At 28.8% G+C, this 48767-nt stretch carries 40 protein-coding genes and 1 other annotated feature (1 of these 41 running past the window's edge); of the genes, 38 read left to right on the top strand and 2 right to left on the bottom strand.

Going from position 1 to position 48767, the window contains the following annotated elements:
* From tnpA to CSBG_RS12985, 11 genes are all read left to right on the top strand, one after another.
* On the top strand, positions 1–311 hold a 311-nt coding region (gene tnpA, locus CSBG_RS13035; RefSeq protein WP_008680216.1), incomplete at its 5' end, for an IS200/IS605 family transposase.
* A gap of 242 nt (positions 312–553) precedes the next feature.
* Positions 554–1390: a Cof-type HAD-IIB family hydrolase gene (locus CSBG_RS13030; RefSeq protein WP_008680215.1), complete on the top strand. Its 837-nt coding sequence runs from the start codon at positions 554–556 to the stop codon at positions 1388–1390.
* Positions 1391–1688: 298 nt separating this feature from the next.
* Complete coding sequence (locus CSBG_RS13025; RefSeq protein WP_008680213.1) at positions 1689–2150, top strand: tRNA (cytidine(34)-2'-O)-methyltransferase; 462 nt, start codon at positions 1689–1691, stop codon at positions 2148–2150.
* A 16-nt stretch (positions 2151–2166) separates the two neighbouring features.
* Entirely contained in the window at positions 2167–3003 is an 837-nt protein-coding gene (locus CSBG_RS13020) for a DegV family protein (protein WP_008680212.1), read from the top strand.
* A 232-nt stretch (positions 3004–3235) separates the two neighbouring features.
* Entirely contained in the window at positions 3236–4288 is a 1053-nt protein-coding gene (locus CSBG_RS13015) for a BMP family ABC transporter substrate-binding protein (RefSeq protein WP_008680211.1), read from the top strand.
* 114 nt (positions 4289–4402) lie between these two features.
* Positions 4403–5785 (top strand): RNA polymerase factor sigma-54, encoded by a 1383-nt coding sequence (gene rpoN / locus CSBG_RS13010; RefSeq protein WP_008680210.1) that lies wholly within the window; start codon positions 4403–4405, stop codon positions 5783–5785.
* Positions 5786–6143: 358 nt separating this feature from the next.
* Complete coding sequence (locus CSBG_RS13005) at positions 6144–7187, top strand: sugar-binding domain-containing protein (protein ID WP_008680209.1); 1044 nt, start codon at positions 6144–6146, stop codon at positions 7185–7187.
* A gap of 46 nt (positions 7188–7233) precedes the next feature.
* Positions 7234–8232, top strand: coding sequence for a type I glyceraldehyde-3-phosphate dehydrogenase (gene gap / locus CSBG_RS13000; RefSeq protein ID WP_008680207.1), 999 nt, complete (start codon positions 7234–7236; stop codon positions 8230–8232).
* A 157-nt stretch (positions 8233–8389) separates the two neighbouring features.
* Positions 8390–9568, top strand: a complete 1179-nt coding sequence (locus CSBG_RS12995) for a phosphoglycerate kinase (RefSeq protein ID WP_008680205.1) — start codon at positions 8390–8392, stop codon at positions 9566–9568.
* A gap of 258 nt (positions 9569–9826) precedes the next feature.
* On the top strand, positions 9827–10573 hold the full coding sequence (gene tpiA, locus CSBG_RS12990; protein ID WP_008680203.1) for a triose-phosphate isomerase: 747 nt from the start codon (positions 9827–9829) through the stop codon (positions 10571–10573).
* Between the two features lie 298 nt (positions 10574–10871).
* On the top strand, positions 10872–11921 hold the full coding sequence (locus CSBG_RS12985) for an aldose epimerase family protein (protein WP_008680202.1): 1050 nt from the start codon (positions 10872–10874) through the stop codon (positions 11919–11921).
* 120 nt (positions 11922–12041) lie between these two features.
* Here the strand turns inward: CSBG_RS12985 and CSBG_RS12980 are convergent, their stop codons facing one another.
* Positions 12042–12974, bottom strand: coding sequence for a helix-turn-helix domain-containing protein (locus tag CSBG_RS12980; RefSeq protein ID WP_008680201.1), 933 nt, complete (start codon positions 12972–12974; stop codon positions 12042–12044).
* Between the two features lie 338 nt (positions 12975–13312).
* Here CSBG_RS12980 and CSBG_RS12975 point away from each other — a divergent pair, with 338 nt between their 5' ends.
* The 8 genes from CSBG_RS12975 (at position 13313) to gpmI (ending at position 24972) form a co-directional block, all read left to right on the top strand.
* On the top strand, positions 13313–14566 hold the full coding sequence (locus tag CSBG_RS12975; RefSeq protein ID WP_008680200.1) for an extracellular solute-binding protein: 1254 nt from the start codon (positions 13313–13315) through the stop codon (positions 14564–14566).
* 127 nt (positions 14567–14693) lie between these two features.
* Entirely contained in the window at positions 14694–15665 is a 972-nt protein-coding gene (locus tag CSBG_RS12970) for a sugar ABC transporter permease (RefSeq protein ID WP_008680199.1), read from the top strand.
* Between the two features lies 1 nt (position 15666).
* Positions 15667–16521 (top strand): carbohydrate ABC transporter permease, encoded by an 855-nt coding sequence (locus CSBG_RS12965; RefSeq protein ID WP_008680198.1) that lies wholly within the window; start codon positions 15667–15669, stop codon positions 16519–16521.
* A gap of 18 nt (positions 16522–16539) precedes the next feature.
* Entirely contained in the window at positions 16540–18318 is a 1779-nt protein-coding gene (locus CSBG_RS12960; protein WP_008680196.1) for a glycoside hydrolase family 2, read from the top strand.
* Between the two features lie 224 nt (positions 18319–18542).
* Positions 18543–18965, top strand: a complete 423-nt coding sequence (locus CSBG_RS12955; RefSeq protein ID WP_008680194.1) for a hypothetical protein — start codon at positions 18543–18545, stop codon at positions 18963–18965.
* A gap of 302 nt (positions 18966–19267) precedes the next feature.
* Complete coding sequence (locus CSBG_RS12950; protein ID WP_167507309.1) at positions 19268–21592, top strand: family 43 glycosylhydrolase; 2325 nt, start codon at positions 19268–19270, stop codon at positions 21590–21592.
* 84 nt (positions 21593–21676) lie between these two features.
* Entirely contained in the window at positions 21677–23179 is a 1503-nt protein-coding gene (locus CSBG_RS17800; protein WP_008680191.1) for a glycoside hydrolase family 43 protein, read from the top strand.
* Positions 23180–23445: 266 nt separating this feature from the next.
* Positions 23446–24972 (top strand): 2,3-bisphosphoglycerate-independent phosphoglycerate mutase, encoded by a 1527-nt coding sequence (gene gpmI, locus CSBG_RS12940; protein ID WP_008680190.1) that lies wholly within the window; start codon positions 23446–23448, stop codon positions 24970–24972.
* A gap of 75 nt (positions 24973–25047) precedes the next feature.
* Here the strand turns inward: gpmI and CSBG_RS18990 are convergent, their stop codons facing one another.
* Entirely contained in the window at positions 25048–25176 is a 129-nt protein-coding gene (locus CSBG_RS18990) for a hypothetical protein (protein ID WP_276508058.1), read from the bottom strand.
* Between the two features lie 209 nt (positions 25177–25385).
* Here CSBG_RS18990 and CSBG_RS18605 point away from each other — a divergent pair, with 209 nt between their 5' ends.
* The 19 genes from CSBG_RS18605 to CSBG_RS12845 form a co-directional block, all read left to right on the top strand.
* Positions 25386–26774: a hypothetical protein gene (locus CSBG_RS18605; protein ID WP_008680189.1), complete on the top strand. Its 1389-nt coding sequence runs from the start codon at positions 25386–25388 to the stop codon at positions 26772–26774.
* A gap of 265 nt (positions 26775–27039) precedes the next feature.
* Positions 27040–27906, top strand: coding sequence for a DegV family protein (locus CSBG_RS12930; protein ID WP_008680187.1), 867 nt, complete (start codon positions 27040–27042; stop codon positions 27904–27906).
* Positions 27907–28219: 313 nt separating this feature from the next.
* Positions 28220–29218, top strand: coding sequence for a LacI family DNA-binding transcriptional regulator (locus CSBG_RS12925; RefSeq protein ID WP_008680185.1), 999 nt, complete (start codon positions 28220–28222; stop codon positions 29216–29218).
* 318 nt (positions 29219–29536) lie between these two features.
* Positions 29537–30916, top strand: coding sequence for a sucrose-specific PTS transporter subunit IIBC (locus tag CSBG_RS12920; protein WP_035285373.1), 1380 nt, complete (start codon positions 29537–29539; stop codon positions 30914–30916).
* 381 nt (positions 30917–31297) lie between these two features.
* Entirely contained in the window at positions 31298–32269 is a 972-nt protein-coding gene (locus tag CSBG_RS12915) for a carbohydrate kinase (RefSeq protein WP_008680181.1), read from the top strand.
* A 2-nt stretch (positions 32270–32271) separates the two neighbouring features.
* Positions 32272–33699, top strand: coding sequence for a glycoside hydrolase family 32 protein (locus tag CSBG_RS12910; RefSeq protein WP_008680179.1), 1428 nt, complete (start codon positions 32272–32274; stop codon positions 33697–33699).
* Between the two features lie 527 nt (positions 33700–34226).
* Positions 34227–34439 (top strand) — a binding site (T-box leader).
* A 143-nt stretch (positions 34440–34582) separates the two neighbouring features.
* Positions 34583–35248, top strand: coding sequence for an amino acid ABC transporter permease (locus CSBG_RS12905; RefSeq protein ID WP_008680177.1), 666 nt, complete (start codon positions 34583–34585; stop codon positions 35246–35248).
* Complete coding sequence (locus CSBG_RS12900; RefSeq protein WP_008680175.1) at positions 35229–35903, top strand: amino acid ABC transporter permease; 675 nt, start codon at positions 35229–35231, stop codon at positions 35901–35903. The genes CSBG_RS12905 and CSBG_RS12900 overlap by 20 nt, the downstream gene beginning before the upstream one ends.
* Before the next feature lie 10 nt (positions 35904–35913).
* Positions 35914–36660 (top strand): amino acid ABC transporter ATP-binding protein, encoded by a 747-nt coding sequence (locus tag CSBG_RS12895; RefSeq protein ID WP_008680173.1) that lies wholly within the window; start codon positions 35914–35916, stop codon positions 36658–36660.
* A gap of 22 nt (positions 36661–36682) precedes the next feature.
* Positions 36683–37510 carry a transporter substrate-binding domain-containing protein gene (locus CSBG_RS12890; protein WP_008680171.1) on the top strand — a complete coding sequence of 276 codons (828 nt, stop codon included), beginning with the start codon at positions 36683–36685 and terminating at the stop codon, positions 37508–37510.
* Between the two features lie 409 nt (positions 37511–37919).
* Positions 37920–38510: a hypothetical protein gene (locus CSBG_RS12885; RefSeq protein WP_008680169.1), complete on the top strand. Its 591-nt coding sequence runs from the start codon at positions 37920–37922 to the stop codon at positions 38508–38510.
* 519 nt (positions 38511–39029) lie between these two features.
* Positions 39030–40325: a phosphopyruvate hydratase gene (gene eno, locus CSBG_RS12880; protein WP_008680168.1), complete on the top strand. Its 1296-nt coding sequence runs from the start codon at positions 39030–39032 to the stop codon at positions 40323–40325.
* Between the two features lie 168 nt (positions 40326–40493).
* Positions 40494–40724 carry a preprotein translocase subunit SecG gene (gene secG / locus CSBG_RS12875; RefSeq protein ID WP_008680166.1) on the top strand — a complete coding sequence of 77 codons (231 nt, stop codon included), beginning with the start codon at positions 40494–40496 and terminating at the stop codon, positions 40722–40724.
* Positions 40725–40801: 77 nt separating this feature from the next.
* Complete coding sequence (locus CSBG_RS12870; protein ID WP_008680164.1) at positions 40802–41179, top strand: PH domain-containing protein; 378 nt, start codon at positions 40802–40804, stop codon at positions 41177–41179.
* A 697-nt stretch (positions 41180–41876) separates the two neighbouring features.
* On the top strand, positions 41877–44114 hold the full coding sequence (gene rnr, locus CSBG_RS12865; protein ID WP_008680162.1) for a ribonuclease R: 2238 nt from the start codon (positions 41877–41879) through the stop codon (positions 44112–44114).
* A gap of 229 nt (positions 44115–44343) precedes the next feature.
* Positions 44344–44814 (top strand): SsrA-binding protein SmpB, encoded by a 471-nt coding sequence (gene smpB, locus CSBG_RS12860; RefSeq protein ID WP_008680161.1) that lies wholly within the window; start codon positions 44344–44346, stop codon positions 44812–44814.
* Between the two features lie 152 nt (positions 44815–44966).
* Positions 44967–46868 (top strand): sigma-54-dependent Fis family transcriptional regulator, encoded by a 1902-nt coding sequence (locus CSBG_RS12855; RefSeq protein WP_008680159.1) that lies wholly within the window; start codon positions 44967–44969, stop codon positions 46866–46868.
* Between the two features lie 220 nt (positions 46869–47088).
* Positions 47089–48255, top strand: a complete 1167-nt coding sequence (locus CSBG_RS12850) for an iron-containing alcohol dehydrogenase (protein WP_008680158.1) — start codon at positions 47089–47091, stop codon at positions 48253–48255.
* Positions 48256–48493: 238 nt separating this feature from the next.
* Positions 48494–48767: the 5' portion of a sulfide/dihydroorotate dehydrogenase-like FAD/NAD-binding protein gene (locus tag CSBG_RS12845; protein WP_008680157.1), read on the top strand. It continues 614 nt past the right edge of the window; 274 of the gene's 888 nt are visible here — the first part of the coding sequence; the start codon lies at positions 48494–48496; its stop codon lies off the right edge, out of view.

The raw sequence follows: 48767 nt of genomic DNA, 5'->3' as shown, positions 1-48767 counted from the left end.
CAAATGCATGCAAAGATCATATACATATGCTTGTTAGTATACCACCCAAATTGAGTGTTTCACAATTTATGGGATATTTAAAGGGGAAAAGCTCGTTAATGATATTTGACCGACATGCAAATTTGAAATATAAATATGGAAATAGGCAGTTTTGGTGTAAGGGGTATTATGTTGATACAGTAGGAAGAAATAAAAAAGTAATTGAAGAATATATAAAAAATCAAATTCAAGAAGATTTAGTTTATGAACAAATAAGTCTAAAAGAATACATAGACCCGTTTACAGGTGAGCCGGTAAAGAAAGGCAAGTAATAAAGCCCCTTTAGGGGTAGCCAGTGAAAATATGCGGTTGGCAAACCGTTCGATGTGCGAGTAGCACAGCCAGTAACAGAGCCTTATAGGCGTAGAGCAAACCACCCGTTTTACGGGTGGTCCTGATTTATTTTTTTGTGTTAAATAGGAATAATAAATGTTATTAGGGCGTTAAGCTTATTGTCGAAAATCCAGTAGAATGATATTATAATAATATGAAAAGGTGAATAAAGGAGTATTTTATGGAATACAAAATGGTCTGTATTGATATGGATGGAACCTTACTAGGTAAAGGGAAAGAAATATCTAAAGAAAGTAAAAAAATAATAAAAGAAATTCACGAAAAGGGTGTAGAAATAGTAGTAACTACAGGGAGAATTTACAATAATGCAGCGTATTACTCACATCTTTTAGGAGTTGAATCACCTGTTATTGCAGCTAATGGAGCTATTGTTAGAGAAAAAAACACAAACAAAGTTATATATGAAAAGCCAATAGAAACTGAGGAGTGCATTAAATTAGTTGAAAAGTTGTATAAGATGAAAATGCATTTTCATTTTTATACTTTAGATAGTATATATTGTAGTAATAAGCTTACAGAGCTAGGAACCAAATTATATATGACAAAGCAAATAGGATATGATAATTTAAAAATAAATTATTATGTTATAAATAATATAGAAAAGTGGAAAGATTTTTTTAGAAAAAATCATGGAAAAATAACTAAATGTATAGCTTTTTCAATGAAGCCAGAGAAGATTTTAAAAGTAAAAAAACAACTAGATACATTTGAAGGTATAGTATATTATGGCTCAGGAAAAAGAAGCGTTGAAATTAATAGTAAAGGTGCATCAAAAGGTAATGCTGTAAAAGCCTTAGCAAATTATTATGGTTTTAAAAGAGAAGAAATTATGTGTATTGGAGATAATGAAAATGACTTATCTATGATTGAATATGCTGGAGTTGGAGTTGCGATGGGAAATGCAATAGAACCAGTAAAAAAATTAGCAGATTATATTACAGATACTAATATTGAAAATGGAGTCGAAAAAGCAATAAAAAAATTCTTTAAACTATAGAATCTTCAGTATTAAAGTATTTTAAATAAGCATATTAATCATTAAATATAATTATGTTTCCAGAGATAGTAGTATATTTCTAGAATAAAATAGTTTTTAAAGAAAAGATAATAGAATATTTATTTGATTAATGGTTAGAAACGTTTAAGTTATTATATTATTTTTATAATAGAAAATAATATTCTATTAATAAATGCTAAATGTTTTGACTAATGAAGATTCATATAGTATCATTTTTTATATAGTTTCACTAAAGTAAGATGATTTCATCTTACTTTTTTAATCGGAGGTAAGAAAATTGAATTTAAATATAGTTTTATACCAACCAGAAATACCACAAAATACAGGTAATATTGCAAGAACTTGTGTTTTAACAAATTCAACGCTACATTTAATTAAACCTATGGGCTTTAAAATAGATGATAAACAAGTAAAGCGTGCTGGATTAGATTATTGGAGCGAATTAAAGCTTGAAATGCATGAAAGTTATGAAGAATTTATGAAAAAGTATGGAGATAAAAGAATTTTTTTAGCAACTACTCATGGTGGAGTACATTATGATGAAGTTTCATTTAAAGAAGGAGACTTTATAATGTTTGGTAGAGAGTCTTCAGGAGTTCCAGAAGAAGTACATAACAGTCATGAAGGAATAAGAGTGCCAATGATTAAAACAAGTACTAGAAGCTTAAATCTTTCAAATACAGTTGCTATTGTTGCATATGAGGCTTTAAGGCAAATAGGTTTTCCTGAAATGAAATAAATTAGGGGGAATAGAAGTGGAAAAGATAAAAATATTAACAGATAGTTGTTTAGATCTTCCAGAAGAGTTAATTAAACAAAACAATATAGAAGTTATACCTGTTTTAATTAATTTTGGTGATGAAAGTTATATTGATAGAGAAGAAATTAATTTAGAGCAAATGCAAGAAAAAATACAAATAGAGAAAATACTTCCAACAACAGCTCAAATAACTCCTATTAGATTTGAAGAAATTTTTAGAAAATATTTAGATGAAGGATATAAAGTTTTAGCAATACTTATGTCCTCTAATATGAGTGGAACATATAATTCTGCATGTATTGCAAAAGATATGATTGAGTCAGATGACATAGTTATAGTAGATACACAAGTTATAACATCAGCTCAAGGATTTTTTGTTTTAAAGGCTTGTGAACTTAGAGATAAGGGATTGAGTGCAGAAGCTATAAAGGAAGAACTACTAACTATGATACCTAAAATGAATGCATCATTATGTTTTGAATCATTAGAAAATCTAGTTAGAGGCGGAAGAATATCAAAGACAGCAGGCGCAATTGGAACTGCATTAGGTCTTAGGGTTATAATTGGATTCGAAGATGGAATGATGACTGCAAAAGATAAAGTAAGAGGAAATAAAAAAGCATTAAAGAAGATAATATCAGACTATGAATCAAGTAATCCAGATAAAAATGAGCCTGTTATATTAATTGAAATAGAAAGCCCAGAAATGAAGGATGAACTTAAGAAATATTTAGTTGATAACAATATAAAATATATTGAAACAAAACCAGGTTGTGCAGTTGGAATACATTCTGGAACAAAAGTAAGTGGATTGTTTTTTATGAGTAAATAAACTTAAAGTATTTATGAACAACTTGAAAGAATATAAATTTTTAGGTTAGAATTTAAGATTATAAAGTAAATTTATGGAATGATAGATAATTTTTAATAATGAATAACTTTTAATAATGAAATAAAAAAGATAAAGATTAAATTCTTTATCTTTTTTTATTTTTTTGAAAAGTACAAACTGAATTTTTATATATTTATTTGGGTAACATAAAGTAAAAAGGAAGGTGGTTTCAGTGAAAAAACAAAAACTATTTTTACTAACTATAAGTATATATTTAACTTTCATGCTCACAGGTTGTGGAGTTCTTAATAGTCACATAATAGATTTGGATAAATTAAAAGTAGCTTATGTTGTTAATAAAGGTTGCTTAGAAGATAAAGGACTTAATCAATTAGGATTAAACGGAATAAATAAATCTATTATAGAAGATGATATTAAATTAACTACTATAGAAATAGACAAAGACGATGAAGCGGATTTTCAAAAACAATTTATAAAAGCAACCAAGAGTAATGATTTAATAATTGTTGTTGGTGAAGAGTTTAAAAATGTAGTTAATGAAACTGCCACCAATTATAGAGACAAGAGGTTTATAGTTACTACTAATAAAATAAGGGAAAGTAATGTGCAAAATGTAGATTTTAAATATGAAGAAGGCGGATTTTTAGTAGGAGTTATTGCTGGGAAAAGAAGCTCTAATAAAGAAGTTGGTTATATAGCTATTAAAGATAATGAACCAAATAAATTATTATTATCAGGATATATGTCAGGAATTAAAGTATCTAACTCCAAAGCATTACCCAAATTATTATCAGGGGAAAATGTAAAATATGTTGAAGATTGTGCAAATGTTGATTTAGCATATAAAGAAGCAATAGACCTTTATGATAAAGGATGCGAGGTTATTTTAACTGCGGCAGGTAGAGCTTCAGAAGGGGTTTTTAAAGCAGCTAAAGAAAAAGGAAAGTATGTAATCAACAGTGGCATGAATGCACAAGAAGTTTATAGTGATTATAAAGATAATGCACTTGCATCTTTAGAGATTAGATTTGATGATATACTTTATAAAAGTATATCAGAGGCAAATGATGGGATGTTTAAGAGTGGAGAAATTAATAAAATAAATGAAGGTTTAAAAGAAAATACTATTGAAGTAATCATGAATGAATCATTACTAGATAAAGAAACTATAAATTTAATAAATAATTATAAAAGTGAAGTAATTAGAGAAAAGATTGAAATTCCTAAGAAAAAAGAAGAAGTATTAGAATTTAAAGTGCAATAATAACTTGATATAACGTTTACTTACAGTTTATACTAGTAATAAGGAGCACTATCCTTATTACTAGTATATTAAGCAAAAGATATAGTTTATAGTTTGGAAATGAAGGTGTACTTTATGAAATTAGATTTTAATTTAAATCTCACACAAGAGCAAAAATTAATAATGACCCAACAAATGCAGTTATCTATAAAGCTTTTACAAATGTCAACTTGCGATTTAAGAGAATATATAGAAAACGAGTTTGTAGAAAATCCAATACTAGAAGGAGATTTTGACTTTGTTCAAGAAGAAAAGGATTATCAAGATAAGATAGATTATAAAGAAATGATAAAATATCTAGAATTCGATAATTATGGATCTCAAAGTTATGGAGACTATAATAAGGATGAAGATGTATCACCTTTTAATTTTATATCAGAAAAAGAGTCGTTAACAGAGTATTTGCATGAACAATTGCTTGAAAGTGACGAAGATGAGTTAAAAAAAGCAATAGCATCATATATGATTGAGAATATTGATAGCAGAGGATATTTGGACATGCCTTTAGAAGATATATGCAAGGAATTAAATATCCCGATTGATTTAGGTCAAGAATCATTAGAGATACTTCAGGATTTAGAACCAGATGGTATAGGGGCTAGGGATTTGAAGGAATGTTTAAAAATACAGTTAATAAAAATGGGGATATTAGATGATAATCTAGAAATAATAATAGATGAATACTTAGATTTAATAGCAGATAATAAATATAGTGTTATAGCAAAAAACTTAAAAATAACTCCAAAAGAAGCTCAAGATTTAGGAGATATAATTAAAAGTTTGGAGCCAAAACCATCTAGAGGATTTTATACAGGGGACGAAGTTAAATTTATAATACCTGATGCAGCAATTAGAAATATTGATGGACAATATTTTGTTATTATGAATGATGGAGTTATACCAAGATTATCAATAAGTAATATATATAAAGATATCTTAAATAATAAGGAAGATAAAAGTACAGAAAATTATGTAAAAGAAAAATTGAATAGCGCTATGTTTTTAATAAAAAGTATAGAACAAAGAAAAAGTACTTTACTTAGAATATTAGAAAAAACTGTAGAGAAGCAAAAAGAGTATTTTGATAAAGGGCAAAAATATTTAAAGCCAATGACTATGAAAGAAATGGCAGAAGAGCTTGGAATACACGAGTCAACAGTAAGTAGAGCTATAAAGGATAAATATATATTAACAAGCCTTGGAACTGTGAAAATAAAGGATTTATTTACAACAGGTTTAAGTAAATCTCAAGGTGATGGTGAAGATGTTGCTGTTGTTAATATTAAAAAACAAATAAAAGAAATGATAGATGAAGAGGATAAGAAAAAGCCTTTATCAGATCAAGCAATATGTGATGAATTAAATAAGAAGAGTCTTAATATATCTAGAAGAACAGTAGCAAAATATAGAGAAGAAATAGGAATAAAATCATCAAGTAAAAGAAAGAGGATAGAGTAAAAATAGTATTATAAAAAATAGAATAAAAAAGGATTATAAAGGGGAATTTATAATAGAGATGTTAGCTGTTTATATTAAATATAGTAGAGATAAAAGCTAGCATTTCTATTAGAGTTTATTTTTTTAGACCTTGTGGACACATGTAAATATAAGTTGAAGTAGAGCAAGGTAATGGAATAAGCAAACTTACATATACTCACTTTTATAGGATATATAAAGTTATAATGCTAAAAATTTGTAAAACTTTTAGAAAAGTTTGCAGAAAGTACTTTTAAAATTCATAGAAGTGTTTTATAATAATAAATGTGGGACATATAAATTATATGCGGGACCTTTTTAGACCAAAGGAGGGTTGAAAGTGCAGGAAATATTGTCTTTACAGAAAAAAATAGTTCCTGAACTTGTAGAAGTCCTTGAGAAAAGATATAGTATTCTTAGGACTATATATTACAATCAGCCTATCGGAAGACGTGTTTTAGCCAATCAGTTAGATCTTGGAGAAAGGATTGTAAGAACTGAAATAAGTTTTTTAAAATCACAAAATTTGATAGAGATTAATACTCCAGGAATGACAGTTACCGAAGAGGGACAAGAAGTAGTGGATAAGCTTAAAGATTTCATACATGAAATAAAAGGTTTATCAGATATTGAGGAAAACATTAAGTCCTTCCTTGGGTTAAGAGATGTAATAATTGTTCCAGGTGATGCAGAAGCAAACGAAATAATATTAAAAGAACTTGGTAAAGCTACAGCTAATTATCTAAAATCAATTATTAAAGATAATAATATAATAGCTATAACTGGGGGAAATACTATAAAAGAATTTGTAGAGGCATTACCTAAGATAAATAATGTTTCAAATATTCTCGTAGTTCCAGCAAGAGGAGGTATGGGAAGAAAAGTTGAAATACAGGCTAGTACATTAGCTGCATCCTTAGCAAAAAAGTTAAATGGTGCTTATAAATTGCTTCATCTTCCTGAGAATCTTAGTTTAGAGCTTTTAGATACTTTACTAAAGGAAAAGGAAATAAAGGAAGTTATAGATAATATCCATAAGGCCGATATTTTAATTTATGGTATTGGTGATGCTTTAGTTATGGCAGAAAAGAGAGATGTTTCAGAAGAAGAGTTTAATAAACTTAAATCTCTTGGAGCTGTCGGTGAAGCTTTTGGTTGTTATTTTAACAAAGATTCCAAAGTTGTTTCAGAAAATACTTCAATTGGAATAAATATTAATGAAGCAAGAAAAATTAACACACATATTGCTGTAGCAGCTGGGGAAAATAAAGTTGATGCTATTATTGCAACAATGATGAAAAATCAAAATGCAGTATTAATAACAGATGAAGCAGCTGGTAGAAAAATTGTAGAATTTATTAAGGAACACACTAAACAAGCTTAAAATTTTAAAAATTTTAAATATAACTATTTTTAGGAGGTAATTGCAAATGGTAAATGTAGCAATTAATGGTTTTGGAAGAATAGGAAGATTAGCGTTAAGATTAATGATTGAAAACCCAGAATTCAACGTGGTAGCAATCAACGATTTAACTGATGCTAAGACTTTAGCTCACTTATTTAAATATGACTCTTCACAAGGAAGATTCAACGGAGAAATCGAAGTTAAAGAAGGAGCTTTCGTTGTTAACGGAAAAGAAATAAAAGTTACAGCTGAAAGAAATCCTGCTGACTTACCATGGAAAGAATTAAACGTTGACGTAGTTTTAGAATGTACTGGATTCTTCACTTCTCAAGAAAAAGCTGGTTTACACTTAGAAGCTGGTGCTAAGAAGGTTGTTATTTCAGCTCCTGCAACTGGAGACATCAAGACTGTTGTTTACAACGTAAATAATGATATATTAGATGGTACTGAAACAGTTGTTTCAGGTGCTTCATGTACTACAAACTGTTTAGCTCCAATGGCTAAAGTATTAAACGACAAGTTTGGAGTTCAAAAAGGATTTATGACTACAATCCACGCTTATACTAATGACCAAAACACATTAGATGGTCCTCACGGAAAAGGCGATTTAAGAAGAGGTAGAGCTGCTGCTGCTAACATCGTTCCAAACTCAACTGGAGCTGCTAAAGCAATTGGTTTAGTTATTCCAGAATTAAAAGGAAAATTAGATGGTGGTGCTCAAAGAGTTCCAGTTACTACAGGTTCATTAACTGAATTAGTTGTAACTTTAGACAAGAAAGTAACTGTAGAAGAAATAAACGCTGCTATGGCTGCTGCTGCAAACGAATCATTTGGTTACACTGAAGATGAAATAGTTTCATCAGACGTAATCGGAATCACTTACGGTTCATTATTCGATGCAACTCAAACTAAGGTTATGACAGTTGGAGATGAGCAATTAGTTAAAGTTGCTGCTTGGTACGACAATGAAATGTCATACACTAACCAATTAATCAGAACTTTAAAATACTTCGTAACTAGATAATTAAATAGTTAACTGTATAATTAAAGAAATATAATTGTTGGTCTGGTTTTATAGAAAATCTATGAGGCCAGGCCAATTTTAAATTAATTAAGAATTATAAATTTGTGTTTATAAAAATTGTATAGATTAATCAAAATAAATTTAAGAGGTGAAATCAATGAGCTTTAATAAGAAAACTATCGAAGATATAGACGTTAAAGGTAAAAAGGTTTTAGTAAGATGTGACTTCAATGTGCCACTAAAAGATGGCGTTATAACTGATGAAAACAGATTAAACGGTGCATTACCAACAATTAAGTACTTAATCAACAATGGAGCTAGAGTTATACTTTGCTCACATTTAGGAAAAGATGCATCAAAATCATTAGCGCCAGTTGCTAAGAGATTAAGCGAAATGCTAGACAAAGAAGTAGTTTTTGCAAGAGATGAAGAAGTTGTAGGAGCAAATGCTAGAGCTGCTGTTGCAGAAATGAAAGATGGAGATGTTGTATTATTAGAAAATACAAGATGCAGAAAAGAAGAAACTAAGAACATTGAAGAATTCTCAAAAGAATTAGCTTCATTAGCTGATATATTTGTAAATGATGCATTTGGTACAGCTCACAGAGCTCACTGTTCAACAGTTGGAGTTACTGAATTCTTAGATACAGCTGTATGTGGATACTTAATTCAAAAAGAATTAAAATTCTTAGGTGAAGCAGTAAACAATCCAGTTAGACCATTCGTTGCTATATTAGGTGGAGCTAAAGTTTCAGACAAGATAGCTGTTATTAACAACTTATTAGAAAAAGTTGATACATTAATCATCGGTGGTGGAATGGCTTACACATTCTTAAAAGCTCAAGGATACGAAGTAGGATCATCATTAGTAGAAGCTGATAGAATTGAATATGCTAAGGAAATGATCGAAAAGGCAGCTGCAAAAGGAGTTAAATTCTTATTACCAGTTGACCACAGAGTTGCTGCAGAATTTAAAGATGTTGAACCAGTAGTTACAGAAGATCAAAACATTCCAGCAGGAAGCATGGGATTAGATATCGGACCAAAAACAGAAACTTTATATGCTGATGCAATTAAAGATGCTAAAACAGTTATATGGAACGGACCAATGGGAGTATTCGAATTCGAAAACTTCAACAAAGGAACAATTGCAGTTGCTAAAGCTATGGCAGATGCAGATGCTACAACAGTTATCGGTGGAGGAGACTCAGCTGCAGCTGTTAATATCTTAGGATTCGGAGATAAGATGACTCACATCTCAACAGGTGGTGGAGCTTCATTAGAATTCTTAGAAGGAAAAGTATTACCAGGAATAGAAGCGCTAAATAATAAATAAAACGAGTTTAGTTATTAAAAGTGAAGAATGAAAAAAGTGAAAATTATAGTTAAAAGTTATACTTTTAACTATAAGTGAAAGAGTTGAGGAAATAATCCAGTGAACTGGATTAAGAAAATAAAAAATATTTATAATTCCACTTAAGTGAAATTATAAATTGAATTTAATTTTAATTATTCAACTTCGGTGAATAATTACCTTAACTTTTTCATTCTTTTACTCCTTCATTATTCAAATTAAATATAAGAGGTGATTTAAATGAGAAAAGCGATAATAGCAGGAAACTGGAAGATGCACTACACTCCAGCAGAAGCTGTAAAAGTTATAGAAGAATTAAAACCATTAGTAAAAGATGCTACATGTGACGTAGTAGTATGCCCTACTTTTGTTTGTTTAGATGCTGTATTAAAAGCAGTAGAAGGATCAAACATTAAGGTTGCTGCTCAAAATATGCACTTTGAAGAAAAAGGAGCTTTCACTGGTGAAGTTGCTCCAGGAATGTTAGAAGCTATGGGAGTTAGCTATGTTGTTTTAGGACATAGTGAAAGAAGAGAATACTTCAATGAAACTGATGAAGCTTTAAACAAGAAAGTTAAAGCTGCATTTGCTCATAACTTAACTCCAATACTTTGCTGTGGAGAATCTTTAGAGCAAAGAGAAAATGGAACAACTAATGAAGTTGTTGGAGATCAAATTAAAGCTGATTTAGAAGGTTTATCAAATGAATTAGCAGAAAAAGTAGTTATTGCTTACGAACCAATATGGGCAATAGGAACAGGTAAAACTGCTACTAATGAGCAAGCTAATGAAACAATAATGGCTATCAGAGGCGTTGTTGCTGAAATGTTTGGCAAAGAAGTTGCTGATAAAGTAAGAATCCAATACGGTGGATCAGTTAAGCCAAATACAATTAAAGATCAAATGGCTATGTCTGACATAGATGGAGCTTTGGTTGGTGGAGCTAGCTTAGTAGCTGCTGATTTCTCACAAATAGTTAATTATTAATTTGTAAGTTTTTCAAAAAAAAGAGTTATGTAATGATTTATAAAATAAACATTACATGGCTCTTTTTGTATTTTTACTTTCATTATATTATTAGTTGAAATTAATAATAGCTTTAATATCTAATTAGTAGATTCAAATAAAGTCTGGAAAAATAAATTAATATATTTAAAAAAAGTACAATTTGGATTATAATTGAAACATAAATAATGTTTTAAAATAATAATACTGATTTTAATTATGTGATAAAAAGGGTATTAGTGTTATTTTAATCAATAATATGCGAAGGAGAATGGGGAAAATGGATATTAAAACAAATTTTATAGAAACAAAAAGTGGGAATTTATACAAAGAAATTGTTTTAATCAATGATAATGGTGTTGAAGTTAAATGCATTGACTTAGGTTGTATAATTACACAAATAAATGTTCCTGATAGGTATGGTAAATATGAAAATATAGTTTTGGGATATGAAGATTGTGATGATTATCTAAATACTACTGCTTATTTTGGAGCTGTTATAGGAAGAAACTCTGGAAGAATAGGCGGAGCTAAAATTAGAATTGATGAATTGGATTATGAGTTAAATAAAAATGATGGGAATAATACTTTACATGGTGGATATAATGGTTTTAATGTTAAAAAATTTAGTTTTAAAACTGTTAAAGGCGAAGACTTCGTTAGTGTTAAATTTTATTGTATAAGTGAAGATGGGGAAGGTGGATTTCCGGGTAAGGTAGAAGTTGAAGTTTGCTATTTATTAAACAATGATAATGAATTTAAAATTTCTTATAATGGAATATCTGATAAAACCACAGTGTTAAATATGACTAATCATAGTTATTTTAATTTGAGTGGTAATTGCAAAAGAAAAATTACTACTCATACTTTACAAATACAAGCTGATAAGTTTACTGAATTAGATGATGAATCTATTGTTACTGGGAAAATGATTAATGTTTTAAATACACCTTTTGACTTTACTAAGAGAAAGAAAATTGGACAAGATATTTATCAAGATTATTATCAATTTAATATTACAAAGGGATATGATCATTTTTTCAAATTCAAAGATTATATGAAAACTGAAAATAGAGTAGAGTTATATGATGAAGAATCGGGAAGAGGGTTATTGATTTCTACTGATTGTAATGGAGTAGTAGTTTATAGTGGTAATTATGTTAGTAAAGGGAAGTTGTCCATAGGCAGAGAAATAGAAGCTAGAGATGCTGTGTGTCTTGAAACGCAAAACGTTCCGATTGGAAAATCTAATTTGTTTATAGAAGATTCCATTCTTGAGGCGGGTAGAAAATATTCTAGTGAGACTATTTATAAGTTTATAGTTAAATAGAGTTAATTGGATATTGGGTTATTAAAAATAAATAATCTTTCATTCTGAGTATTGTTGAATTAATATAAATTAAAAACCGTAATTAAAGTGATTTCTAATCCTTTAATTACGGTTTTTAATTTATATTTTAGAATTGTATTCAATTCCTAGCAAGATAGATTGAGGATGATCGCCAAATTTTTCTCCGAATATATTTATTCCTCTTGAGTTTTCGGCATCTTCTTTTATTCCTATTTTTACTGCTAGGTATGGAGTTTTGGTAACATCTAAATCTTTTAAAGTAATTGATGAAACTAAAATTTCATCACAGTATGTTCCGGTATTATCTATTTTGTATGATCTCAAAAGTCCGTATTGTGTAGAACTATGAGGCCACCATACGGGGTTTAACTTTCCTGATCTTCCGCCAAAGTCTCCTGGAGATGTCCAAGTATGTAGTTCTACGTTGTTCATCCATACGGTTATATCTGATGGCCAATGTGGATTATAAGATGGAGCTTCGGAGCAGCATTCAAAAGATAAATTAAAACTAGTTAAATCTCCGAAAGATAATATATCCAATGGAAAGCGGTATTCTAAGAAACCTTGTTCAAACCATATGATTTGTGCTGTATAACGATCTGGGTAGTAGAAAGTTTGTGGATTATCCAAAATTCCAATTTGTGAATTTTCATTAGCCATACCACAAGTACCGTTAATGTCACAATTTACATAAGAACCTATCGGCATGTTTATATAGTGACATCTGTGTTTGTTTTCTTCTGTTTGAAGATTTAAATCTATAAAAATATCATCTACGTTTCTAAAACAAACTTTTTTGGTTCCTCTTACAGCTGGTTCTAATCTTGTTAATATTAGTCCGCATTCTTCTAAAACTTTTACATGCATTGCGGTAGTTGAAAGGGGAATTGACAATGCTTCTGCAAGTTCATTAACTGTAGGAGCACTATTAGCAGTTATTTTTAATATTTTTATTCTATCTTCTGATGATAGAGCTTTAGCATAAGAAGCCATTTTATCAATATCATTAAAATTTACAGATAAGCTTTTCATTTTATTGTTCCTTTCCCAATTATAAAAATTGTTATATATAAAGTAAAAAATATAGAGATATATAATATCTATATAAATTATATCATGGTAAGTGAAATTAAACAAATGAATTAAAACAAATAATTTGGAACAAAGTATTTAACATTCTAAGTTTTCAGTAGTTTAAAACAGAAAAAATGTTTTAAATCTATTAAAAAGTCAGAATAACACAATAAAAAAGGAGAAATAAAACAAAAAAATTAGAAAAAACTTTCAAAAATTATTGAAAACGTATAAAGCAAATGATATAATAAATTTGAAATTAAACAAAAAAAATGTTTCAAAAGGGAGAGGTTTTTATGAAAAAGAAAAAGATTTTAAGTGTTATTTTAGCTGGGATCTTATCATTTGGTTTAATATCTTGTGGTAATTCAAAAGAAGATTCATCAGGTAGTGATTCTGGTGGAAAAAAAGAAATAGTATTCTGGTCAGTTTTTACTGGAGCTGATGGAGAAAATATGACTAGAATGATAGACGAGTATAATAAAACAAATCCTGAATATAAAGTTAAACATATGCCTATTGAAGCAGATGACCTATATACAAAAATACCAACAGTAGTTGGATCAGGTAAGGATGTGCCAGACGTAACAATAGTTCATGCTGAAAGAATTGCTTTGTTTGCGGAACAAAATTTACTTCAACCATTAAGTAAATATATTGAAGCAAGTGGCGTAGTAAAAGAATCAAATTATGTAGAAAATGCATGGCAAATGGGTTCTATAAATGATGAGCAATATAGTATTCCTCTAGATGTACATTCGTTTGCAACTTATTATAATAAAGATCTTTTAGCTAAGTATGGTCCTAATGTATTAGATGATGGCATTATTACACTTGATGAAGTAAAAGAAGTTGGGAAAAAATCAGCAGCTGATAATATACCAGCTTTAGGTTTAACTTGGATGAGAGTTCAATATTTATCTTATTTAGCTCAATTAAATGGAGATATATCAAAAGATGGAAAAGAAGTTAATCTTGATTCTCCAGAAGCAAAAAAGATATTTGCAGAGTTAAATGGTTTAGTAAATGATAAAATAGCTACTCAAGATGGCGATGACCCAGGTCAATTATTTAGAGCAGGTCAATTAGTATTTTGGCCAGAAGGAATATGGATGCAAAATTCACTTAAAGGTATAGATGTAAATTGGGGACTTACTCATATGGTAACAATGGATCAAAATAATCCAAAGGATTGGAGTTCTTCACATCAATTCGTAATGCTTAAGAATGATAAAATGACTGATGAAAAAGCAAAGGGAGTTATGGATTTTGTGAATTGGATTGGTGAAAATAGTTTAGAATGGGCTAAAGCAGGACAAGTACCAGCTAACTATGCAATTAGAGAAAATGAAGAATTCAAAGCTATGCCTCAAGCTTTTGTATTAGAAGATGCAAATAAGTTAAAAATATATGATTATAAATACTATGGAAATGTTGTTGAAGCTTTAGATAAGGTTGTATTTGAAGCTGCTTTTGGAAGAATGACTCCTGAGGATGCTGCAGCAGCAATGCAAAAAGAAGCTAGTGAAAAAATTCAAATGGCTCAATAATTAGGATGTAATGATAAATTATTAAAATGTAGTCCTTAATTAAGATGTTACAATGCTTAAGTAATTAGGATCTTTAGTTAATATTATAGCTAAAGATCCTAAATTGAATATCCTAAAGGAGGTAAATATGAGTAAAAAGAGAGATTTAGCACCATATTCATTTATAGCACCACATTTAATTCTTTTTGTTCTATTCTTTTTAATTCCAGCTGTGGTTGGAATATATGTTTCATTTACTAAATGGGATATATACTCAACACCACAATGGGTGGGCTTTAAGAATTATTATGAAATATTAGTGAATAGTGAATCAGTTTTTTATGAGCAGTTTTGGAATGGATTAAGAAATACTTTTATTTTCTCAGTTTTAACAATACCTTTCTGCATAGCAATTCCATTATTATTCGCTGTTCTTTTAAATACTAAGCCTAAAGGCTATAAATTTTTTCAATCTGTATTTTATGTTCCGGGATTACTTTCTATTTCAGCAGTAATGTTAGCATGGAATTTCATGTTTAATAAGACTTTTGGATTAGTTAATAATATGACTAATTTAGATATAAATTGGGGGAGTACTTTCCCTTGGTATTGGATAGCACTAATTATAATAACTGTTTGGTGGTGTATTGGTAGTAACATGGTAATATATCAAGCGGCTATTGCAAGTGTTCCTACTGATTATTATGAAGCAGCAGCTATAGATGGAGCAGGAGCTTTAAAGCAGTTTTTCAAAATTACTCTTCCATCAATAAAAAGCCAAATTTTATATACGCTAGTTATGACAACTATTGCACAATTTAATATATATGGACAACCTCTTATGTTTAATAATGGTGGACCTAATGGAGCTAATAGAGTTCTATTAATGTACATAAGAGAATTAGGATTTGGACAAGGAAGCTCATTAGCAGGTATGGCTTCAGCAATGGCAGCAATGCTCGGTATATGTATTTTATTTATTTGTATTTTACAAGCGGTTTTATCAAGAGATGAAGATGAAGTTTTAGCTAAAAAGCAAAGAAAAAAGAATAAGAAATTAAATAAAGCAAAAATAAAAACTGCAGGTGCTACCTATAACTTAAGTGAGGGAGGAAAATAATATGGAGCATAAACTAAAAAAGAAAAAGTTTAATTATAAGAAAATAGCATGCTTTTTATTAGTTTTAGTGCTTGCTATAGTATGGATTACACCATTGATTTGGGCTATTTTGACATCATTTAAGTCTGAGGTAGAAGTACAAACAACTGGATTTAGTATCTTACCTGCAAAATGGGTAGTTGAAAACTATATAGATGTATTATCAGATACAACAGTTACACCAATAATTAAGTGGTTTGGTAATTCTCTTTTTGTTTCTGTAACACATACAATTTTAGCAGTAATAATTAGTTCAATGGCAGCTTATGCATATTCAAGATTGAATTTTAAAGGGAAAAATGCTATTTTTGGATTTTTATTAATGACAATGATGTTTCCAGCTGTTGTAAACTTAATTCCGTTATATAAAATAATGGATACTTTAAATTGGGTAAATACATCATGGGCATTAATATTTCCTGGCCTTGGTGGAGTAGTTAATATATTTTTGATTAGGCAATTTATGATGGGAATTCCAAAGGAATATGATGAGTCAGCAAGAGTTGATGGTGCAAGTACTTGGAGAATATATACTAAGATTATAGTACCATTATGTAAGCCAATATTAATAATAGTTGGATTATTCTCATTTACAGGTTCTTGGAATGATTTCTTATGGCCAACAATTATTATGAATGATACAGCAAAATTAACATTAACAGCAGGATTAAGAACATTACAGACTGGCTATAGTATAAAAGTAGCTCATTTAATGGCTGTAACAGTATTAGCAATTTTACCTACTTTAATATTATATTTAGTAGCACAAAAGTATTTTATGGAAGGATTATCTTTACAATCAGGAGTTAAGGGTTAAAATTTAGGAGGAATAGATATGACAGTTAATATACCAAGAAATGAATATCCACGTCCACAATTCGTAAGAGAAGACTGGATTAATTTAAATGGAGAGTGGGAATTTGATTTTGATGATAACAATATAGGAATAAAGGATGGGTGGCACAAGAACCCAAAACTAGGTAAGAGTATATTAGTTCCTTATGCTTATCAAACTGAGCTTTCAGGAATAAATATAAAGGAATTTCATGATATAGTATGGTATTCAAAAACTTTCGACTTAGATGAAGTTATGAAAAATAAAAGGAATATATTGCACTTTGGAGCTGTTGATTATAAGGCAGATTTATGGGTAAATGGTGAGCATTTATTTACTCATAAAGGTGGACATGTACCTTTTTCTGTAGATATAACAAGTGTTATAAAGGAAAAAGATAATTTAATTGTTTTAAGAGTTGAAGATTATGCAACTGATTTAGAACTACCAAGAGGAAAACAATTTTGGAGAAAAGAATCTCATGGAATATTCTATACAAGAACAACAGGAATTTGGCAATCTGTTTGGATAGAGCCAGTAAGTGAAACATATTTGAAGAAAGTGTGGCTTACTCCTGATTTAGATAAAAAGACAGTTTTAGTTGAGTATGAATTTGAAGGAGATATTACTGAAACTTCATTAGGCGTAGAAATATCAGTTAAGGATACAGTAATAGTTAATGATAAAATAGCTTTAATGAGTAGCAGAGAAAAGAGAGCTTTTGGATTAAATCAAGAATTAACATTAGATTGGAATCATCATGAATCTTTGGCGTGGAGTCCAGAAAATCCAATATTATTTGATATTAAGTTTAGTGTTTACAAGAAAAATACTATTATTGATACAGTTAAATCATACTTTGGATTAAGAAAAGTAGAAATCGTGGATGGGGTCTTTATGTTGAATAATAGACCTTATTACCAAAAGTTATTACTAGATCAAGGATATTGGGAAGAATCATTACTTACAGCACCAACAGATGAACATTTTGTTAAAGATATTAAATTGTGCAAAGAGATGGGATTTAATGGTGTAAGAAAGCATCAAAAGATAGAAGATCCAAGATTTTTATATTGGGCAGATAAATTAGGACTATTGGTTTGGGGAGAAATGGCTAATGCATATGTTTATTCAAGAAGATATGTTAAGATGTTAAATAATGAATGGATTGAAATGATAGAAAGAGATTATAATCATCCTTCAATAGTTGCATGGACTCCTCTAAATGAGTCTTGGGGTGTAGATTCAATAATGAATAATAAAGATCAGCAAGCTCATTCAGCTGCTATGTATTGGTTAACAAAGTCATTTGATCAAACAAGAGTTGTTATTTCTAATGATGGATGGGAACACACAAAAACAGACCTTCTTACAATTCATGATTATGAATATAGAAATGAAGTTTTAACCGAAAGATATTCTTGTTTAGATAATATCTTAAAAACAAAACACTCAGGAAGAGGTATGTTTGCTAAAGAATGGAATTATGAAGGACAACCTATAATTATTTCTGAAATGGGAGGAATTTCATATCAAAAGAGTGAATGGGAAGGCTGGGGATATTCCGCAGCAACATCCGATGAAGATTTCATTTTAAGATATTATAATGTAATAGCTCCAATGCTAAAATCTAAATTAATTCAAGGATTTTGTTATACTCAAGTAACTGATGTAGAGCAAGAAATAAATGGTTTACTAACTTATGCTAGAGAGCCAAAAGTAGACTTAAGTATTATAAAGGCAATAAATGAAGGAAGATGGACACCAGATACTAAATAAAGTTAATCTTTCTTTGAAATAAGTGGAGCTGTCGCATAAATAAAAATGCAAAATTTAGAATATGGAATTAAGGTAAAATCTATTGAAAGTAGTTTTGAATAATATAAATTTAAGTATTTTAATATGAAATACCACATCGATTTTAAATTTTACATTCTACATTTTGCATTAAGTGATTTTCTGCGACAGGCTCAACTATATATTATAAATTTGGAGGCATAATTATGAAAGTATTAAATAGAAAGCTTGAAAGAAATATGATTCTTATAGGTTCAATATGGCAATTACTATCTGGACTAGCTACTATATTTATTTATGCAACGTATATAAAAACTAAAGGAGTAGGGCTAGGAGATATTTCGCAAGTAGATATTACATCTATTCAATTACTATTAGATAATGTTTATATAGTTACAACTACTATAGGATTTCTATTTATGGCTATGGGATTAGTAAATCTATATATTTATAAAAAAACTAAAAATAATGTGGTTGAAAAAGGAAAAGGAATTTGGCTTATTGTTTGTTCACTAATTTCTTACTTCTTTATGGATATAGTTTCTGCTATTTTATTTATGGTTTCAGGAGTAATTATGCTATCTAAAAATAAAGCTATTTTAAAAATTAATAATGGATTAGTAAATTAAAAAAATAATTGGATCTTATAAAATCCTATATACTTAAAGTCATAGCTAGAGTGTATAAAAATATATTGAAAGATGTATTTAAAACATATCTGGCTTTTTGTATTTCTGAAATGAATATAAAAGTGTTAATGGTAAAAGAACTTATATTAATATGATTAATAACTAATGTGGTTTTATTAAGGGAATATTAAGCTTAATATTAGTTCCTAATATTAATAAGCATTAATGTTGTTTATTATTATTAAAAAGATAGATTAAAAAAAGTAATGCTTTAAATGGAGGGTATTATGAGGAGGTTAACTGTGAGTTTGTTGATTACAACGGTGCTAATGACGGGATGTACATCAAAATATGTGGGTAATGAGAACAATATTAATGTTGAAAATGAATATCTAAATAGTTTTACTTTAGAGGATGAATGGGAAGATGGCTATGGAATAGGAGATCCATATATCTTAAGGTATGATGGAAGATATTATTTATATGTATCAACTCATGATTATAAGATAGGGGTAAAATGTTGGAGTTCAGATAATTTAGTGGATTGGAAGTATGAGGGACTAGTTACAGAGGAAAAGAAAACACTAGGAGCATATGCACCAGAAGTAATATATTGGGATGGATATTTTTATATGTATACATCTCCAGCTGGTAAAGGACATTATGTACTACAAAGTGATTCACCTACAGGACCATTTAAATTAATATCAGATAATATTGGTATGAGCATAGATGGTAGTGTCTTTATAGATGATAATGCAAAGTGGTATTTTTATTATGCATCACCTAAAGGTATAATGGCTGCGCCTATGAAATCTCCAACTGAAGTAGAAGAAACAAAGGTCGTTGATAATACATTTATGAACTGGTGGACAGAGGGGCCTAGTGTTATAAAAAGAGATGACATATACTATATGACTTATACAGGAAATCATGTTAAAAGTACTGGATATAGAGTGAATTACTCTACATCAGTAGAATCTCCTATTACTGGATATAAAGAAGGGGTTAATAATCCTATATTAATTAATACTTCAGAAGACTTTAATGCATTAGGACACAGCTCGAGTGTTTTAGGGCCGGATTTAGATTCTTACTATATCACATATCATAATTTAGTGGGAGAAAAGGGGTTTCCACTAAGAAAGTTAAATATAGATAGATTAGTTTTTAATGGTGAAAAAATGTCTGTTTTGGGACCTACGAATTTTAATCAACCAAGCCCTAATATGCCTCAGTTTTACACATGGGTAAATAATGATACAGATAATAAAATGAAAGATATAGAAGAAGGAGAAGAAAAATTTACTGTTTCAAATGATGAAACAAGTGAAGTATTTACTGCTGAATTTTCTTTTTCAAATGTAAGAGATAGTAATGTCTGTATAGTTACATCATATAAAGATAGTAAAAATTACGGAGAAATTAATATAGATATCGATGCTAATAAAGTGTCTATGAAATCAATAGAAAATGGTAATGAATCATTGATTAGTGAAAATACGTTACCATATAAATTTGATTTTAGTAAGATGCATACTATAAGGATAAAAAATAATCCAAATAAGACAGAAGTACTTTTAGATAATATAAAAGTATTAACTACAGATAATGGATTTAAAGCAGGTTCAATTGGATATAAATACGCAAAGAATCAAGCAGATTATTCGTTTTTAGCATTTACGAATGAGTCATTTGGAACAAGTGATAGTAAGACTATTAAGGCTATTCCAGGTATAATAGATGCAATACATTACAGTGGAAGTGATTATGAAATACCTACAATAGAATATAGAGATAGTATTTCAGCAATTACATTAAATGAAAAAGGCAAATCAGTATTGTATAACATAAATATAAAAGAAGATTACAATTATGGAGTAGATGCAATAATAAAGAGTGCTGATACAAATGGAAAAGTAGATATATTAGTTGATGGGAAAAAAGCTTTAACATGTACTATAGATGGAAATGAAAATAGTAATGAGTGGTTTAAAAAATACTTAGGAGAAATGAAGCTAAAAAAAGGTTATCATCAAATAGAGTTAAAGTTAAGAGAAGGTGCATTAAATATTGAAAGTCTAGACACTTATAAAGTAAACGCAAAGGTAAAGTATGAAAATAATTTATCTAAGGTACCAAGTGATGCAGAATGGAATTTGATAGCAGGATGGACAAGCTTGAATGATGCAACTGAAAATTTAGGGGATGAAATAAATAGAGCATTTTATGGAAACGATGAATTTAAGATACAGTCATTATCTGTTGATTTTGCTTTAGGAAATGTAATAAATGATGTTGGAATTTATTTTAATGCAACAAATGAATCTGTATATAAAGAGCAAGTGACTGATTCGATGCTTGGATATTATCTACAAGTTCAAGAAGAAAAACTGACATTGTATAAATTAAATTATGGAAGAGAAGAATTGATAAGCACAGAAGTTAAAATAAATCAAAAAGAGTTCAATAACTTTAAAATAGAGATTAAAGAAAATACAATACTTGTTAAGCTTAATGATGAGGAAGTATTATCTTATGATGATTTGAATTTAAATACTCATGGAAAAATTGGCTTTAGAGCAGATGGTTCAAAGATTTATATTAAAAATTTAGAAATTAAATAACGTAATACTGTTTGTATATATTAAATCTCAGAGAAGTAATATTAATATAACTTAACAAATCGAATAATTGTTGTGGAGGCAAAAATGAAGAAATATAAAAAAATATTAGTAGGCTGTATTCTTGTAGGAGTAGTTAGAACTTTAATTAGTTGTGAGGGTAAAGGAGATAGTTTTATTCAAGTTACCTCAGATAACTATGATCAAAGTAAGTTTTATACTAATCCACAAAATATAGATTTAATAGCAGATCCTTTTGTATTAAGAACTGAGGATGGAAAGTATTATGCATATGGAACAAGTGATAAAATTCAAGCGTCTGGATATCTAGCTTGGGAATCAGATGATTTAATTACTTGGAAAGAAGTTGGAGTTGCCTATATGGCTAAAAGGGGAAGCTGGTCCAATAGAGATTACTGGGCTCCTGAGGTATATTATAAAAATGGCAAGTACTATATGTATTACACTGCAAGAGATAGAGAAACAAAAAATCTTGGGTTAGGGGTTGCTGCTAGCGATAATCCATATGGACCTTTTGAAGATATAACAAATAGACCTATAATAGGTGAAGAATTTGCAGTTATTGATGCAAATATACTTATGGAAGATGGTAAAATGTATCTTTATTATGTTAAAGATTGCTCTACAAATCAGATAAATGGGAAAAATACTAGTCAAATATATGGGGTAGAGTTAAGTGATGATATGGTAACTTTCAAAGGAGAACCAGTATTGTTAACTACTCCAGAACAAGAATGGGAAGATGTCCCAGGGGAATGGGTATGGAATGAAGGTCCAACAATCTTGAAGGAAAATGATAGATATTATTTAATGTATTCAGCTCATCCATACTGGGATAAATTATATTCTATAGGTTATGCTGTTTCTGATAATCCTTTAGGACCATTTGAAAAATATGAAAATAATCCAGTTTTAACAAGTGAAATAGAGTGGACACATGTTTCGGGTTCAGGTCATAATTCTGTTACAAAATCAAAAGATGGTAAGGAAATATATTCAGTGTATCATACACATATGAATCCAGAAGATGGAGGAAGTAGAAGGACGATAAATATAGATAAACTTGGATTTAGAGAAGATGGAACAATGTATATAAATGGTCCAAGTGTAACACCCCAACCTTTACCATCAGGAACTGGCAGCAGCGATAATCTTAATGATTTAATAGAATCTATAGAAGTAGAAGGTGAATCAGAAAAAGATGAAAAATTATTATATGATGGAGAAATAGTTTATCATAATAATTTTGAAGATTATGAATGGAGTGGTAAGGGGAAAAATAAATTGACTATAAAATTAAAAGAGGAAATAAAAGCTACAGATATACTTATATATGGGAATGTAGAAGAAGGTAAAAGACCAGAGATAAAGAAAATAAAAGTTTCAAAAAATAAAACATTTAAAGGAATTGATTCTAGTTTGGCAAAATTACCAGGAGAAGCTACTATAATTTCTTTTGATGAAGTTAATACCAAAGAAATAGTTATAGAATTTAGTAATAAAGAAGAATTTGCTATTTCTGAACTTATAATAATGGGGAAAAAATGTAACTTATCTAAATATCATTAATTTAAATACAAGTTTTATCAAAAATAAATAATTTAAAATTTATATTAGAGTATAAAATGGTTTTGGAGAAACAAAAAAAATTTAAATTTTTAGAAAATATTCTAAAATATGTTTTATAGAGTTAAAATAATTTTCTGCAAAGGTTTACCTCATCAGTGCTTTTATTGTTTAAGGTCACTAATTATAGTATAATATAGATATAAATTAAGAAAGATAATATTAGAATATTGTCAAATATAGATTTTGATAAAAATTTGGAGGGAATTATGGCGAAGAAACCTGTAATGTTAATGATATTAGATGGCTTTGGAATAGCTCCAAAGTCAGATGGAAATGCTGTTGAAGCAGCTAATAAACCAAACTTTAGTGGATTAATGGAAAAATATCCACACACTCAATTACAAGCTAGTGGATTATATGTTGGATTACCAGATGGACAAATGGGTAACTCAGAAGTTGGTCATTTAAATATAGGTGCAGGAAGAATTATATATCAAGAATTAACTAGAATAACTAAAGAAATTAGTGAAGGTGGATTCTTCAAAAATGATGCATTAACTCTTGCTGTTAACAATGCTAAAGAAAATAATGCAGCACTTCACTTAATGGGATTATTATCAGATGGTGGAGTTCACTCACATATAGATCACTTAAAAGGATTATTAAAGCTAGCTAAAGAAGCTGGATTACAAAATGTATATGTTCACTGCTTCATGGATGGAAGAGACGTTCCACCATCATCAGGAAAAGATTTTATAATAGAGCTAGAAAACTACATGAAGGAAATTGGTGTAGGTAAGATAGCTACTGTTGCAGGAAGATACTATGCAATGGATAGAGATAACAGATGGGAAAGAGTTGAACTTGCTTACAATGCAATGGTACTTGGAAAAGGTGAAATTGCAGCTTCAGCAGTAGAAGCAATAGAAAAATCATACCACGATAATAAAACAGATGAGTTCGTATTACCGGCTGTTGTAGATTCAAATGGAATGATTAAAAATGGAGATTCAGTAATATTCTTTAACTTTAGACCAGATAGAGCTAGAGAAATAACTAGAGCAATAAATGATAAAGATTTTGCAGGATTTAAGAGAGAAACTTTAAACTTAACATTTGTTACAATGACTCAATATGATAAGACTTTAGAAGGAGTACATGTTGCATACAGACCAGAAAGTATTACTAATACTTTAGGAGAATATGTATCAAACAATGGATTAAATCAATTGAGAATTGCAGAAACAGAAAAATATGCTCACGTTACATTCTTCTTTAATGGTGGAGTTGAAAAGGAAAATCCAGGTGAAGATAGAGCGCTTATAGCATCACCTAAGGTTGCTACTTATGACTTAAAGCCAGAAATGAGTGCTTATGAAGTAACAGAAGAATTAATTAATAGAATTAATGAAGATAAGTATGATATGATTATTCTAAACTATGCTAACCCAGATATGGTTGGACATACAGGAGTAATGGAAGCAGCTGTAAAAGCTATTGAAGTTGTAGATGAATGCTTAGGAAAGGTTGCAAATAAGATTCTAGAAAAAGACGGAACTTTATTTATAACTGCTGACCACGGTAATGCAGAAACTATGATAGATTTCTCAACAGGAAATCCATTTACAGCACATACTACAGATCCAGTTCCATTCATTTGGGTTTCAAACAGAACTGAAGGAAGAACATTAAAAGAAGGTAAGCTAGCAGATATAGCTCCTACTATGTTAAATGAAATGGGTCTTTCAAAACCAGAAGAAATGACTGGAGAATGTTTAATAGTAAATAAGTAATAAGAATAAAAAGTAAAAGGACACTCCTTTATAGTGAGTGTCCTTTTACTTTTGTTAAAATTTAAGAAGTCAAATTTATAGAGTGTTATCAAAGCAATAAAAAGGTATTTCTTCAGTAGGTAGTCTTGAGGTAGAATCAATTATTGAATCACTTACGTTAATTTTTGTAACCATATCTTTTAAAAGCTCTATGATATTTTCCATTATTAATTATTATATGAAAATATCCATGTATTCTAAATTTCTATTAGCAAAAGCAATTTAAAGTTATACATAATTAAATATAAATAAGTAAGTTATCTGGATAATAAAACAATATTTGGTATAAATGTGATATAATTAATTTTAAGTGATAGATTTTAAAAGAATACTATTTGGAATTATATTAATCATGAAATTTAGAAATAAAGGAGATGGGAAAAACGAAATTTATAGAGCAATATTTTAAGAGGGAATCAATAGTTTTAGAAGAAACAAATTTAAAAAGCTTCTGGTATGAATCTATGAAAAATATTACAATTGGCTTTATGTTTACTTTAATGACTTTTGATTTTTTTTATTTACAATATATTTTACCTTCTATAGGAGCAGTACTTTTATATATTGGATTTCACAACTTGCGAAAGGAAAATAAAGCTCTTAACTTAGCTTGGATCTTTTCTATAATAAATATGATATTTCGAGTGTTAAATTTGATATATTTAAATACACCATTAAATGTTAACGTTAAAGGTATTGTTATATTAGCATTTGTATCTACAGTTTTTCAATTAAGTTTTCTTGTTATTTTTAGATTAGGGTTAAAGAAAATTTTTCAGGAATCAGGAGTTATCTTAAAAAAAGATATTATTTTAAGGATAATTATTTGGAGAATTGTAATTATTATTTGTGCATTAACAGAATTAGGACAAATTTGGGTTATATATATTCCAATAATTATTTATTACTTTTATATCTTTAAATCCTTATATAAATTAAGTTACGACGCTGAAGCTATTATTTACATAGATTCGAGGAAGATTGAAATACTTAATAAGAAAAAGCTTATTTATACATACATGCTATTTTCTACTTTTGTAGTTGGAGTTTGTTGTGTATTTTCTAATCATATTAGTCTAGATTCAAGTGAGGTTATTTCTGTTAAGGAATTTGGAATTAGAAATACGCTGATTGATAAAGGAATTCCAATAGAAATTGTTAAGGATATAGAAGACGAGGATATTAGCAAACTTAAAAATTTAATAAATATTGAATATTTTAGTGAAGATTTAAAATTTAATTCTATATTAAATGATGATGGAATTGATTTTCAAGTAACAACTATATTTTTTGAACTTTATGGTAATGAAATGTATGCAATTGAATATTTTAACTGGGGGGAAGAAGGACCTTATTGGCAAGATGGTTTTGAAATAAGTAACACAAGGCCTTTAAATGTTATAAATGGAAAATTATTATATGAAAAAGATGGGGTTAATTATTCAGCTGAAATACCTAGGTTAAATGGTGGAATGGTTACAAGTAGGGATATATTTGGAGATGAAAGGCAAGAAGAAAAAATTACAGGTGCTATAAATTATCCTTATAAATCTCAAAAACAAAGAGGGTATATTTTCTATAAAATAGATATTACTCAAGAAACTTTAGCTGGAACAAATCTAGTAAATTATATGCATTATAATCATCCTTTTAGAATTCCTTATACTGAACCAGAAAAGAAAAGTATAATGTTTAGTAATAAGTTAAGACAACATGGGATGAATTTTAGCACTAATCTAAGTAAGGAACTGTTTAGTAATTAAAAAATTTTTATTAATTATTGTTATTATGTATGCATAGTTTATTTAATTTAAAATACCTAAGAAATTTATAAATTTAAGGGCTAAAGAATTATATTGTTTAGTATATTAAAGATGTATATCATCCTTTACTGACTTCCTTTTGGGTTGACAATAAAGGTAATATATATCTATAAAATATTTTGATATTCAAAGGATTTGACAATGAAAAAATTTGAATGTATAATATCAATTACTAAAACGAAAGTAATTGTAGGAGTTGAATATTATGAAAGTTAGACTTATAACTGATTCAGCATGTGATTTGCCTTTAGATTATATTAAACAAAACAATATAGAAGTAGTACCACTTATGGTTAATATAAATGGAGAATTTATACCTGATGATCTAGGACAAACTTTAAAGCACCAAGATTTTTATAAAATGATAAAAGAAGGTGCAATGCCATCTACGACTCAAGTAAATGTTGGAACTTTTTTAGAAGTATTTAAGAAGTATGTAGAGCAAGGAGAGTCGATAATTTATATAGGATTATCTTCGGCATTAAGTGGAACTTATAATAGTGCATATACAGCTAGAGAAATGGTATTAGAAGAATATTCGAATGCAAATATAAAAGTTATTGATTCATTAAGTGTATCTGTTGGAGAAGGATCTTTAGTTTATAAAGCAAATGAAATGATAAAAAATAATATAGATATTAATGAAGTTGTAGAATATTTAGAGTCAATTAAAAAGAATGTTATTCATGCAATAACAGTAGATGATTTAAATCACTTGAAAAGAGGGGGACGTATTTCAGGTACAGTAGCAGCAGTGGGAGGATTACTTGGGATAAAACCAACTTTAAAAATAGATGATGATGGAAAGGTTATTCCAGGAGATAAAATAAAGGGAAGAAAAAAAGCTTTAAAATCTTTAGTTCAACAATTAAAAGAAAAAGCAATAAATCCAGAGAATCAAGTAATATTTATATGTCATGCAGATTGTTTAGAAGATGCTGAAGATATAAAAAGAATGATACTTGAGGAAGTTAAAGTTAAAGATGTTATTATTAACTCTATAGGTGCAGTAATAGGAACTCATGGTGGACCTGGAACTTTAGGAGTAGTATTTATAGGTAATGAAAGATAAAAAATAAATCTTAATATATTTAGGTTTGTTTTTCAGTTTATAAAAAAGCCCGCTATTTAAAAATAGAGGGCTTTTTTATTTCACTATCTACAGTTCGTAGGTCTAGATAAAAAATCTTTAAGGCTTATTGTCTCTCATCATATATCAATTATCAGGATCTGGAATACTTTTCTTAATTTGCCTTGTTTCCTTGCTTTTAAAGATTTCTAAAACTTTGGAAGCAGTCTGTAAAAAATTAATATGATAAAATCTTAAATAATGTTAAAATATAATTGAGTTTTATTAGTAATAAATTATAAGGGGAGGATAATTAATGGCATTGAATATAATTGATATTGCTAAATTAGCAGGTGTTTCAAAATCTACAGTATCTAGATATTTAAATGATGGATATGTAAGTGATGAAAATAGAGATAAAATTAAAAAGGTTATTGATGAAACAGGGTTTACTCCTCAAAGGCAAGCAAAAGGAATGAGAACAAAGAAGACAAATTTAATAGGGGTAATAGTTCCTAAGATAAGTAGTGAAACTCCAGCGAGGGTAGTTGAAGGTATAACAGAGGTATTATCACCTAATGGATATGATATACTAATAGCAAATACAAATTTAGATATTGAAAAAGAATTAGAATATCTTAATATTTTTAAGTATAATCAAGTTGATGGAATAATATTTATGGCAACTAAAATAACAGATAAACATATTGAAATAATGAATAATTTAGAGGTACCAATCGTTATTGTAGCTCAAGATATAGAGGGATTTTCTTCAGTTTTCTTTAACGAATTTAATGCAACTTCTGATATTACCAAATGTGTAATTGAAAAAGGTCATAAGAATATAGGCTTTATTGGAGTTTATGAAGATGATAAAGCTGTTGGACTATATAGAAAAGAGGCGTATATAAAAACATTAAAAGAAAATAATATAAAGGTAGTCGAGGAAAATATTAAGATTGGAGATTTTAACGAGAGTAGTGGATACATACTAGCAAAAGAACTGATGGAAGGAAATGATAAGCCTACTGCAATTGTAGCTGTAACTGATAATTTAGCATTGGGAGCTATTAAGTATTTAAGGGAAGAAAACTATAGAATTCCAGAAGATGTAGCAGTTGTAGGGATGGGAGATTCGAGAATATCTAGATTTATTACTCCAAGTTTAACTACAGTACATTACCATTATAAAACTGCTGGAAAAAGGTCTGCAGAGATTGTTTTAAGAAAATTAAATACAATTAATAAGATGGGAAAAAGTAACAAGGAAAAAGTTGAATTAGACTGTTTACTTGTAGAAAGAAATAGTATATAATGAGCGTGTGAAAAGGTTTAATAGTTTTGATGTGGGAATGTTCCTACATCAAAATATTAAATAGTAACAAGTAAATATTATTTTTACTGTTACATCTATAATAGAAATTACAAGAAAGTATATAAAAATAGATTTAAATATGAACTATATATTCGTTTATACTAAGCAAACTATTTATAATTGTTACTAGAAATAATAAATCTTTTTGTGAAATGTGTGGGAACATTACCACTCTTAATGAGGTACATGGGAACATTACCACAACATGAAAGTCTTTTGTACCAAATATTGATAAAAAAGTTTTGCGGAGGAATTAAAATGAAGTCAAACAATTATTATGAAGCAGCTCAAGATATATTAAAGTATATCGGTGGGCCAGATAATATAACTAGTGCTGCACACGGTGCAACAAGATTGAGATTAGTTTTAAAGGATCAAAAATTAGTTAATAAGGAAGAGCTAGAGAAACTAGATATTGTTAAAGGTGTATTTTTAAATGGTGGACAGTTCCAAATTATAATTGGTCAAGGTACTGTTAATAAGGTATATGCAGAACTTACTAACATTGCTGGAATTAAGGAAATGAGCACTGCAGAAGTAAAACAAGAAGCAAGTAAGAATCTAAATGCTATTCAAAAATTAGCTAAGTTATTATCAGATATATTTGTTCCGATTATACCAGCTATAGTTGCAGCAGGTCTATTAATGGGATTATTAGGATTAGCAGGTAAGTTTGGATTAGAAGAGTATTCAGGAACTTGGTGGTGGATGATGCTTGATATGTTTAGTTCAGCAGCATTCAATTTCTTACCAATATTAGTTGCTATTAGTGCAGCAAAAGTATTTGGATGTAATACATTTTTAGCTGCAACTGTTGCGGGAATTATGATTCACCCTTCACTTCAAAATGCATGGACACAAGGTACTGGATATGAAACTATTAAAGTTTTAGGAATGATTGATATGCCATTACTTGGATATCAAGGGACGGTATTACCGATATTATTAGTTATATTTGTTATGTCTTATATAGAAAAAGGTACAAGGAAAATTGTTCCTGAAATTTTAGATATTTTATTAACTCCATTAATAACTGTATTATTAACTGGATTCTTAGCATTAGCAGTTATAGGACCAGCAGCTAACGTAATTGGAGCTGGAATAAGTACATTCTTAACATTTGCAATAGATAAACTTGGAATTATAGCTGGGCTTTTATTTGGTGGTGCATATTCATCAATAGTTATCACAGGTATACATCATAGCTTCCATGCTGTAGAGCTTAATTTATTAGCTGAAACAGGTGTTAATACATTATTACCAATTTGGGCAATGGCAAATGTAGCGCAAGGTGGAGCATGTTTTGCAGCCTTCTTATTAACGAAGAATAAGAAAATGAAGGCTATTGCACTTCCTTCAGCAATAAGTACTTTATTTGGTATAACTGAAGCAGCTATTTTTGGTGTAAACTTAAGATATAAGACGCCTTTCATAGGAGCAGCTATTGGTGGAGCCGTTGGAGGAGCTTATGTTGTAGCAATGAAAGTTGGAATGACTGCAGTTGGTGTTACTGGAATTCCTGGTATAGCTATAACAAATTCTACATCAATGTTTAACTATATAATTGGTATGGTTATAGCAATAGCGGTTGCATTTGTAGCTACTATGATGATGGGAGTTAAAGAGGAAGCTGCTTAAGATTAAAATAATAAAATTATATTAAAGTTAGAGCTTAAAATATACCCATTATTAAAGGAAGTAAAAAGAGTAGGATAATTTAAAAGATGATTTCTATATTAATAGGAATCATCTTTTATTAATACATTTTAATTAACGTTTTTAACATAGGCATTATTAAAAAGTAATTCTATATTTTATTTTAAAATAAATTCTTGCTAAATATGTTTATATCAATGTGATAGTAAAAAATTGGGTATTAAAAATATATATACTATGAAAAGAGTGATGATATAATTAACTTATATAAATAATACAAATTATTAAGTATAAATATAAAAAAATTAAATATTTTTAATGGATAAGGGAACGTTCCCTTATATAATCTTAAGGAGGAGAAGAATGAAAAAGGTAATTTCAATAGGAGAAGCTTTAATAGATTTTATACCACAAGAAAAGGGTGTTGCTTTAAAAGACGTTAGTAATTTTTTAAGAGTTGCAGGTGGAGCTCCACTTAATGTTGCAGCTGCCGTAGCAAAATTAGGTGGAGAATCACAAATGCTTACTAAACTTGGTATGGATGGTTTTGGTGATCATATTTTAGAAGAAGTTACACCACTTGGGGTGGATGTTTCAAAAGTTTTAAGAACTAATGAAGCTAATACTGCACTAGCATTTGTTTCATTAAAGGCAGGTGGGGAAAGAGATTTTTCATTTTATAGAAACCCAAGTGCAGATATGTTGTTAAATGAGACAGAAATAGAAGAAGATATTTTTATAGAAGGTGGAATATTACATTTTTGTTCTGTAAGTTTAATAGATGCGCCAATAAAAAAGGCAAATAAAAAAGCAATAGAGTTTGCAAAGAAAAATAATTGCTTAATTAGTTTTGATCCAAACGTTAGATTGCCATTATGGAAAACAGCAGAAGATTGTAAAAAAGCTATTTTAGAATTCTTGCCACTTGCTAATATAGTTAAGATTAGTGATGAAGAATTAGAATTTATAACTGGAATATCTGATGAAGAAAAAGCTCTAAAGAGCTTATTACAAGGGGATGTTGAAGTTATAATTTATACTAAAGGTAGTAATGGAGCAGAGTTTTTAACTAAGAAAGGAAAAGTATTTTCAGAGTCCTTTAAAGTTAATCCTCAAGATACTACAGGAGCGGGAGATTCATTTATAGGATCATTTTTATATCAAGTTGCAGAAGGAAATCATACTTTAGAAAGTCTAATTGATTTATCAGAAGAAACAATAAAGGAATTTCTAACATTTTCAAATGCAACTGCTGCTTTAACAGTTTGTAGGAAGGGTGCTATTGGAGCATTACCAAATAAGGAAGAAGTTTTAGGTTTAGTAAAAGGGAGATAAGTATGTTAAGAGCTAAATTTGATAAGCAAATAAAGGAATGCATGAGTGAAAATTTAGAGTTAGTTAATAATGATAAATGGAGGAATAAATATCATATAATACCACCAGTAGGATGGATAAATGATCCAAATGGATTATGTGAATTTAATGGGGTATATCATTGTTTTTATCAATACTCTCCATTAAGTCCTTTAGGAGGAGAAAAATTTTGGGGGCATGCTGTTTCTAAAGATTTAGCTAATTGGGAACAAAGAGATATTGCTCTTTATCCAGATATAAAGGAAGATATAAATGGAGTATATTCAGGATCTGCATTAGTTAAAGATGATACAGTATATTTTTTCTATACAGGTAATGTAAAATATCCAGGAGATCATGATTATATATTAACTGGAAGAGAACAAAATGTTATTCTAGTAACTAGTAAGGATTGTGTAAATTTCTCAGAAAAGAAAGTTCTTCTTAGGAATAGTGATTTTCCAAATAATATGTCTTTACACGTTAGAGATCCAAAGGTTTGGGAAGAAGATGGTATTTACTATATGGTTCTAGGGGCTAGAACAAAAGATGATAAGGGATGTATTTTATTATATAAATCAAATGACCTTTACAATTGGGAGTTCCATTCAATACCAGCTAGAAATATAAATAATATGGGATATATGTGGGAATGCCCGGATATATTTAAGTTAGATGATAAATATATATTAATGTTTTCTCCACAGGGGATGGAAGCAGACGGTTATAAGTATAATAATGTATATCAAAGTGGATATGCTATTGGAAATTTTATTAATGATAACACGCAACTTAAATTAGGTGAGTTTATTGAAATAGATAGAGGGTTTGATTTCTATGCACCACAGACATTTGAAGATTCTAAGGGAAGAAGAATAGTCATAGGATGGATGGGGGTACCTGATGCCGTTGAGCATAAAAACCCTACTATAGATAAATTTTGGCAACATCAATTAACAATTCCAAGAGAGTTAATTTTAAAGAATGATAAGATATATCAAATTCCTGTTGCAGAATTAGAAGTTTTAAGAAAAGGTGTTGCATATAAGAATGAAATTTCTTTAAATGATAAGTCTATTTTAGATATATTTGAAAGCAATACTTTTGAATTAAAAATTGATTTTATAAACTCAAAAGAATTCCAAATTTCACTGAGAGAAGACTGTACTCTTTCCTATAAGAATAAAGTATTTAAATTAGAACTTGGAAAATCAGGATATGGTAGAGATATGAGGGCAGTAGAAATTGATGCTGTTAATTCTATAAGAATATTCTCTGATAATTCTTCTTTAGAAATATTCTTAAATGATGGAGAAGAAGTATTTAGCACTAGAATTTATAATGATTATATAGATAGAACCTTAACATTAATAGGTGAAGGAATAGTAAAAATTGAAAAATGGAATCTATAAATAAAGGCAGAAAATAAAAAAAAGGCTATATGAACATAAAGTTTGATACTAGTTGATAAAAAGGGAAGTTCTAAGTCGAACTTCCCTTTTTTGCAGTAACAAAATTTTATTTTAAAATATTTAGTTTTATGCATATATAAATAATATGTGAAAATTTCTATTTAAGTACAGAAATCATCTTCTTTGTGCATAACCATTTTTTTATAATGTCCTTGACATAGGTATCAGTTTAAAACGCGATGCCCTTTGTGAAAATAAGAGATTAACTTTTTAAGGCAATAAAGTTTACTTAAAATTTAATAAATTATATTTTATATAAAATAGGTTTTGAGATTATATATTATTTCTTAGGAAATTTTTATAAAGCTTTTTATAGAAATTTTTACTATAAAAATGAACTATTTATTATCGTTAACATATATTAAAATTAAAATTCTAAAAATAGAAATAATCTTAATAAATAGATGGAAAAAATATTGACAAATAAACGAAATAAAGTATAATTTAATTAAACATATCGGAATAGTAGGAAAACTAAGATGAAGAAAGTAGTATATTAATAGTGCTTACAGAGAGAAGGAGTTGCTGAGATCCTTTGGCAAAGTAATATATGAAGTGCACTTCGGAGTTTAAAGTATGAAATATTAGTAGTACTTTAACGGGTCGCCGTTTATAGCGAAGTTTAAGGTGGAACTATGTTCAATTAGAGTGGAACCGCGGAGTATGACTTCGTCTCTTATAAAGTATAAGAGAGGGAGTTTTTTTATTTATATAAATTCTCTTAAGAATATTATATTTAAATTTAATATAAAATTTGATGGATCTAAGAGAATTTAGTATTTTGAAAACTTTTATAAAGGCTTTAAGATTTAGGGGGGATTTTATGGAGCTAGATTTCAATTTTATTATTAGGAGTTTACCAGATTTTTTTCAAGCAACAGCTATCACTATAAAATTAGCAATTATATCGATTATCTTATCTATTTTAATTGGAGTAATAATAGAAGTGGCCAGATATTTTAATATAAAATGGGTAAATGTAATATCTAAAGGATATATAGAATTTTCAAGGAATACACCACTTTTAATACAAGTATTTTTTCTCTATTATGGCTTAACTAAGCTTGGAGTAAAGTTAAGTGGATTTGCTTGCGGCGTTATAGGTCTATCATTTTTAGGTGGGGCCTATATGGCAGAATCCTTTAGAGGAGGAATAGATGCAGTTGCTAAATCACAAATAGAAAGTGGACAAGCTTTAGGATTAAGTAAAACACAAATTTTAAGATATATAGTGATGCCAATGAGCTTTTCTATATCAATTCCATCTATAGTAGCAAATTGTATATTCTTAGTAAAGGAAACATCTATAATAGGCTCAATAGCAGTTGCAGAGCTTATGTTTGTTACTAAAGATGTTATAGGAATGTATTATAAAACAAATGAAGCATTAATCTTAGTTGTAGTATTTTACCTTATGATATTACTTCCTATTTCAATAATCAGTAGGATTTTAGAGAGGAGGTTAAGGCATGGAGAATTTGGGAAATAATATAATTTTTAATGTGGACAATATGAAAAGGCTTATGGAGGGGTTACTAGTAACTTTAAATGTGGCTATTATATCTGTTGTTTTATCAACTATATTAGGAGTTATATTTGGAATAATTATGACAAGTAAAAGAAAGGTTGTAAAAGTAATATCAACTATATATTTAGAAAGTATAAGAATAATTCCATTAATGGTGTGGTTATTTTTGTTTTACTTTGGAGTACCTACACTTTTAAATATTCATTTAGAATCTACTATAGTTGGATATATTGTTTTTACTTTATGGGGAACAGCAGAAATTGGAGATTTAGTAAGAGGAGCAATTACTTCAATTCCTAAAATATATTATGAATCAGCCATGGCATTATCTTTAAATAAGATAAAAACTTATAGATATATTATTATTCCAGTTAGTATAAGAAGAGTTATGCCAGGTATTATAAATTTAAGTACTAGAATGATTAAAACAACTACATTAATGACTTTAATAGGTGCAGTTGATTTAGTTAAAGTTGGACAGCAAATTATAGAAAGAACAGTATTAACAGAGCCACTAGCATCATTTTGGATTTATGGTGTGTTGCTTATAATATATTTTTTAATTTGTTTTCCAATTTCGTTGGGAGCAAAGGCTTTAGAGAAAAAACTAAATTAGGGGGGATTTTATGAGTGAAGAAATATTGCTTAAAGTGAAAAATATAAAGAAAAGTTATGGGGAGATAGAAGCATTAAAGGGAATAGACTTAGAAGTGAAAAAAGGCGAAGTAGTAGTAATTTTGGGTCCTTCAGGTTGTGGTAAAAGTACATTTTTGAGGTGTTTAAATGGATTAGAAGATGTAACTGAAGGAGAAATAATCTTAAACAATTATGGGATTTTAGGTAAAGAGGTAGAATTTGAAAAGGTAAGAGGAACAATAGGAATGGTTTTTCAAAGCTATGAATTATTTCCTCATATGAATGTTATAAATAATATTTTGCTTGGACCGACTAAGGCCCAAAATAGAAATAAAGAAGAGGCTGAAAAACAAGCAGATGAACTTTTAAAAAGAGTTGGATTATTTAATAGAAAATATGCTTATCCAAGAGAACTTTCAGGAGGTCAAAAGCAAAGAATAGCAATAGTTAGGGCTTTGTGTATGAATCCAGAAATAATGCTTTTTGATGAAGTTACAGCAGCGTTAGATCCAGAAATGGTTAGAGAAGTTCTAATGGTATTATTAGAGCTTGCTCAAAATGGTATGACTATGGTCGTAGTTACTCATGAATTAGAATTTGCAAAACATGTAGCAGATAAGATTGTATTTATGGAGGAAGGTAAAATAGTAGAAGTATCTTCTCCAAAAGAGTTTTTTGAAAATCCAAAAACTGAAAGAGCAAAAAGCTTTTTATCATCATTTGATTTTTATAAATAATAAAAAGGAAGGGGTAAATAAAATGAAAAAATTTTTATCATTAATTTTAACATTAGTAATAGCATTGGGGGTATTAGTTGGATGTGGAAGTAAGGCAGAAGAAAGTAAGGCATCAATAGATGTAATAAAAAAAGCAGGCAAGATAAGAATCGGAGTGTTTAGCGATAAGCCACCATTTGGATTTGTAGATGAAAAAGGAGCAAACCAAGGATATGATGTCTATTTAGCAAAGAGATTAGCAAAGGATTTATTAGGGGATGAAAATAAAGTTGAATTTGTATTGGTTGAAGCTGCAAATAGAGTAGAATATTTACAATCAAACAAAGTTGATATAATCTTAGCTAACTTTACAGTTACACCGGAAAGAAAAGAAAAAGTAGATTTTGCAACTCCATATATGAAGGTTTCATTAGGCGTGGTTTCACCAGATGGAGCACCAATAAAATCAGTAGATGATTTAAAAGGCAAAAAGTTACTTGTAAATAAGGGAACAACAGCAGAAAGTTATTTTACAAAAAACTATCCTGATATTGAACTAGTTAAGTTTGAACAAAACACTGAAACATTTGCTGCATTAAAAGATGGAAGAGGAGCTGCATTAGCTCATGATAATACTTTATTATTTGCTTGGGCAAGAGAAAATGAAGGGTATGACACTTATATTTCAAGTCTAGGTGAAGAAGATGCAATAGCACCAGCTGTTAAAAAAGGAGATGCAGAGTTATTAGAATGGCTTAATAAAGAAGTAGATACCCTTATTAAAGAAGGATTCTTTAAAGAAGCTTATGATGCAACACTTGCACCTGTCTATGGAGATACTGTAAAACCAGAAACAGTAATATTTAATTAATGAAAGAGCAAAGAATGAAAAAGTGAAAAAAATTAAGGAAATAATTCTCCTACGTAGAGTTATGAAGAATTATTAAAAGTAATTTGCACTAATTGAATTTTAGTTCATGAAACACTAATTGAATAATTAGTAAGGTGCAGAGTTATAAAATTGATCTTAGTATAAAAACCCATCTACTAAAAAGTGTCTTAAGTAGATGGGTTTATTAATATATGGAAGAACTACTGTGTAAAAGTCTTGGTTAAAATTGCTATGCTAAAAGAGACTAATAATATAGGTCTAGAAGTTATTCCTTTAATCTTTCTCTTTTAATTAATAAGCTATTTGTTAATAAATAAAAAAGAAACTTGTTATAATATTTAAGTTTAAATAATAAGATGTAATAATAATATTTTTATGGGAGAGTTATATGGCTAGGACTTATTCTTATTCAGCAGATTTTGATGCTGAAACTGAAGAGCTTTTTAAGGAAGCCGTTTTTCTTGGTGAGGGTCATAATGGTATTGTTTATGAGTTACCTGATAATAAAGCAGTAAAGATATTTCAAGAATCGAAATGTTGCAAAGAAGAAGGGGAGATACTTAAAAAAGTAAGTAGATCTAAGTATTTTCCAAAGGTATATAATATGGGTAAGTTTTATATAGTAAGGGATAAGGTTGAAGGACATAGGTTAGACCATTATATCAAGAAAAAAGGTTTTAATTATGAAATTGCAGAAAATCTATATTATTTAATAGAAGAATTTAAAAGGCTTAAATTCACTAAATTAGATGCTAGATGTAGAGATATTTACATAACAAGGGATAATAAGGTTATGGTTATAGATCCAAAGCAATGCTACAAAAGAAAGGTAAACTATCCAAGGCATCTAATGAAGGGACTTGATAAAGTTGGAGTTTTAGAAAGCTTTTTAGAGGATATTAGATTGGTTGATAAAAAGGTTGCAAGGGAATGGGAAAAGAAATATAAGCAATACTTACAAAATGATGAAGTAGAGTAAAAAGAGCCTAGAAAGGCTCTTTTTGTTTTATAAAATAATTATATATCGATATATATAAATTAAATCAATTATGGAAAACTCCTTTTGATAATCAATTAGTTTAGGTAACCTAATTAAAAATCAAAAGGAGAAATTTAAATGGATAAATATAGTTTATCATATAATAATAAAAATTGTTAAGAAATAAACTTAAAATTTAAATTATTTTAATATTTAAATAGGAAATATTTAAGAATAAGGATGGTAATAGTGAGATTTAGAATAGTAAAATATTAAAAGTACAAAAATAATTATTTTTAAATGATTACACAAATAAATAAATATTGAAAATTATGGGCAAAGTGGTATAATAATAATGAAAATGTGATAATGATTATTATTTGCTAGAAAATGTTATTTCTTTCATAAAACCCTAGATACGTGTCGATTTATGAATAATTTATTATTCATAAGAAATAATATAAAGGTATAGTTATAGGTGAAGAAATTAAACATTTCAAATATAAGGAGGAAAAAGTAATGAAAAATTATTGTGAAATAGTAGACGTTGTAGCAAGACAAATTCTTGACTCAAGATGTTTCCCTACAGTAGAAGTTGAAGTATATTTAGAAGATGGTACTGTAGGAAGAGCAGCAGTTCCATCAGGAGCATCAACTGGTATGTATGAAGCAGTTGAATTAAGAGATGGAGATAAAGATAACTACCTAGGAAAAGGTGTTTTAAAGGCTGTTCAAAACGTAAATGATACAATTGCTGAAGAATTAATTGGATGCAACGTATATGATCAACCATATATAGATAAAATGCTTATTGAATTAGATGGAACTCCAAACAAAGCAAAATTAGGTGCTAACGCTATATTAGGTGTTTCTCTTGCTGTTGCTAATGCAGCTGCAAAATCATTAGATTTACCATTATACCAATATGTAGGTGGAGTAAATGCAAAAGTTTTACCAGTACCTATGATGAACATAATCAATGGTGGATCACATGCTGATAACTCAGTTGATTTACAAGAATTTATGGTTATGCCAGTTGGAGCTAAGACATTTAGCGATGCATTAAAGATGTGTGCTGAAGTTTACCATACATTAAAGAAAACTTTACATGATAAGGGATATTCAACAGCTATCGGTGATGAAGGTGGATTTGCTCCAGACCTTAAGTCAAACGAAGAGGCTATTGAAGTTATTATAGAAGCTATAACTAAAGCTGGTTACAAAGCTGGAGAAGACATGTTTATAGCTATAGATGCTGCTTCATCAGAATATTACAAAGATGGAAAGTATGTATTAGAACATGAAGGAAAAACTTTAACTGCAGCTGAAATGGTTGACTTCTTAGAAGATTGGGTTAACAAATATCCAATTATCTCAATCGAAGATGGTATGGCTGAAGAAGATTGGGAAGGTTGGAAGCTAATAACTGAAAGATTAGGTAAGAAAGTTCAATTAGTTGGTGATGATTTATTTGTTACTAATACTGAAAGATTAGAAAGAGGAATCGACATGGGAGTTGGTAACTCAATCCTAATCAAGTTAAACCAAATCGGTACCTTAACTGAAACTTTAAATGCTATCGAAATGGCTAACAGAGCTGGTTATACAGCAGTTATTTCTCACAGATCTGGTGAAACAGAAGATACTACAATTGCTGATTTAGTTGTAGCTGTTAACGCTGGTCAAATCAAGACTGGTGCTCCAGCAAGATCTGAAAGAGTTGCTAAGTACAACCAATTAATAAGAATTGAAGAAGAATTAGACGATGTAGCTGAATACAGAGGAAGAAAAGCATTCTTCAACATTAAGAAATAATTTATTTAAAAAATAAGGATGAGATTATAAAATCTTATCCTTATTTTTATTCAAGATTTTTATGTAAGAGTATGATTTTGTAACTATTTACTTGTAATGTAGCATTTAATATGTTAATATAAATTTATGTAAATATGACCGTTTTGAGTAACCATGGGAGGTATAAAAATGAAAGATGTTTTATTAATATTAGAAGTGATCTTAGGGTTAGCAATTATAATATCAGTATTATTACAACCAAGTAAAACAGATGCATTAAGTGGACTTATTCAAGGAAGCAAAAATGAAACTTTCTTTTCAAAAAATAAAGCTAGAACAAAGGAAGCTATGCTATTAAAAGTAACAATTGTAACAATGACTTTATTTGCTGTGAATACAGTAGTATTAAATTTAATATAATGTTATAACAAGAGCTGCTTTTCATAATAGGTGGCTCTTTATATTTATTTAGTATTTAAAATAAAAGGAGTGTTTTTATGGGGATATTTAATGGATTAATGGGAAATGCTTCAGAAGTTAATCTAGAAGCTTTAAAAAAAGAATATGGAAAAATATTAGCATCAACTGAAACTATAGAAAAAGCTTATAAGTTAGTAAGAGATATGTTTATCTTTACAAATAAGAGACTTATTTTAATTGATAAGCAAGGAATGACAGGAAAGAAGACTGAATATCATTCGATTCCATACAAATCAATAACTCATTTTAGCATTGAAACTGCTGGACATTTTGACTTGGATGCTGAATTAAAGATATGGATTTCAGGAACAGCTTTGCCAATAGAAAAGCAATTTAATAGTAGCTTGGATATTTATGAGTTACAAACTGTACTTGCAGAATACTGCCTGAGATAAATGGAAAGAGTGAAATAATTAAGGAAGTAATTCACCTTTGTTGAATTATAAAAATGTGTTGTTTATAGATAAATCTATAAAGTCATAAGAGATTAATGTATAGCAGAGAATTGTTGAGATAATCCAGCACGCTGAATTATAGGGAAAAGTTAAAGAATAAAAAAGTAAAATAGTATAGGAAATAATTCGCCCTTGCCGAGTTATGGAGAATTGATTGTTTGTAGAATAAATCTACAATAATCAGAGTATTAAGAAATAAATTATAATTGATAATTGGTGTGGACAATTGACAATGATGGTTGTTGAATGTCCATTTTTTTGATTTAATATATATTGGTAATTAAATGATTTACAGGAAAATTAGTGAAGTGAATAGGAAAGTACTTGAAATTGTGTAATATGAAGAGAAGATGGATAAACTAGAGAATAGTGAAGTGTGAGAATAGACTTTAAGGAGTTTAGCTTAAGAGGAAAGAGTTATGAAATAAACTCAAAAAGATTTTAATAAATAATAAAAACTTAAGAGTTTAAAAAATAATTTAGACGAGTTGAATTATAGGAAAAATGAAGGAATTAATTATTTATGTTCTGTAGTTTTATAAATTATATAGATTTAAGAATTTACATATAATAATTATATAAGCTACTAAGAGAACAAGATTAAAATAGATTTAAATTATATGGAGGAAACGTATATATGGGAATTAAACAAACGTTATTAAGTTTTATGAGAGAGGAAGCATATAGACCAATGGATATCCAAGAGTTGGTTGCAGTATTTGATATAAATCCTGAGGAGTATAAATCTTTTAAAAAAGTTTTAAAATCAATGGAAAGAGAAGGCCTAATTGTTAGAACCAAAAAGGATAAGTTTGGTGTGCCTGAAAGACTTGGGTTAATAACTGGTAAGTTACAAGTGCATCAAAAAGGATTTGGATTTTTACTTCCTGAAACAGAAGGAGAAAAGGATGTCTTTATTCCAAGTTCATCTATGAATGGAGCTATGAATGGAGATAAGGTTTTAGTTCAAATAACAAGAGAAGATTTAAATGGTAAAAAGAGAGAAGGAGAAGTAAGAGAAGTTTTAGAAAGATCTAATAATAAGATCATAGGAGTCTATGAGGATAGTAGAAACTTCGGCTTTGTAGTTCCAGAAGATACAAGATTAAATCAAGATATCTTTATTTCTAAAAAGGATAGAAATGGAGCTAAAGATGGAGATGTAGTAATTTGTGAAATAGTTAAATGGGCAGATAAAAGAAGAAGTCCAGAAGGAATAGTTAAGGAAGTATTAGGTAGAAAGGGAGATAAGGGGTTAGATATTCTTACAATAATTAAGAAGTATGGATTACCAGAAGAGTTCCCAGAAAAAGTTTTAAGTTATGCAGAAAATATTGAAGAAGAAATAGATTCTAAAGAATATGCAAGAAGAAAAGATCTTAGAAATTTAAGAATGGTAACAATAGATGGTGAAGATGCAAAAGATTTAGATGATGCTGTTTCAATAGAAAGACTTGATAATGGTAAGTTTAGATTAGGAGTTCATATTGCAGACGTATCTCATTATGTAAGAGAAAAGAATCCTCTAGATAAAGAAGCTTTAAAAAGAGCTACTTCAGTATATCTAATAGATAGAGTAATTCCAATGCTACCTAAGAAGTTATCTAATGGTATTTGTTCGTTAAATCCTAAGGTAGATAGATTAGCGTTAAGTTGCTTTATGGTTATTGATAAGAATGGAAAAGTGATTCAACATGAAATTGAAGAATCAGTTATTAAGACTAGTGAAAGAATGACTTATACAGATGTAACAAAAATTCTAGAAAATAATGATGAAGAACTTATAAAAAGATACGATTACTTAGTAGATGACTTTAAAGCTATGGAAGAGCTATGTAATATTCTTCGTGAAAAGAGAATAAAAAGAGGAGCTATAGATTTTAACTTTGAAGAATCTAAGATAATATTAAATGATTTAGGAAAACCAATAGATATTAAGCCTTATGACAGAGCTATTGCAAATAGAATAATAGAAGAATTTATGCTTGTATGTAATGAAACAATAGCTGAGCATATGTTCTGGACTAATCTTCCATTTGTTTATAGAATTCACGAAGAGCCCGATGAAGAAAAGTTAGAAAAATTTAAAGAGTTTGTATATAACTTAGGTTATATTGTGAGATGGGGTCAAGAAGCTCATCCAAGAGCTCTTCAGGATATACTAGAAAAAGTAAAAGGTAAAAAGGAAGAAACTGTAGTAAGTACTCTTTTATTACGTTCAATGATGCAAGCTAAATACTCACCAGAATGCGTAGGACACTTTGGCCTTGCAGCTAAGTATTACTGTCACTTTACATCACCAATAAGAAGATATCCTGATTTGCAAATTCATAGAATTATAAAGGAACAATTAAATGGAAAGATAGATGAAAAAAGAGCGGGAAGATTAACTAATATAGTTGAAATAGCATCAAAACAATCATCGGAAATGGAAAGATTAGCTCAAGAAGCTGAAAGAGAAGTTGATGATTTAAAGAAAGCAGAATATATGCAAGAAAGAATTGGAGAAGAATTTACAGCAATTATATCTTCAGTTACATCCTTTGGTTTATTTGCAGAATTACCAAATACAATAGAAGGATTAATTCATATAACAGCTCTAGATGATGATTACTATATTTATGATGAAGCTCATTTATGTTTAATTGGAGAAAGAACTAAAAAAGTATATAGATTAGGTGATGAAATCAAAGTTAAATGTACTAGAGTTGATATAGATAACAGAGAAGTTTATTTTGATTTAATTGAGGAAGAACAACCTAAAGAAGAAATAGTACCTAGTGAAAAGCTTAGTGAAAAAATTCAAGAAGCAAAAGATGAAATGAAAAGCGAACTAGTCCATGAAGATGATAATGAAGATAGTGAAGAACTGTAATATTTTGCAAAGTAAAATAATGAAAAAATGAAAAAATGAAGGAATGAAAAAATTAAGGTAAAAACCTTACAGGATTTTTGAATAGAAAGTGCTTGGCACCTATAGTTTAAGTTTTGCGTAGCAAAACAACCTTAATTCTTTCATTTTTTAATTCTTTCATTAATAAATTGCTTCGCAATTTGTAAATATTTTGTTATACTAAAATAAAAATAAAATGAGTGGTGAGAGTATGGTAAGGAAGAAAAATAGTAATACATTAGCTGAAAATAGAAAAGCTAGGCACGATTATTTTGTAGAAGAAACCATAGAAGCTGGAATAGCTTTAGTTGGAACTGAAGTGAAATCGATAAGAGCAGGAAAATGTAATTTAAAAGAATCTTATGCAGATGTAGAAAATGGTGAAATCACGATAAAAGGTATGCATATAAGTCCTTATGAGCAAGGAAATATATTTAACGTTGATCCATTAAGAGAAAGAAAGCTTTTACTTCATAAAGAGCAAATATCAAGATTTGCAGGACTTGTGTCACAACAAGGATTTACTTTAGTACCATTATCATTATATTTAAAAGATGGTAAGGTAAAGGTTGCACTTGGTTTATGTAGAGGTAAAAAGAATTATGATAAGAGAGATTCCATGTTAGAAAAAGCTCATAAGAGAGATATAGAAAGACAATTAAAAAACTCTACAAGATATTAATAAAAATCAGTTTTAAAAAGACTATAATCTTAAGTTTTTCTAAAAATAAGATTATAGTCTTATTATTTTGTAGAAAAATTATCAATCTAATAGTAAACTTATATTATACGGAATAGAAATTAAAGTAAAAAAGGGTTAAGAGGTATATAGCTATGTATAATAAAAGTTTATTAATCGAAAACTCGCATAAAAGAAGTGAGGATTATGGAGTTGAAAAAAGTAGAGATCATTCAAAAATAATGTTAAATAATGAAGAACTAAAAAAAGTACTAGAGATAAATAAAGAATTAATAGAAATATCTAAGCCATATATAGATATGGTAGTTGAATCTGTAGAGGATAATGACTTTATCATAATTTTAACAGACAATAATGGATGTATACTTTACATAAAGGGCGCTAATGCTATTAAAGATGAACTAGAAAAATTAAATTTAAAAGTTGGTGCTTATATGGATGAGAAAAATATAGGTACAAATGCAATGGGGACAGCTATAACGGAAAATAGATGTATTCAAATAACTGCAAATGAGCATTATGCTACTATATTTCAAAGTTTAACTTGTTCTGCAGCTCCTATTCATAATAGTAAGGGAGAAATAATAGGAACTTTAAATTTAACAGGAAAAAGTAATATGAAGCATCCACACACCTTAGGATTAGTTATTTTTGGAGTTACAGCAATAGAAAATGAGCTTTATAGAATAAAAACTAATTATATCTTAAATCAAACCTATAATTATATGAAAACTGTTATAGAAAATGTTGATAAAGGAATAATGATTATTGATATACATGGAAAAATTATAAATATAAATGAATTAGGATTAAATATTTTAGATAAAAGAAATCAAAACTTAATTAATGAATATATAAGTCATATAATTCCAAATTTTCAAAATATAGTAGATAGAATATCAAAAAATAATGAAACTATAACAAAAGAAATAAAATTAAGTCATGCAAGCAAATATAAAACTGAAATTACTCTTAAAGGAATTAAATGTAACGAAAAAATAATAGGGATTGTAGCAACATTAACAGAATTAAAAGAAAAGAAAAAAGAAAATAATTTTACAGGAGCATTTTTTACTTTTAATGATATTATAGGAGAAAGTGATGCTATAAAAAATGTTATAATAAATTGTAAGATTATAGCTAACAGCCCTTCAACAGTATTAATTCAAGGAGAAAGTGGGACAGGTAAAGAAGTACTAGCACAATCTATTCATAATTATAGTATAAGAAAAAATAATAAATTTATTGCTATAAATTGTGGAGCAATACCTGCTAATATAATTGAAAGTGAGCTTTTTGGATATGAAGATGGAACTTTCACTGGAGGAAAGAAAGGTGGGAAAATAGGGAAAATAGAACTTGCTAATGGTGGAACTTTATTTTTAGATGAAATAGGTGAAATGCCACTTGATATGCAAGTAAAGCTACTTAGAGTATTACAAGAGGGGAGAGTAACTAGACTTGGAGGCAGCAGAGAAATTCCTGTAGATATGAGAGTAATAGCAGCTACAAATAAAAATCTAAAGAAGGAAATTAAAAAAGGAACTTTTAGAGAAGATTTATATTATAGACTATGTGTTATTCCAATAAAACTACCACCTCTTAGAGAAAGAAAAGGCGATATAAGAAAGTTTATTGAATATTTCTTTAGCATGAAATCAATAAAATTAGAAAAGGAAATTCCTGAAATAACTAAAGACTTATTTAATAGATTACAAGGATATAATTGGCCAGGGAATATTAGACAATTAGAAAACTGTATAGAAAATATAGTGAATTTAAATGGTGAGTTATCAGATGATATATTAGAAGAATCGGAAGAAAAAATAAATGAAATATTAGATATAGATAGCAAAAATATAAGTTTAGATGAAGTAAAAAAAGAAGAGTGTTTTAATTTAGAGGAAATTGAGAAAGTAACTATAAGAAATGCTATAGAATATAATAAATATAATATGACAAAGACTGCAAGAGCATTGGGTATAAGTAGGAATACTTTATATCTTAAGGTAAAAAAATATAAGATAGAAATATAATGTTGTGTAATAAATTAAGACAATGTCCTAAAATATAACAGTGAAAAATAAATAAGCTGTTATATTTTAGGACATTTTTAATTGAAATATTTTAACATTTTGAAAGAAAGGTTAATATTTTAACGATATTGTTAAATAAAAGACATTTGGCATGACTTTTGCTTATTATATTTATGTAAAAAAGTAAAAAATAAATTATATAAATTTAGGAGGTTTTATTATGGCTCGTTTTACATTACCAAGAGATTTATATCATGGAGAAGGATCATTAGAGGCATTAAAGACATTAAAAGGAAAGAAAGCATTTGTTGTAGTTGGTGGAGGCTCAATGAAGCGCTTTGGATTCTTAGATAAAGTTGAAACATACTTAAAAGAAGCTGGAATGGAAGTTGAACTTTTTGAAGGAGTTGAACCAGATCCATCAGTAGAAACTGTTATGAGTGGAGCAGAAGCAATGAGAAAATTCGAGCCGGATTGGATCGTTGCAATGGGTGGAGGATCACCAATAGATGCTGCAAAAGCAATGTGGATTTTCTACGAATACCCAGATTTTACATTTGAACAAGCAGTTATTCCATTTGGATTACCTGAACTTAGACAAAAGGCTAAATTTGTAGCAATACCATCAACAAGTGGTACAGCTACAGAAGTAACAGCATTTTCTGTTATAACAGATTACAAGGCAAAAATTAAATATCCTCTAGCAGACTTTAATATAACTCCAGATATTGCCATAGTAGATCCAGATTTAGCACAAACTATGCCAGCTAAACTTGTGGCACATACTGGAATGGATGCATTAACTCATGCTATAGAAGCTTACACTGCATCATTAAGATCAAACTTTTCAGATCCATTAGCTATGAAAGCTATTGAAATGGTTAGAGAAAATTTAGTTGCTTCATACAATGGAGACAAGCAAGCTAGAAATTTAATGCACGAAGCTCAATGCTTAGCAGGAATGGCATTTTCTAATGCATTACTTGGAATAGTTCACTCAATGGCTCATAAGACAGGAGCAGTATTCCATATTCCTCATGGATGTGCAAATGCAATTTTCTTACCATATGTAATTCAATATAATAGAACTAAATGTGAAGAAAGATATGCAGATATAGCAAGAGCATTAAAATTAAAAGGTGAAACTGATGCAGAATTAACAGATTCATTAATAGAAATGATTAATGATTTAAATACAGAGTTAAATATTCCACATACAGTTAAAGAATACGGAGTAACAGAAGAAGACTTTAAAGCTAATCTAGAATTTATTTCTCATAATGCAGTTTTAGATGCATGTACTGGATCTAATCCAAGAGAAATTGATGATGCAACAATGGAAAAATTATTTGAATGCACATATTATGGAACTAAAGTTAATTTCTAAAATACTTTAAGTTTTATAAATTAATAGATTAAATTTTAAGGTTATCTTAAACTGAAATGATTTTCTTTTTGAGATAACCTTAATTTAGGAAATTAGAAATACCTAAGTTAAATTAAGTAAGAAATTAATAAAAACAATATTTAGCAACACAGAATAATATTTACATTAAGTAATTGTGTGAATATTTAAAAAATGATAAGATAAGATTGATATGAAAATAAGCCAGGGGGGAATAATCATGTATAAGATAGTGAATAAAAGAGAACTTACTGACAATATATATCTTATGGATATAGAAGCACCAAGAGTTGCTAAGTCTGCTAAGCCAGGACAATTTATAATTATTAAAAATAATGAAAAAGGGGAAAGAATTCCTCTAACAATAGCTGATTATGATAAAGTTAAAGGAACTGTTACTATAGTATTCCAAGCTGTAGGAAGAGGAACAAAAGAATTAGCTAATTTTGAAGAAGGAGATTATGTAAGTGATTTTGTTGGGCCTTTAGGACAAC

It is taken from the genome of Clostridium sp. 7_2_43FAA (genome assembly GCF_000158375.2).
Classification (GTDB): domain Bacteria; phylum Bacillota; class Clostridia; order Clostridiales; family Clostridiaceae; genus Clostridium; species Clostridium tertium.
The sequence above is the reverse complement of the archived record's forward strand: the minus strand, read 5'-3'. Positions and strand labels throughout refer to the sequence as shown.

What these genes read in the sequence shown, in the direction of transcription:
- CSBG_RS13030 (WP_008680215.1), top strand. Translation starts at nt 554, where the DNA reads ATGGAATACAAAATGGTCTGTATTGATATGGATGGAACCTTACTAGGT.
- rpoN (WP_008680210.1), top strand. Translation starts at nt 4,403, where the DNA reads ATGAAATTAGATTTTAATTTAAATCTCACACAAGAGCAAAAATTAATA.
- gap (WP_008680207.1), top strand. Translation starts at nt 7,234, where the DNA reads ATGGTAAATGTAGCAATTAATGGTTTTGGAAGAATAGGAAGATTAGCG.
- CSBG_RS12995 (WP_008680205.1), top strand. Translation starts at nt 8,390, where the DNA reads ATGAGCTTTAATAAGAAAACTATCGAAGATATAGACGTTAAAGGTAAA.
- tpiA (WP_008680203.1), top strand. Translation starts at nt 9,827, where the DNA reads ATGAGAAAAGCGATAATAGCAGGAAACTGGAAGATGCACTACACTCCA.
- CSBG_RS12985 (WP_008680202.1), top strand. Translation starts at nt 10,872, where the DNA reads ATGGATATTAAAACAAATTTTATAGAAACAAAAAGTGGGAATTTATAC.
- CSBG_RS12980 (WP_008680201.1), bottom strand. Translation starts at nt 12,974, where the DNA reads ATGAAAAGCTTATCTGTAAATTTTAATGATATTGATAAAATGGCTTCT.
- CSBG_RS12975 (WP_008680200.1), top strand. Translation starts at nt 13,313, where the DNA reads ATGAAAAAGAAAAAGATTTTAAGTGTTATTTTAGCTGGGATCTTATCA.
- CSBG_RS12970 (WP_008680199.1), top strand. Translation starts at nt 14,694, where the DNA reads ATGAGTAAAAAGAGAGATTTAGCACCATATTCATTTATAGCACCACAT.
- CSBG_RS12965 (WP_008680198.1), top strand. Translation starts at nt 15,667, where the DNA reads ATGGAGCATAAACTAAAAAAGAAAAAGTTTAATTATAAGAAAATAGCA.
- CSBG_RS12960 (WP_008680196.1), top strand. Translation starts at nt 16,540, where the DNA reads ATGACAGTTAATATACCAAGAAATGAATATCCACGTCCACAATTCGTA.
- CSBG_RS12955 (WP_008680194.1), top strand. Translation starts at nt 18,543, where the DNA reads ATGAAAGTATTAAATAGAAAGCTTGAAAGAAATATGATTCTTATAGGT.
- CSBG_RS17800 (WP_008680191.1), top strand. Translation starts at nt 21,677, where the DNA reads ATGAAGAAATATAAAAAAATATTAGTAGGCTGTATTCTTGTAGGAGTA.
- gpmI (WP_008680190.1), top strand. Translation starts at nt 23,446, where the DNA reads ATGGCGAAGAAACCTGTAATGTTAATGATATTAGATGGCTTTGGAATA.
- CSBG_RS18990 (WP_276508058.1), bottom strand. Translation starts at nt 25,176, where the DNA reads ATGGAAAATATCATAGAGCTTTTAAAAGATATGGTTACAAAAATTAAC.
- CSBG_RS18605 (WP_008680189.1), top strand. Translation starts at nt 25,386, where the DNA reads ATGGGAAAAACGAAATTTATAGAGCAATATTTTAAGAGGGAATCAATA.
- CSBG_RS12930 (WP_008680187.1), top strand. Translation starts at nt 27,040, where the DNA reads ATGAAAGTTAGACTTATAACTGATTCAGCATGTGATTTGCCTTTAGAT.
- CSBG_RS12925 (WP_008680185.1), top strand. Translation starts at nt 28,220, where the DNA reads ATGGCATTGAATATAATTGATATTGCTAAATTAGCAGGTGTTTCAAAA.
- CSBG_RS12920 (WP_035285373.1), top strand. Translation starts at nt 29,537, where the DNA reads ATGAAGTCAAACAATTATTATGAAGCAGCTCAAGATATATTAAAGTAT.
- CSBG_RS12915 (WP_008680181.1), top strand. Translation starts at nt 31,298, where the DNA reads ATGAAAAAGGTAATTTCAATAGGAGAAGCTTTAATAGATTTTATACCA.
- CSBG_RS12910 (WP_008680179.1), top strand. Translation starts at nt 32,272, where the DNA reads ATGTTAAGAGCTAAATTTGATAAGCAAATAAAGGAATGCATGAGTGAA.
- CSBG_RS12905 (WP_008680177.1), top strand. Translation starts at nt 34,583, where the DNA reads ATGGAGCTAGATTTCAATTTTATTATTAGGAGTTTACCAGATTTTTTT.
- CSBG_RS12900 (WP_008680175.1), top strand. Translation starts at nt 35,229, where the DNA reads ATGGAGAATTTGGGAAATAATATAATTTTTAATGTGGACAATATGAAA.
- CSBG_RS12895 (WP_008680173.1), top strand. Translation starts at nt 35,914, where the DNA reads ATGAGTGAAGAAATATTGCTTAAAGTGAAAAATATAAAGAAAAGTTAT.
- CSBG_RS12890 (WP_008680171.1), top strand. Translation starts at nt 36,683, where the DNA reads ATGAAAAAATTTTTATCATTAATTTTAACATTAGTAATAGCATTGGGG.
- CSBG_RS12885 (WP_008680169.1), top strand. Translation starts at nt 37,920, where the DNA reads ATGGCTAGGACTTATTCTTATTCAGCAGATTTTGATGCTGAAACTGAA.
- eno (WP_008680168.1), top strand. Translation starts at nt 39,030, where the DNA reads ATGAAAAATTATTGTGAAATAGTAGACGTTGTAGCAAGACAAATTCTT.
- secG (WP_008680166.1), top strand. Translation starts at nt 40,494, where the DNA reads ATGAAAGATGTTTTATTAATATTAGAAGTGATCTTAGGGTTAGCAATT.
- CSBG_RS12870 (WP_008680164.1), top strand. Translation starts at nt 40,802, where the DNA reads ATGGGGATATTTAATGGATTAATGGGAAATGCTTCAGAAGTTAATCTA.
- rnr (WP_008680162.1), top strand. Translation starts at nt 41,877, where the DNA reads ATGGGAATTAAACAAACGTTATTAAGTTTTATGAGAGAGGAAGCATAT.
- smpB (WP_008680161.1), top strand. Translation starts at nt 44,344, where the DNA reads ATGGTAAGGAAGAAAAATAGTAATACATTAGCTGAAAATAGAAAAGCT.
- CSBG_RS12855 (WP_008680159.1), top strand. Translation starts at nt 44,967, where the DNA reads ATGTATAATAAAAGTTTATTAATCGAAAACTCGCATAAAAGAAGTGAG.
- CSBG_RS12850 (WP_008680158.1), top strand. Translation starts at nt 47,089, where the DNA reads ATGGCTCGTTTTACATTACCAAGAGATTTATATCATGGAGAAGGATCA.